Annotated in this window: 49 protein-coding genes and 1 tRNA gene (1 of these 50 only partly in view); 19 read left to right on the forward strand and 31 right to left on the reverse strand. The window is 72.4% G+C overall.

The features are described from left to right. A partial coding sequence (locus HUN59_RS14000; protein WP_368076169.1) for an ABC transporter ATP-binding protein occupies nucleotides 1-486 on the forward strand: 486 nt, incomplete at its 5' end. Nucleotides 487-595: 109 nt separating this feature from the next. Then, nucleotides 596-898 (forward strand): hypothetical protein, encoded by a 303-nt coding sequence (locus tag HUN59_RS14005; protein ID WP_144802355.1) that lies wholly within the window; start codon nucleotides 596-598, stop codon nucleotides 896-898. 94 nt (nucleotides 899-992) lie between these two features. On the opposite strand, the gene HUN59_RS14010 is transcribed toward HUN59_RS14005, so the two are convergent. From HUN59_RS14010 to HUN59_RS19480, 7 genes are all read right to left on the reverse strand, one after another. Beyond that, the gene (locus HUN59_RS14010) at nucleotides 993-2,225 is read right to left on the reverse strand and encodes a CDP-glycerol glycerophosphotransferase family protein (protein WP_144802358.1); all 1,233 of its coding nucleotides are present in this window, start codon (nucleotides 2,223-2,225) and stop codon (nucleotides 993-995) included. Nucleotides 2,226-2,252: 27 nt separating this feature from the next. Next, the gene (locus HUN59_RS14015) at nucleotides 2,253-3,161 is read right to left on the reverse strand and encodes a glycosyltransferase family 2 protein (protein ID WP_058741502.1); all 909 of its coding nucleotides are present in this window, start codon (nucleotides 3,159-3,161) and stop codon (nucleotides 2,253-2,255) included. Continuing rightward, a complete protein-coding gene (locus HUN59_RS14020) occupies nucleotides 3,158-3,976 on the reverse strand; it encodes a CDP-alcohol phosphatidyltransferase family protein (RefSeq protein ID WP_174778680.1) in 819 nt (272 codons plus the stop codon). The genes HUN59_RS14015 and HUN59_RS14020 overlap by 4 nt, the downstream gene beginning before the upstream one ends. Before the next feature lie 9 nt (nucleotides 3,977-3,985). Continuing rightward, the gene (locus HUN59_RS14025) at nucleotides 3,986-5,029 is read right to left on the reverse strand and encodes a glycosyltransferase family 2 protein (RefSeq protein ID WP_058741500.1); all 1,044 of its coding nucleotides are present in this window, start codon (nucleotides 5,027-5,029) and stop codon (nucleotides 3,986-3,988) included. A 216-nt stretch (nucleotides 5,030-5,245) separates the two neighbouring features. Continuing rightward, a complete protein-coding gene (locus tag HUN59_RS14030; RefSeq protein WP_217483556.1) occupies nucleotides 5,246-6,094 on the reverse strand; it encodes an IS3 family transposase in 849 nt (282 codons plus the stop codon). Then, complete coding sequence (locus HUN59_RS19475) at nucleotides 6,091-6,525, reverse strand: hypothetical protein (protein ID WP_217483557.1); 435 nt, start codon at nucleotides 6,523-6,525, stop codon at nucleotides 6,091-6,093. The genes HUN59_RS14030 and HUN59_RS19475 overlap by 4 nt, the downstream gene beginning before the upstream one ends. 140 nt (nucleotides 6,526-6,665) lie before the next feature. After that, complete coding sequence (locus HUN59_RS19480; RefSeq protein WP_217483558.1) at nucleotides 6,666-8,669, reverse strand: S1C family serine protease; 2,004 nt, start codon at nucleotides 8,667-8,669, stop codon at nucleotides 6,666-6,668. A gap of 191 nt (nucleotides 8,670-8,860) precedes the next feature. Between HUN59_RS19480 and HUN59_RS14040 the strand changes: the two genes are divergently transcribed. Next, nucleotides 8,861-10,063 carry an aminotransferase class I/II-fold pyridoxal phosphate-dependent enzyme gene (locus HUN59_RS14040; protein ID WP_174778681.1) on the forward strand — a complete coding sequence of 401 codons (1,203 nt, stop codon included), beginning with the start codon at nucleotides 8,861-8,863 and terminating at the stop codon, nucleotides 10,061-10,063. Nucleotides 10,064-10,089: 26 nt separating this feature from the next. On the opposite strand, the gene HUN59_RS14045 is transcribed toward HUN59_RS14040, so the two are convergent. The 4 genes from HUN59_RS14045 to HUN59_RS14060 form a co-directional block, all read right to left on the reverse strand. Next, nucleotides 10,090-10,902, reverse strand: coding sequence for a carbon-nitrogen hydrolase family protein (locus HUN59_RS14045; RefSeq protein WP_174778682.1), 813 nt, complete (start codon nucleotides 10,900-10,902; stop codon nucleotides 10,090-10,092). 88 nt (nucleotides 10,903-10,990) lie between these two features. Beyond that, nucleotides 10,991-11,067, reverse strand: a tRNA-Met gene (locus HUN59_RS14050). A 63-nt stretch (nucleotides 11,068-11,130) separates the two neighbouring features. Then, nucleotides 11,131-14,118, reverse strand: coding sequence for a UPF0182 family membrane protein (locus HUN59_RS14055; RefSeq protein WP_174778683.1), 2,988 nt, complete (start codon nucleotides 14,116-14,118; stop codon nucleotides 11,131-11,133). A gap of 269 nt (nucleotides 14,119-14,387) precedes the next feature. Then, on the reverse strand, nucleotides 14,388-15,497 hold the full coding sequence (locus HUN59_RS14060) for a YlbL family protein (protein ID WP_174778684.1): 1,110 nt from the start codon (nucleotides 15,495-15,497) through the stop codon (nucleotides 14,388-14,390). 146 nt (nucleotides 15,498-15,643) lie between these two features. On the opposite strand from HUN59_RS14060, the gene HUN59_RS14065 reads away from it, so the two are divergent. After that, complete coding sequence (locus HUN59_RS14065) at nucleotides 15,644-17,038, forward strand: zinc-dependent metalloprotease (RefSeq protein ID WP_058741495.1); 1,395 nt, start codon at nucleotides 15,644-15,646, stop codon at nucleotides 17,036-17,038. A gap of 66 nt (nucleotides 17,039-17,104) precedes the next feature. Then, on the forward strand, nucleotides 17,105-17,968 hold the full coding sequence (locus tag HUN59_RS14070) for a TOMM precursor leader peptide-binding protein (RefSeq protein ID WP_174778685.1): 864 nt from the start codon (nucleotides 17,105-17,107) through the stop codon (nucleotides 17,966-17,968). Here the strand turns inward: HUN59_RS14070 and HUN59_RS14075 are convergent. Both HUN59_RS14075 and nudC read right to left on the reverse strand, forming a co-directional pair. Continuing rightward, nucleotides 17,853-19,604: an ATP-dependent helicase gene (locus HUN59_RS14075; protein WP_174778686.1), complete on the reverse strand. Its 1,752-nt coding sequence runs from the start codon at nucleotides 19,602-19,604 to the stop codon at nucleotides 17,853-17,855. The two genes, HUN59_RS14070 and HUN59_RS14075, sit on opposite strands and share 116 nt — an antisense overlap. A 48-nt stretch (nucleotides 19,605-19,652) precedes the next feature. Beyond that, the gene (nudC, locus tag HUN59_RS14080; protein WP_174778687.1) at nucleotides 19,653-20,588 is read right to left on the reverse strand and encodes an NAD(+) diphosphatase; all 936 of its coding nucleotides are present in this window, start codon (nucleotides 20,586-20,588) and stop codon (nucleotides 19,653-19,655) included. A 120-nt stretch (nucleotides 20,589-20,708) separates the two neighbouring features. Between nudC and HUN59_RS14085 the strand changes: the two genes are divergently transcribed. Next, nucleotides 20,709-21,707, forward strand: coding sequence for a phosphotransferase (locus HUN59_RS14085; protein WP_144802382.1), 999 nt, complete (start codon nucleotides 20,709-20,711; stop codon nucleotides 21,705-21,707). A 202-nt stretch (nucleotides 21,708-21,909) separates the two neighbouring features. Here the strand turns inward: HUN59_RS14085 and HUN59_RS14095 are convergent, their stop codons facing one another. Together HUN59_RS14095 and HUN59_RS14100 are read right to left on the reverse strand one after the other, a co-directional pair. Next, the gene (locus HUN59_RS14095; RefSeq protein ID WP_174778688.1) at nucleotides 21,910-25,173 is read right to left on the reverse strand and encodes a UvrD/REP family DEAD/DEAH box helicase; all 3,264 of its coding nucleotides are present in this window, start codon (nucleotides 25,171-25,173) and stop codon (nucleotides 21,910-21,912) included. Continuing rightward, nucleotides 25,170-28,325: a UrvD/REP family ATP-dependent DNA helicase gene (locus HUN59_RS14100; RefSeq protein WP_174778689.1), complete on the reverse strand. Its 3,156-nt coding sequence runs from the start codon at nucleotides 28,323-28,325 to the stop codon at nucleotides 25,170-25,172. The genes HUN59_RS14095 and HUN59_RS14100 overlap by 4 nt, the downstream gene beginning before the upstream one ends. Before the next feature lie 106 nt (nucleotides 28,326-28,431). On the opposite strand from HUN59_RS14100, the gene HUN59_RS14105 reads away from it, so the two are divergent. Continuing rightward, nucleotides 28,432-28,656, forward strand: coding sequence for a DUF3107 domain-containing protein (locus HUN59_RS14105; protein ID WP_058741489.1), 225 nt, complete (start codon nucleotides 28,432-28,434; stop codon nucleotides 28,654-28,656). A gap of 1 nt (nucleotide 28,657) precedes the next feature. Then, nucleotides 28,658-28,945, forward strand: coding sequence for a hypothetical protein (locus HUN59_RS14110; protein ID WP_174778690.1), 288 nt, complete (start codon nucleotides 28,658-28,660; stop codon nucleotides 28,943-28,945). 78 nt (nucleotides 28,946-29,023) lie between these two features. Here HUN59_RS14110 and HUN59_RS14115 read toward each other — a convergent pair whose 3' ends face one another. Then, nucleotides 29,024-29,740 carry a ferritin-like fold-containing protein gene (locus tag HUN59_RS14115; protein ID WP_229666750.1) on the reverse strand — a complete coding sequence of 239 codons (717 nt, stop codon included), beginning with the start codon at nucleotides 29,738-29,740 and terminating at the stop codon, nucleotides 29,024-29,026. A gap of 108 nt (nucleotides 29,741-29,848) precedes the next feature. Here HUN59_RS14115 and HUN59_RS14120 point away from each other — a divergent pair, with 108 nt between their 5' ends. After that, nucleotides 29,849-31,330, forward strand: a complete 1,482-nt coding sequence (locus tag HUN59_RS14120; RefSeq protein ID WP_174778691.1) for a DEAD/DEAH box helicase — start codon at nucleotides 29,849-29,851, stop codon at nucleotides 31,328-31,330. A 167-nt stretch (nucleotides 31,331-31,497) separates the two neighbouring features. Here HUN59_RS14120 and HUN59_RS14125 read toward each other — a convergent pair whose 3' ends face one another. Further along, nucleotides 31,498-32,370: a PHP domain-containing protein gene (locus tag HUN59_RS14125; RefSeq protein WP_058741484.1), complete on the reverse strand. Its 873-nt coding sequence runs from the start codon at nucleotides 32,368-32,370 to the stop codon at nucleotides 31,498-31,500. A gap of 102 nt (nucleotides 32,371-32,472) precedes the next feature. Here HUN59_RS14125 and HUN59_RS14130 point away from each other — a divergent pair, with 102 nt between their 5' ends. Continuing rightward, nucleotides 32,473-33,957: an aminopeptidase P family protein gene (locus tag HUN59_RS14130; RefSeq protein ID WP_174778692.1), complete on the forward strand. Its 1,485-nt coding sequence runs from the start codon at nucleotides 32,473-32,475 to the stop codon at nucleotides 33,955-33,957. A 9-nt stretch (nucleotides 33,958-33,966) separates the two neighbouring features. Beyond that, entirely contained in the window at nucleotides 33,967-34,533 is a 567-nt protein-coding gene (locus HUN59_RS14135; RefSeq protein WP_254629893.1) for a GNAT family N-acetyltransferase, read from the forward strand. A gap of 21 nt (nucleotides 34,534-34,554) precedes the next feature. Here HUN59_RS14135 and HUN59_RS14140 read toward each other — a convergent pair whose 3' ends face one another. Then, nucleotides 34,555-35,472, reverse strand: a complete 918-nt coding sequence (locus HUN59_RS14140; RefSeq protein ID WP_174778693.1) for a general stress protein — start codon at nucleotides 35,470-35,472, stop codon at nucleotides 34,555-34,557. A 169-nt stretch (nucleotides 35,473-35,641) separates the two neighbouring features. Here HUN59_RS14140 and HUN59_RS14145 point away from each other — a divergent pair, with 169 nt between their 5' ends. The 4 genes from HUN59_RS14145 to HUN59_RS14160 all read left to right on the forward strand — a co-directional run bounded on the left by HUN59_RS14145 (nucleotide 35,642) and on the right by HUN59_RS14160 (nucleotide 39,570). Then, the gene (locus tag HUN59_RS14145) at nucleotides 35,642-36,961 is read left to right on the forward strand and encodes a magnesium transporter MgtE N-terminal domain-containing protein (RefSeq protein ID WP_174778694.1); all 1,320 of its coding nucleotides are present in this window, start codon (nucleotides 35,642-35,644) and stop codon (nucleotides 36,959-36,961) included. 34 nt (nucleotides 36,962-36,995) lie between these two features. Next, nucleotides 36,996-37,493: a DUF1003 domain-containing protein gene (locus HUN59_RS14150; protein ID WP_114849177.1), complete on the forward strand. Its 498-nt coding sequence runs from the start codon at nucleotides 36,996-36,998 to the stop codon at nucleotides 37,491-37,493. Further along, the gene (locus HUN59_RS14155; protein WP_174778696.1) at nucleotides 37,486-38,646 is read left to right on the forward strand and encodes a P-loop NTPase; all 1,161 of its coding nucleotides are present in this window, start codon (nucleotides 37,486-37,488) and stop codon (nucleotides 38,644-38,646) included. The genes HUN59_RS14150 and HUN59_RS14155 overlap by 8 nt, the downstream gene beginning before the upstream one ends. Nucleotides 38,647-38,718: 72 nt before the next feature. Further along, nucleotides 38,719-39,570 carry a class I SAM-dependent methyltransferase gene (locus HUN59_RS14160; RefSeq protein ID WP_174778697.1) on the forward strand — a complete coding sequence of 284 codons (852 nt, stop codon included), beginning with the start codon at nucleotides 38,719-38,721 and terminating at the stop codon, nucleotides 39,568-39,570. Nucleotides 39,571-39,791: 221 nt separating this feature from the next. Here the strand turns inward: HUN59_RS14160 and HUN59_RS14165 are convergent, their stop codons facing one another. Then, nucleotides 39,792-40,172, reverse strand: coding sequence for a twin-arginine translocase TatA/TatE family subunit (locus HUN59_RS14165; protein ID WP_058741480.1), 381 nt, complete (start codon nucleotides 40,170-40,172; stop codon nucleotides 39,792-39,794). Between the two features lie 65 nt (nucleotides 40,173-40,237). Here HUN59_RS14165 and HUN59_RS14170 point away from each other — a divergent pair, with 65 nt between their 5' ends. Next, nucleotides 40,238-40,870, forward strand: coding sequence for an O-methyltransferase (locus HUN59_RS14170; protein WP_058741479.1), 633 nt, complete (start codon nucleotides 40,238-40,240; stop codon nucleotides 40,868-40,870). Here HUN59_RS14170 and HUN59_RS14175 read toward each other — a convergent pair. After that, nucleotides 40,867-41,610 (reverse strand): AAA family ATPase, encoded by a 744-nt coding sequence (locus tag HUN59_RS14175; RefSeq protein WP_174778698.1) that lies wholly within the window; start codon nucleotides 41,608-41,610, stop codon nucleotides 40,867-40,869. The genes HUN59_RS14170 and HUN59_RS14175 overlap by 4 nt on opposite strands. A gap of 120 nt (nucleotides 41,611-41,730) precedes the next feature. Further along, nucleotides 41,731-41,901, reverse strand: a complete 171-nt coding sequence (locus HUN59_RS14180; protein ID WP_017887054.1) for a DUF3117 domain-containing protein — start codon at nucleotides 41,899-41,901, stop codon at nucleotides 41,731-41,733. A 145-nt stretch (nucleotides 41,902-42,046) separates the two neighbouring features. Here HUN59_RS14180 and HUN59_RS14185 point away from each other — a divergent pair, with 145 nt between their 5' ends. Then, nucleotides 42,047-43,189 (forward strand): AI-2E family transporter, encoded by a 1,143-nt coding sequence (locus HUN59_RS14185; RefSeq protein ID WP_217483559.1) that lies wholly within the window; start codon nucleotides 42,047-42,049, stop codon nucleotides 43,187-43,189. Here the strand turns inward: HUN59_RS14185 and HUN59_RS14190 are convergent. Then, entirely contained in the window at nucleotides 43,168-44,334 is a 1,167-nt protein-coding gene (locus HUN59_RS14190) for a hypothetical protein (protein WP_254629894.1), read from the reverse strand. The two genes, HUN59_RS14185 and HUN59_RS14190, sit on opposite strands and share 22 nt — an antisense overlap. Nucleotides 44,335-44,402: 68 nt before the next feature. Then, nucleotides 44,403-45,485, reverse strand: a complete 1,083-nt coding sequence (gene dapE, locus HUN59_RS14195; protein WP_174778700.1) for a succinyl-diaminopimelate desuccinylase — start codon at nucleotides 45,483-45,485, stop codon at nucleotides 44,403-44,405. A gap of 129 nt (nucleotides 45,486-45,614) precedes the next feature. Between dapE and dapD the strand changes: the two genes are divergently transcribed. Next, nucleotides 45,615-46,583, forward strand: coding sequence for a 2,3,4,5-tetrahydropyridine-2,6-dicarboxylate N-succinyltransferase (gene dapD, locus HUN59_RS14200; RefSeq protein WP_174778701.1), 969 nt, complete (start codon nucleotides 45,615-45,617; stop codon nucleotides 46,581-46,583). A 118-nt stretch (nucleotides 46,584-46,701) separates the two neighbouring features. Here dapD and HUN59_RS14205 read toward each other — a convergent pair whose 3' ends face one another. From HUN59_RS14205 to typA, 7 genes are all read right to left on the reverse strand, one after another. Further along, on the reverse strand, nucleotides 46,702-48,000 hold the full coding sequence (locus HUN59_RS14205; RefSeq protein ID WP_174779511.1) for a citrate synthase: 1,299 nt from the start codon (nucleotides 47,998-48,000) through the stop codon (nucleotides 46,702-46,704). Nucleotides 48,001-48,226: 226 nt separating this feature from the next. After that, the gene (dapC, locus tag HUN59_RS14210; protein ID WP_217483560.1) at nucleotides 48,227-49,345 is read right to left on the reverse strand and encodes a succinyldiaminopimelate transaminase; all 1,119 of its coding nucleotides are present in this window, start codon (nucleotides 49,343-49,345) and stop codon (nucleotides 48,227-48,229) included. A 14-nt stretch (nucleotides 49,346-49,359) separates the two neighbouring features. Beyond that, nucleotides 49,360-49,677 (reverse strand): ferredoxin, encoded by a 318-nt coding sequence (gene fdxA / locus HUN59_RS19485; RefSeq protein WP_071292706.1) that lies wholly within the window; start codon nucleotides 49,675-49,677, stop codon nucleotides 49,360-49,362. A gap of 37 nt (nucleotides 49,678-49,714) precedes the next feature. Continuing rightward, the gene (locus tag HUN59_RS14215; RefSeq protein ID WP_174778703.1) at nucleotides 49,715-50,938 is read right to left on the reverse strand and encodes a PIG-L family deacetylase; all 1,224 of its coding nucleotides are present in this window, start codon (nucleotides 50,936-50,938) and stop codon (nucleotides 49,715-49,717) included. A 19-nt stretch (nucleotides 50,939-50,957) separates the two neighbouring features. Continuing rightward, nucleotides 50,958-51,497 carry a hypothetical protein gene (locus HUN59_RS14220; RefSeq protein WP_174778704.1) on the reverse strand — a complete coding sequence of 180 codons (540 nt, stop codon included), beginning with the start codon at nucleotides 51,495-51,497 and terminating at the stop codon, nucleotides 50,958-50,960. A gap of 94 nt (nucleotides 51,498-51,591) precedes the next feature. Beyond that, nucleotides 51,592-52,785 carry an amidohydrolase gene (locus tag HUN59_RS14225; RefSeq protein ID WP_174778705.1) on the reverse strand — a complete coding sequence of 398 codons (1,194 nt, stop codon included), beginning with the start codon at nucleotides 52,783-52,785 and terminating at the stop codon, nucleotides 51,592-51,594. 109 nt (nucleotides 52,786-52,894) lie between these two features. Further along, a complete protein-coding gene (gene typA, locus HUN59_RS14230; RefSeq protein ID WP_058741470.1) occupies nucleotides 52,895-54,817 on the reverse strand; it encodes a translational GTPase TypA in 1,923 nt (640 codons plus the stop codon). Nucleotides 54,818-54,942: 125 nt separating this feature from the next. On the opposite strand from typA, the gene HUN59_RS14235 reads away from it, so the two are divergent. Next, entirely contained in the window at nucleotides 54,943-55,692 is a 750-nt protein-coding gene (locus HUN59_RS14235; protein WP_174778706.1) for a CPBP family intramembrane glutamic endopeptidase, read from the forward strand. A 269-nt stretch (nucleotides 55,693-55,961) separates the two neighbouring features. Here HUN59_RS14235 and HUN59_RS14240 read toward each other — a convergent pair whose 3' ends face one another. Next, nucleotides 55,962-57,671 carry the 3' portion of a dipeptide ABC transporter ATP-binding protein gene (locus HUN59_RS14240; RefSeq protein WP_174778707.1) on the reverse strand. 453 nt of this gene lie beyond the right edge of the window, so the window shows 1,710 of its 2,163 coding nt (coding positions 454-2,163); its start codon lies off the right edge, out of view; the stop codon is at nucleotides 55,962-55,964.

Genomic DNA, 57,671 nt, shown 5'->3' on the forward strand with positions numbered 1-57,671 from the left:
GTGCGGGTGGGTGCCGGTGTCGCACCGCTCATCGAGATCACCGGCGGGTTCGTCGGCGACCTGACGGTCCGCGACAACGTCTTCCTGACGGCCGGGCTGCACGGGATGAACCGGGCCGAGATCCGCGACGCCTTCGACGAGATCATCGCGTTCGCCGAGATCGCGGACTTCGTCGACACCCCGTACAAGCACCTGTCGAGCGGCATGAAGGTGCGCATCGCCTTCGCCGTGATCTCCCGCCTCGACGAGCCGGTGATCCTCGTCGACGAGGTCCTGGCCGTCGGCGACAAGGCCTTCCGTGAGAAGTGCTACAAGCGCATCGAGGAGCTCCTGGCTGGCGGGCGCACGCTGTTCTTCGTCTCGCACAGCGACAAGGACCTGCGCCGCTTCTGCGACCGCGGGCTGTACCTCGACAAGGGCCGTCTCCAGCTCGACGACACCATCGAGAAGGCCCTCGCCGCGTACGCCGCCGACTACGGCGTCTGACCCGCTCCCTCCTCCACACCCGGTCCCCCGACCGACCCCCTGCACAGGCGCCAGCCCCACCGCGGCCCGAGCGGCCCCGACGTCGGACCCTCCCCCTAGCGTGACCGGCATGCACCACCCGACCACGGCCTACGCAGTCCCGTTCACCGTCGATCGTTCCCGGGCACCTCGTCGCTACGACCTGGTGAACACCGGATCCGAACCCCTCCACGCCATCTCGCTGACGCACCTCGGCAACGGGTACTGCCCGCCGCTCGCGGTGAACCAGCTCGACCCGGGACGGTCCCTGTCCATCGCGGTCTTCGGCGCCGACCCCGAGGACACCGGTGTCGTCGTCGTCCGCTGGCGACGCCCGGACCGCTCCGAGTACCTGTGGCGCATGTCGCTGGTCGGGGACCGCCGTGCGGCCTGACGTACCGGGGCGCCGCGCCGTGACCCGACAGCACTCGGTCGGCTGCGCCTCCGACCGCCGGGTGGACCGCTCCCCCAGACCCGCGGCCGAGCGCTCAGCCGGCCCGGTGCTCCGCGGCGACCTCGTGCCACCGCGCGACGAGCCGGTCGACGGCCTCGTGCAGGCGTCGGGTCGCGACGCCCGGCGCGGTGTCCCCGAAGTACCGCTCGACCCAGTGCCGCAGCTTCGCGAGCTCTTCGGCGTCGTTCGCGGCGGCGTCGACCCGGGCGACGACGTCCCCGGCCTGGTCTGCGAGCAACCAGTTCGCGTCCGACAGGTACCCGCGCTCGTCGACGTCCGCACCGCTCGCCACCGGGCGCGTGACGATCAGCGGCTTCCCGACCGCGAGCCGGTCGTAGATCATGGCGCTGATGTCGGTGATCGCGACGTCCGCCGCGGCGAGCTGCCAGCCGAGCTCCGGGCCGTCGTCGTACACGTGGTGCGCGGTGGCGTCGGCGACGTTGGCGGCGCTGATCGCGGCGACGATCCGCTCGTGGGCGGCGCGGTAGTCCGCGTCCAGCACGCCGCTCCGCGGGTGTGGACGGTAGACGAGCCGGTGCCGGGGGGACGCCAGGAGCCGCTCGGCGAGCTCCACGCCGTGGCTCGCGATCGACCCGTACGCGGCCGCGGCACGGTCGCCCTCCCACGTGGGGGCGTAGAGCACGACGGTCCGGTCGTCCTCCGGGTACGGCACGTTGCCTGCGAAGTGGTCGGCCTGCGGGCGTCCGATGGCGATCGTCCGGCGGTCCAGGTCGTAGTCCCAGAGCGCGTCCGCGAGCCGGTCCCGAGCGGCGTCCCCGGCGATCAGGGCGTAATCGTACGCCTTGAACTGGTTCGTGGTCATGTACATCTTGTCGCTCTCGCCGTGGTTGACGAAGACGTGCCACATCCGCCCGTACCGCATCATCTGGAAGTTGCGCGCGTTCTGGTTGACGTACAGGACGATCTTCGGTGCCTGCTCGTCGACGAAGCGCTCGAGGTCGACGACCTGGCGGGCGTAGACCACCGGCACCGGCGACTCGTCGAGCAGGGCGAGCATCGTGCCGGGGCTCCGGGACAGGATCGCGACCGGGTGCTCGGCCGCGAGCTCGGCGAGCGGGGCGTACCACTGCCGCACCTGGTACATGTTGACCGGTCCGTCCGCGAAGTACACGGCGATCTCGACGGACCCCGGCGCGAGTCGCGACTGCGTCCGCAGGCGGCGCGCGAGCTGCTGGCGACTCCGACGGGACCGCAGGAGACGCTGCACGAGCCGCACGGCGGTCGTGGCGTCACGGATGATCGGCATGGTGCTCCTCGGGCGATCGGATCGGACTCAGACGACGGGCGGGCGCCCGGCGAGCGTCATGCGGGCGACGGTCAGCCACCCCATCGTGCGGGTCGGCCCGCAGTCCGACGTCCAGCCTTCTCGGGCGCCGGCGAACCAGGTGCGCAGGCGGGCCGGGTGTCGCCACCACCGCGCGACCTGGATCGCTGCCCACGAACCCACGTACAGCGGACGCAGGGGTGCCGGCAGGTTGCGTCGGGCGAGCCAGACCCGGTTCCGGGCGTTCAGGCGGTAGTACTCCGTGTGGCGAGCGGGGTCGATCGCGGGGTGGTTCGCGACGAGGTCCCCGGCGTACCAGGCCCGGCGTCCGGCATCCCACACACGCCAGGCGAGCTCGATGCCCTCGTGCGCGTAGAAGTACTCGGCGCCCCATCCCCCGACGGCCCGGTAGACGTCCATCGGCAGGACGACCGCGCCCTCCCACACCGAGAACACCGGGGACGAGTCGGCGGCGTCGCCCTTCCGGATGCGCGGCACCCAGCGCCGCGGGTTGGCCGCACCGGTCGGGTCGACGACCCGCGGCTGGACCAGGCCGAGCGACGGGTCGCGGTCGAGCATCTCGACGGCGTCGCGCAGGAAGGTGTCCGACGGCACCCAGGCGTCGTCGTCCAGGAAGAACACGTGGTCGCCGTCGACGACCTCGGCCCCCGCGTTCCGTCCGGCCGGGATCCCGAGGTTCTCCGGCAGCGCGAGCGCACGGACCCCTTCGGGCAGGTCGGTCGGCTCCCAGCCGTTGCCGACGCACACGACGTCCAGGTCGACGTCCCGCTGGGCGAGCACGCTGTCGATCCCGCGTCGCAGGTCGGCGGGCCGGGTGCCCTGCGTCAGGACCACCACGGCGATGCGCGGGCGTCCACGATACGGGGCGGCGTGCCGACGGACGGTGCCCTGGCTCACGCGCGGACCCGCTTCGACGACATGATCGCCAGGAAGTGCCCGGCGGTGGCGAGCACGGCGAGCGGGAGCAGCGCGCCGACGAGCACACGGTCGGCGAGCGGGTGACCGACCACGAGCGCGACGAGCGCGAACACGAACGCCAGGAGCGTCAGTTCGACGGAGTGGTACAGGCGGTGGAACGGCAGGAACCGGGCGGCCCGGCGGAGCGTTGCCAGTCGACGGCCGGACGGCGCGGTGCCCGCGTCCCGGCGGTCCACGAGCTTCGCGAGTCCGGCGTTCGCGCGGGCGACGTGCACCATGTCGTTGAGCGCCTTGTTCAGCACGATGACCAGGCCGAGCGCGCAGCCGATCGTGGTCCACATCCAGTCAGCCCCCTGCACCGGCCAGGTCGCCGCCCGGACACCGAGCGCGATCGGGATCAGTCCCTCGGTCGTGTAGTGCCCGACCTTGTCGAGGAACACCCCGGCGGGCGACCGGGTCCCCCGCCAGCGCGCGACCTCGCCGTCGCAGCAGTCGACGAGCATCTGCAGCTGCCCGAGCACGAGTGCCAGCAGCGCGCCCCAGATCCCCGGGACGAGCAGCGCCGCGGCGGTGCTCCACCCCACGAGGATCATCAGCCCGGTGACCTGGTTGGCACTGACGCGGGTCTTCAGCAGGACCCAGGTCAGGTACGGCGAGACGTCACGCAGGTACAGCGAGGCGGTCCAGTGCTCGGCGTTGGCTCGCGAACGGACCTCGTCCGGCTGCGCGACCGCGCGGAGCTCGGCGATGGACGTCGGACGGGCGGAGCCGCGTGCGGTGGAGTCGTCGGTCAAGGGTCCAGGTCACCGTCCCGTGTGGGTGGTCAGTTCGGACGTCCGGGTCAGGAAGCCGACCACGAAGCCGACACCCCACCCCACGTGGATGCACGGCAGCACCACGATCAGCCAGAGCAGGGTCGCGAGCCCCGAGCGCCGCGCGACGACGACCGAGCCGACGACGACGAAGAGCAGGTACACGGCGGGGACGGCGAACCCGGTCATCGCCCACGCCAGCGGGCTGCCGAGCAGGGCGCCCACGACGCCGACGACCCCGGCGACGAGCCCGAGCGCGACCGCCGTGACCATCGCGGGGGGCACGAAGTAGCGCACGCCGTTGTTCGCCGGGAAGCGGCGGGCGAGCTCGCCGCGCCACAGCCCCGTGGCGACGAACTGCCGGACGAGTCGGCGCAGGCTCGGGCGAGGGCGGTAGGTCACGACCAGCTCCGGCGTGAACCACACGGTGCCACCGGTCTGCCGCAGACGACGGTTGAGCTCCCAGTCCTGTCCTCGCTTGATGCCCTCGTCGAAGAGCCCGACCTCGAACAGCCGGTCCCGCCGGAAGACACCGAGGTACGCGGTCTCGGCCGGTCCGGCCTTGCCACCGACGTGGTGGGGCGTGCCCCCGAGACCGACGCGGCTGCCGTAGGCGTGGGCGACGGCGCGTTCGAAGGGCGTCCGCCCCTCGGCGTGCATGATCCCACCGACGTTGTCCGCGCCCGACTCGGTCAGCACGCGGACGGCGACGCGTGTGTAGTCGGTCGGGAGCACCGAGTGCGCGTCGACCCGGATGACCACGGGGTGCACGGACGCCCGGATCGCCACGTTGAGCCCGGCGGGCGTCGAACCGACCGGGTTCTCGATCGCCCGGATCCGGGGGTCGGCGGCGCTCATCTCGGCGACGAGCTCGTTCGTGCCGTCGATCGACGGACCGAGTGCCAGGATGACCTCGAACGGGCCGGCGTAGTCCTGCTCGAGCAGGCTGCCGACGGCGGCACGCACCTCGGTCACCTCGTTCAGCACCGGCATCACGTACGAGACCCCCGGCAGGGGCTGTCCGTCTGTCTGCATGCGTACCTCGGGGTCCTGACTGGTGCGCGGGGCGCACCGCGGACGGCGCCCGCCCCGCAGAGCGACCCCGAGCCTATCAAGCGGCCAGGCCGCCCACGTGCCGGGCCGCTCCCCTGCTCCTGCGGGTACGGCGCCGTCTCGGGTCGACACCGGAACGGACGGGAGGCACGGTGCCAGCTGTGAACTGGTCCCCGTTTGTTGGACTGTGAATTCAGGTTAGGCCGTGAGGGCGTGGGTGCGGTATTGCTCCGGGCTCATGCCCTCGAGGCGTTCCTGGATGCGGTCGGTGTTCCACCAGGTCATGTAGTCCGTGATCGCGGTGCCGAGCTCGCTGGTGTCGGTGAAGCGGCGGGGGTGGAACATCTCGGCTTTGAGGTGTCCGAAGAAGGTCTCGATGATCGCGTTGTCGTGGCAGTTACCCTTGCGCGACATCGACTGTGTCGCACCGGCAGCAGCCAGGATGCTCGGCCAGGACCGGTGCTGATAATGGACACCCTGATCGGAGTGCACCAACGGTGTCGCGCCGGGTGCTGCTGTCAACGCGTCGCGAAGTGATCCGTTGGTCAGCTCCAGGTTCGGGCTCGTCCCGGTCCGGTAGGCGATGATCCGCCGATCGAACAGGTCCAGCACCGCGGACAGGTAGAGCTTGCCCGTCCCGATCCGGAACTCGGTGACGTCGGTGACCCACTTCAGGTCCGGGCCGGCGGCGCTGAAGTCACGCTCGAGCAGGTTCCCCGCGATCCTGCCAACGTCACCGCCGTAGGACGAGTACCGCTTCCGGCGCCGCACCGGGCAGACCAGCCGTTCCCGACGCATCAACGCCAGCACCGTTTTCTTCGCGATCGGCCCCGACCGGCGCAGTTGCGTGTGGATACGCCGGTGCCCGTATCGGCCCTTCGCTGCCACGAACACGTCCCGGATCATCGCCGCCCTGTCGGCATGCCGATCACCGCGGTGTTGCCGAGCCTGGTGATAGAAGAACGTCGACCGGGCAAGACCGGCGAATCCGAGGAGATCATCGAGCCGGTGATCAGCCTTGCAAGCAGCGACCGCGACGGCTTTCACCGACGCCGTTGCTGGGCTTGCAAGGCCCGCAATTTTCCCAGGTACGCGTTCTCCGCTCGCAGCAACTCGTTCTCTCGCCGCAACCGTTCAACCTCGGTGAACTCGCTCTCAGGCTTCGCTGCCGGGCGTCCCATCGTCCGGGGCCGGAGCACGTCCTCGCCATCCTTGCGGACCTGCCCGGCCCACTTGCGCAGCAGCAACACCGACGACAAGCCACCCTCGGCGGCCAACATGTCAGCGTCCTCGCCGGCAAGAAACCGGCGCACGAGGTCGCGTTTGACTTCGAACGAGTACGAGCGTCTCGATTCGCCCACAAGCACCTCCGGACCATGCAGCAGCCACCGACGATGCAAGCGTTTCACCGGCGTCCGCGACACGTCCAGCCGACGCGCCACCGCCCAATCGCCCAGCCCCCGCTCGAACCATCCCACCGCAGAACGCTGCTGCGCACCCGTCAACGACGACCTGTTGCCACCCATCTGAACCGTCCCGGATCTCGAACCGACTAATCAGTCCAAGATCCGGGGACCAGTCCACTGGCACCGTGCCTCCCGTCCGTCCTGGACCTGCGTCAGCCCTTGTAGGTGCCGAGGGTCACGTCCGTCTCACGCGTATGGCCGTCACGGATGTAGGTGATCGTCGTCTTCGCACCACCGGCGAAGAAGCGCACCTGCGCCGTCAGGTCGGTCGCGTCGGAGACCGTGGCGGACCCGATCTTGGTGACCACGTCGCCCTTCTGCAGGCCGGCGTTCGCCGCCGCGCCGCCGGACGAGACCGACTTGATGAGGGCGCCCATCTGCTTGGCGCTGGCGTCCTCCGCCGCGTCACCGACCGTCGCGCCGAGGAGACCATGCGTGGCGGAGCCGTTGTCCTTGATCTCGTTCGCGACGCGCTGCACCAGGTTCGACGGGATCGAGAAGCCGACGCCGATGCTGCCGGACTGTCCCTCGGACGACGAGGAGCTGCCGGCGCTGGCGATCGCGACGTTGATGCCGATGAGCTTGCCCTTCGAGTCGAGCAGCGCACCGCCCGAGTTGCCCGGGTTGATCGACGCGTCGGTCTGGATGACCGGGAGCGAGACGGTGGTGTTCGACGACGAACTGCTGCCGTTGTCGCCGTTGCCCCAGAAGTCGAACGGGCCGCCGTTGCCGTTGCCGCCCTCGTTCGAGTCGCCGCCCTGGCTCGGTGCGCTCGACGTGACCTGGATGCTGCGGTTCAGCGTCGAGACGATGCCGTCGGTGACCGTGTTCGAGAGGCCGAGCGGTGCGCCGATGGCGACCGCGGTGTCGCCGACGTTCAGGTCGGACGAGTTCGCGAACGTGATCGGCTTCATGTCGGTCGCGTCGATCTTGATCACCGCGAGGTCGACGGTCGGGTCGGTGCCGACGAGCTTCGCCGGGTAGATCTTGCCGTCGGAGGTCGTCACCGTGATCGTGCCGTTGCCGCTGTCGCCGTCCAGCGTCACCACGTGGGTGTTCGTGACGATGTAACCGTCCTTCGAGAAGACGACGCCGGAACCGGTGCCGCCCTCGGAGCCCGCGGAGACGTTGATCGTGACGACCGACGGCGTGGCCTGGGCAGCGACGGCCGTGACGACCGTGGCGTTGTTGTAGTCGTTGACCGTGAGGTTGCCGCCGTTCTGCGACGAACTCGACCCGACGACCGTGCCACCACCGGCCTGCGAGGCCCCGGCGGCCCATCCCGCACCGCCGCCGACGAGCCCGGCGAGCACCAGGCCGGCGACGATCGGGAGCACGAGCTTGTTGCGCCCGTCCTTCGTCTTCGTGGCCGTCGCGGTGCCGTCGCCGGCCGTCGGGGCCGCGCCGAAGTAGTGGCCGTTGCGCTGGTTCGAGCCGTCGACGTCTCCGAAGGCGCTCGTCGCCGAGGACGGGGCCTGCGAGGAGCCGGGCTGGGCGGCGGAGGCGTACTGCGAGGAGCCGTAGGCGCTCGTACCGGCGGTGTTCGTCCTGTCCTGGGCGTACTCGCCGTAGCGCGGCTGCTGCCCGTACCGACTCTGCTGGCCGTACTGGCTCGTCGGGGCCTGACCGTACTGGTCCTGCTGGCCGTACTGGCTCTGCTGGCCGTACTGGCTCGTGGGCGCCTGACCGTACTGGTCCTGCTGGCCGTACTGGCTCTGCTGGCCGTACTGGCTCTGGTGCCCGTACTGGCTCTGCTGCCCGTACTGGCTCGTCGGGGCCTGACCGTACTGGCTCGTCGGGGCCTGACCGTACTGGTCCTGCTGGCTCTGCTGGCCGTACGGCGTCGTGTGCGAGCCGTACCCACCGGAGGTGGGGGCAGCATCGCCCGCGATCGTCGGGTACGGCGCGGTGTACCGGTCCGTCGGGTGGTCGCCGGAGGTCGACAGGACGTCGGTCTCGTTCGCACCACCGGGTTCGATGACGTCGGTGTGGTCGTGGTCGGGCGAGCCCGTTGCTGCGCTCGGCTGTCCGGAGTCGTCCCGCGCCGGCTCGCCGTGGTCGGCGGTCCCGAGGGTGGCGTCCTCTGCTGAGCCCTGACGGTGGAGGTCCTCGGGACGGTCGTCGTCGCCGCGGCCGTGTGGCGTGGTGTCGGTCATGCTGGACGTGCTCCTTTCAAGCTCGTGCAGTCTTCCGGACCCACCTGAGCGGTGCTCCTGCTGGGGCTGCGAGCGGCCTATGGCGATCCTATGCGTGCGCTGGGCAGCCGTTCCCGGGATCCGGTCCGCGCGCGCACTAGGTTGGGTGCACCCGGCGCACCGAGGGCGTCCGGCGCATCGGGAGGACGCACATGCACCGCACCGGACCGTGGCTCCGCGCCGCCGAGGGAGCCATGCTCCTGGGGCCCGACGGGTCGCCCGCCCCGACGGTCTTCGCCGAGATGAGCGCCCTCGCCGCGGCGACGGGTGCGATCAACCTCGGACAGGGCTTCCCGGACGAGGACGGACCGGCCGAGGTGCTCGACGCCGCCGTCGCCGCCGTCCGTGCCGGCGTCAACCAGTACCCGCCGGGACGCGGCACCGCCGAGCTGCGTGCGGCGATCGCGGAGCACCAGGCGCACTGGTACGGCCTGTCGGTCGACCCTGATCGCGAGGTGCTCGTCACCGCCGGCGCCACCGAGGCCCTCGCGGCGACGCTGCTCGCGTTCGTCGAGCCCGGCGACGAGGTGATCACCTTCGAGCCCTTCTACGACGCCTACGGCGCCCTGGTCCGGCTCGCGGGCGGCACGCACGTCACCGTCCCGCTCACGACCCCCGACTTCCTGCCGGACGAGGACGTCCTACGCGCCGCGTTCTCGGACCGCACCCGCGTCGTCCTCGTGAACACCCCGCACAACCCCACCGGACGGGTGCTGCCGCGCGCGGTGCTCGAGACCGTGGTCGAGCTCGCCGAGCGCTACGACGCCCTGGTCGTCACGGACGAGGTCTACGAGCACCTGACCTTCGACGTCCCGCACGTGCCGATCGCGACGCTGCCCGGTGCCGCGGAGCGGACGATCTCGATCTCGAGCGCTGGCAAGACCTTCAGCACCACGGGCTGGAAGATCGGCTGGCTCACCGCTCCCGCGCCGCTGGTGGACGCGGTCCTGGCGGTGAAGCAGTTCCTGACCTTCGTGAACGGCGCCCCGTTCCAGCCCGCCGTCGCCGCGGGACTCCGCCTGCCGGACACCGTGTTCCACGGGATCGCCGCCGAGCTCGGTGCGAAGCACACGCTCCTGGCCGCGGGGCTGCGGGAGGCGGGGTTCGACGTCCTGCACCCGGACGGCGGGTACTTCGTCATCGCGGACGCTGCGCCGCTCGGGTACGACGACGCCCGGGCGCTCTGCCTCGAGCTCCCCCGGCTCGCGGGTGTGGTCGGCGTGCCGGTGTCGGCGTTCGTTCGGCCCGAGCACGCGCCGGGCTACCGCTCCCTCGTCCGGTTCGCGTTCTGCAAGCGCCGGAGCGTGCTCGAGGACGCCGTGGACCGGCTCGGAGCGCTCCGCACGCGGTCCTGAGCGCGAGCTGCGGTCGCTCGGTGACGTCAGCCGCGCGGTACGACGTCGTACCGCCGCAGGCCCAGGGACGGGTTCACCGTGCGCACCGCGTCGGTCACGGCGGTGTCGACGGTCGCCACGAGCAGCCCGGGTGTCGCCCCTGCCGCCGCAACCGCGACGCCCGAGGGGTCGAGCACGACGGACGAACCGATGCCCACCGGCGGCGTCTGCCCGACACCGACGACCCACACGGTGTTCTCGATGGCACGGGCGGTGAGGAGCGTCCGCCAGTGGTGTTCCTTGCCCGGACCCCGCACCCACTCCGCCGGGACGAGGACGACGTCCGCCGCACCGCCCTCGGCCGCGGCGAGGCGACGCGTGACCTCGGGGAAGCGCAGGTCGTAGCAGGTCTCGAGGCCGACCCGGACGCCCTGGACGGTGACGACCGGCAGCTGGTCGGTCGCGCCGGGCTCGATGCGGTCGGACTCCCGCGAGCCGAACGCGTCGTACAGGTGGACCTTGCGGTACGTCGCGCCGATCGACCCGTCGGGCAGCACGGCGACGAGGGTGTTGCGGAACCGCTCCCCCTCGCCCACCTCCGCGACGCCGGCGACGATCGCGATCCCGGTCTCCCGCGCGACGTCGGCCAGCCCCGTGACGAACGGCCCGTCGAGGGGCTCCGCCGCGGCGACGAACCGGTCGTCGATGTCCGCGGTGAAGTACGAGGTGTACTCCGGGGTCACGAGCAGGTCCGCTCCGCGCCGAGCGGCGTCGACGGCTGCGCGACGGACGGTCTCGAGGTTGGCGGTCGGGTCGTCGACAGGCGCGAACTGCGCGGCGGCGATCGTCAGGGTGCCCATCCGCCGAGCGTAGCGAGGGAAGGCGTCGGCGGACACCGGGAACGGCGAAGGCCCCGGTCCGACTGGACCGGGGCCTTCGTGTGTCGCTTGGTTGCGGGGGCAGGATTTGAACCTACGACCTCTGGGTTATGAGCCCAGCGAGCTACCGAACTGCTCCACCCCGCGGCACGTCTTACAGCCTACACACGCCCGTGGCGGGGCACAAATCGAGTGCCCCGCCACGGCGTGTCAGTTCCCGCCCTCGGCCTCGGTCGCGGCCTGGATGGCCTCCTGCAGGCGCTGGTCGGCCTCGGCCGCAGCGACCAGGTCGTTCTTCGCGTAGGCGTCCTGGCGATCCTGCAGCGCGGACTTCGCGTCGGCGAGGGCCTGCTGCAGCGCGGCGTTGTCGGTCGCACCACCGGAGCTGGAGCCCCCGGTCGAGCCGGACGCGCCGGAGCCCGTGTCGGTCGACCCCGAGCCGCTCGACCCGGAGTTCCCGGAGCCGGTGTCGCCCGAACCGCTGTCGCCCGACCCGGATCCGTTCGCGGCGCCCTGGTCGCCGGCCGTGGCACCCGAGTCGCCGCCGAACAGGCTGTTGAGCGCCTCGTCGAGGGTGTCCTCGAACGCGATCTTGTCACCGAAGGCCACCAGGACCTTCTGCAGCAGCGGGTAGGAACCGCTCGACGTCGACTGGACGTAGACGGGCTGCACGTAGAGGAACCCACCGCCGACCGGCAGGGTCAGCAGGTTGCCCTGCTTCACCGTCGAGTTGCCCCGCTTCAGGATGTTCAGCTCCTGCGACACGGTGGTGTCACCGTTGAACAGGTTCTGCACCTGCGCCGGACCCGGGATGTTGTCGGTCTTCGGCATCGTCAGGAGCGTGAGCTTGCCGTAGTTCCTGGCCTTCTCGCCCTTGCCGGCGCCACCGGCGTCCGAGTCCACCGCCAGGTACCCGGTCAGCACGTTGCGGTTGTTCGCGCCGGCCGACTGCTGCGGGATGTACGTCGTGTACAGCGAGTACGCGGTGTCCTGCCCCGGCACCTTCATGGTCAGGTAGTAGGGGTCCTGCAGGTTGGACCGGTTCGCGGTGGTCTGCGTCCCGAGCGCGTTCGTCGTCGTCTGCGTGTCCGCGGTGTCGGCGTCGTTCGTGCCCGAGGTCGGTTCCTGCGGGGTGTTCCACGCGTCGTCACCCGAGTAGAACGAGTTCGCGTTCGTCACGTGGTACGTGCCGAGGATCGACCGCTGGACCTTGAACAGGTCGGTCGGGTACCGCACGTGGTCGAGCAGTTCGGCGCTCATCTTCGACACCGGCTGCATCGACGTCGGGAAGATCTTCTGCCAGGTCTTGAGCACCGGGTCCTGCGTGTCCCAGGCGTAGAGCGTGACCTTGCCCGTGTAGGCGTCGACCGTGGCCTTGACCGAGTTCCGGATGTAGTTCACCTGGTCGGTGCGGAACGTCGACGACTCCGTGCCGTTGATGCTGTCCGACAGGCTCTGGCTCTGCGAGTACGGGTACGCGTTGCTCGTGGTGTACCCGTCGACGACCCACTGGATGCGGTGGTCGACGACCGCCGGGTAGGCGTCACTGTCGAGCGTCAGGTACGGCGCGACCTTCTGGACGCGCTGGATCGGGTCGCGGTCGTACAGGATCTGCGAGTCCTTGTTGACCGCGTTCGACAGCAGGATCTGCTCCGACTGGAACTTCGCCGCGTAGACGAGCCGGTTGAAGAAGTTGCCGAGGCTCGGACCACCGTTGCCCCGGTAGGTGGTGGTCGCGTTGCCGCCGTTGTCGTCGTCCGAGCCGGACGGGTAGTCGAGCTCGATGTTCTTCGAGCCCTCGGGCCCGCCGACGATCGAGTACGGCGGCGAGGTCTCGCCGAAGTACACGCGCTCCTGGTAGTCGCCGAGCGCGCCGTTCGACGGGATGCCCGACTCCAGGAACACCGGCTTGCCGTCGCTCGCGCGCTGGTTGCCGTAGGCCGCGGTCACGCCGAAGCCGTGCGTGTAGACGAAGGTCCGGTTGTACTGCGTGTTCGCCTGGGCGCTGAGGCCGTCGAGGTCGATGTCGCGCACCGCGATCACGGTGTCCTCGGTCTGGCCCTTGACGTCGTACCGGTCGACGTCCAGCTCCTTCGGGAACTGGTAGTACTGCCGGTACTGCTGCAGCTGGCTGAAGGTGTCCGACACGATCTTCGGGTCGATGAGACGGATGTTCGCCGTCGTCTGGGCGTCCTGCGCGAGGGCGCCCGAGCTCGCCTCGGTCGTCGCGTCGTAGTTCTGCTCCTGCACGTCGGCGACGTCGTAGGCGTCCCGCGTCGCCTTGATGTTCCGCTCGATGTACGCCGACTCGTAGGTCCGCTCCGAGGGCTTCACCTGCAGCCGCTGGACCACCCACGGGTAGATGCCGCCGATGACGATCGCCGCGACGAGCAGCAGCCCGGTGCCGACGATCGAGATGCGCCAGCGGCCGATGACGGCCGTGACGACGAACAGGACCGCGACGATCGCGGCGATGCCCGCCATGATCTCGCGACCGGGGATGACGGCGTTGACGTCGGTGTACTGCGCACCCGTGATGAGCGGGTTGTCCTTGGTCAGGGCCGCGTACTGGTCGAGCCACAGGCTGACGCCCTGCAGCGCCACGTAGACCGCCGCGGTCACGGCGAGCTGGATGCGCGCGGCGCGGGAGATGCGGACCTCACGCCCGCCGAACCGGAGGGCTCCGTACAGGTAGCACGCGGCGAGCGCCGCGATCCCGGCGATGAGCACGACCGCCGACGAGTACGCCACGATCGCACGCCAGAAGGGCAGCTCGAACACGTAGAAGCCGATGTCCAGGCCGAACTGGGGATCGGTCTTGCCGAACGACGTCCGGTTGAAGTACTCGAGCACCATGCTCCAGCGGCCCGCTGTGGAGAGCCCGGCGAAGACGCCGAGGACCACCGGGATGCCGATCATGACCGCACGGCGCAGCGGCTCGATCACCTGCTGGTAGCGGTCGAGCTGCGAGTTGAGCTTCGCGTACACCGGCCGGAACCGGAACGCGAGCGCGATGCTCACGTACACCGGGACGGCCATCCCCAGGAAGCCGGCGATGAACATCGAGGTGCCTGCGATCCACCGGGTGGTGAGGACCTGCTGGAACCCGAGCTGCGAGAACCACGCGTAGTCGGTGTACAGGCTGGCGAAGATGAAGAAGCCGATCACCAGTGCGGCCAGCACGATGATCGTGACCACGATCGGGACCCGCGGCGAACGCCGCCCGGAGGAAGAGGGTCCCGAGGTGGACGAGGTTGTCGTCACTTGATGTGCTCCAGACGTGTCGGACCGGCGGGCCCGGCGCGGCGGGCCGTCAGTGCGTCGATCCTATTGGTCGCCACCGACAGTGAAACTGTACGGGGACTCAGGAAGGTGATCCGAGCCTCCCGGCAGACGGCCTGGAGGCGCGGATCGCGACGTGCGCGCACGTGGCGGTGCGCACACGGCCGGCCTGGGTCGCAGCGTTCTCAGGAGCCGCAGCGAGCGAGCCCGGCGGTGCTCTTCCCGGAGGCGATGGTCTGCAGGTCCGTGACGGCCTGGTCGAGCGTCGCGACCTTGTAGACGTCGAGCCCGGCCGGGACGTGACCGACGACCTCGTCGCAGTTGTCGGCGGGTGCGAGGAAGACCGTCGCCCCCGCGTCCTTCGCGCCGTAGAGCTTCTGGCGGATGCCGCCGATCGCGCCCACCTCGCCGTCCGCGGTGATCGTGCCGGTGCCCGCGACGTGCTTCCCGCCGTTCAGCTTGCCGGGGGTGAGCTCGTCGATGATCCCGAGCGCGAACATCATGCCGGCCGAGGGCCCGCCGACGTCCTGCAGCGCGATCTTCACCCGGAACGGGAAGTCGTAACGCTCGGTCACGCCGACGCCGAGGAGTGCGGTGCCCTGCTCGTCGCGCGGGGTGACCTCGACCTGGCGGCTCTCGCCGTCCCGCTCGATCGTCACGGTCGCGGGCGAGGACGTGCCGTGCTTCGCCACGGCGGCGCGCAGCGTGCCGGCGTCGACGTTCGTGGTGAGCTGCTCGCCGTCGAACGCCGTGATGACGTCGCCCTTCCGGATGGTGCCGTCCGCCGCGGACCCGGGCTGCACGGAGCCGACCTCGAGCCGGGTCGGAAGTTCCTCGCCCTGGTGGATGAGCGCCGCGGCGACCGCCGACTGCTGCGAGGACTGCATGTCCGCGGCGTCCTGCTCGTTCACCTGCTGGGTGGTCGTGCCCTCCGGGTAGATCGCGCTGGCCGGGATGACCGCCTCGGACCGCGAGAACAGTGCGCGGACGACGCTCGTCCAGGACGGGCGGTTCGTGGCGTCGCCCTGGATGCCGACGGTGAGCATGTCGAGCGCACCGGACGTCGGGTACGTCTGCGCGCCGTCGATCTGGATGAGCTCGACGTCCTTCGCGTCCTTGCCGCTCCCCTGTCGCTGGGTGCCGATGGTGTTGTACACCGGGCCGGGCACCTCGATGAGGTACGGGCTCGGCAGGAAGCTCGCGAGGAGTCCGAGCACCACGGCCCCGATGACGAACGCCCACCCGACGGTCCGAGCGCGCGAGCGACGGCGGGGAGCGGGGGCGAAGAGGGTCACGGACGTCCTTCCACAGGGTGCGGCCGCCTGCTGGCGGGCCGTGCGCCCGTCGTCTTGCGGGCTGTTCGCCGTGGGCGCAGCGGTCCGGGCGTCCCCACGGGAGCATCCCAGGCGCGTGCCCGTGAGCAGCGGTTAGCGTAGTCGGCATGCCTGATCAACCGCAGCCGGGGCCGGACGACGACTTCCAGGAGATGCTGCGCAAGCTGCTCTCCGGAGAGGGACAGATCGACCCGTCGCAGCTCGCGGGCGCCGCGGGGCTGCCGAACGACCCGGCGTTCGTCGCGAACCTGATGGGCCAGCTGCAGCGCGCGGCGCAGTCCGGCGGCGACGGCATCGACTTCACGGTCGCGGCGGAGCGGGCGACCGCCATCGCCCGCGACGGCCAGCACCCGGTCGACCCCGCCACCGCGCAGGCGACGGACCAGGCGTTCCAGGTCGCGGCCCTGTGGCTGGACGAGGCGACCTCGGTCCCCGAGCTCACCGCGACGCCGAGCACGTTCACGCGCGAGCAGTGGGCGACCGCGACGACCCCGGTGTGGGCGCAGATCGCCGAGCCGGTCGCGCTGAGCATCGCGAACGCCCTGACCGAGGCCATCGAGCAGCGCGCACCCGAGCAACTCAAGGCGATGCTCGGCGACGTCTCGAAGGCGATGCGCGGCGTGGGCGGGGCCCTGTTCGCGATCCAGCTCGGGCAGGTCGTCGGGCAGCTCTCGAAGGAGGTCGTCTCCGGTGGCGACGTCGGCGTGCCGCTCCTCGACGAGCAGGTCGCCGCGCTCCTGCCGCAGAACGTGGCCGAGTTCGCCGAGGGCCTGGACGTCCCCGAGGACGAGGTCCGGATCTACCTCGCGGTGCGGGAGCTCGCCCACGCGCGGCTGTTCCGGTCCGCCCGCTGGCTCCGGCTGCACATCATCACGTCGATCACCGACTACGCGCGGGGCATCCACATCCCGTTCGACCGCGTCGAGGAACTCGCATCCGAGATCGACCCCACGAACCAGGAGCAGCTCCGCGACGCGCTCGCGTCCGGCGCCCTCATCCCGCCGCGCACCCCCGAGCAAGAGGCAGCGCTCGCCCGGCTCGAGACCATGCTCGCGCTCGTCGAGGGCTGGGTCGACACCGTCACCGCGGCCGCGACCGTCCGGCTGCCGCGCGCCGGCGCGATCGCCGAGATGGTCCGCCGCCGTCGTGCCTCGGGTGGCCCGGCGGAGTCCGCGTTCGCCACGCTCGTCGGCCTGGAGCTCCGCCCCCGCCGACTGCGCGAGGCCGCGGCGCTGTGGCAGCGCGTGACGGAGGAACTCGGCGCCGAGGACCGCGACGGGCTCTGGGCGCACTTCGACGCCGTCCCGACCTCCGAGGACGTGGACGACCCGGAGGCGTTCGTGCTCCGGCTCCGGAACCCGGGTCGCTCGGCCGAGGACGACGCGTTCGACAAGGCCCTCGCCGACCTGCTGGCGGACTCGACGGGCGACCGCCCGCACGAGGACGAGCAGGGCGGGGTCGACGAGCCGCCGACGTCCGACGGGGACACCCCGTCCCGCTGACCCCGACTTCTCCACAGATCGGACCCGTCGCCCCCACCGGGGTGGCGGGTCCGTCATCGTCGGGGCATGGGCATCCGCATCGACCCGACCCTCGAGTTCGTCTGGCGTGACCCGGCGACCGTCCAGCTCGGGGTCGACCCGCCGCGCGCGGTGGTCCCCGTGCCGACCACGGCCGAGGAACGTTTCCTGTGTGCGCTGCGCCGCGAGACCGCGCGTGACGCCCTGGCCGCGCTCGCCCGGACGGTCGGCTGCCGACCCGAGGTCGCGGCGCGGGTGCTCGGGACGGCATCACCAGCGGTCGTCGACGTGCTCCCGGAGCCCCTCGCCCGGGTCGAGGTGCACGGCGCCGGTCCGCTCGCCGACACCGTCGCGGAGATGCTCCTCGGCGAGGGCGTGACCGTCGTCCGGACCACGGCGCCCCTCGGCGGGCCGGTGTCCCTCCCCGAGCCGGAGCCCCGGCTGGCCCTGGTCGTGGCCGACCACGTCGTCGACCCGGCGCTCCGCGCGGCGTGGACCCGACGGGGCACGCCGCACCTCGCGCTCGTGGTCGGCGACGGACGGGTCCGGCTCGGGCCGTTCGTGGTGCCCGGCACCGGGCCGTGTCTGCAGTGCGTCGAGTACGCCCGCGTCGACGCCGACCCAGCCTGGGCAGCCGTGGCCGCACAGGTCTGGGGGCGTCCGGCAGCGCCGCTCTCCCCCTGGCGCACGGCGGCGGTGGCCGCGGCGGCGACGCGGATGCTCGTGCAGCGCCTGCCGTCGACGACGCAGCACCCCCGGGCGGACCAGGTGGTGTTCGACCGGGACGACCTGTCGGTCAGCGTGCAGCCGGTGGCGCCGCACCCTCGCTGCGCGTGTCGAGCGCTGCCAGGAACCGACTCGGTGCCCGGGCTCCGGCACGCGTGGAGCCCTGCCGGGACCACGTCACCGTGACGGACCGGCGCGCACGGGTCAGACCGACGTAGAACAGCCGACGCTCCTCCTCGACCTCGTCGTCGGTCGTGGCGTGCGAGATCGGCAGCAGCCCCTCGGCGGCGCCGACCACGACGACGTGCGGCCACTCCAGGCCCTTCGACGAGTGCAGGGTCGCCAGGGTGACGGCGTCGAGCTCGGGCTCGTGGTGGGTCGCGGCGCGGTCGACCAGGTCCTGGGTGAACTGCTGCATGGTCGTGCCGGCCGGCGCTTCCTCGGCCAGGGTCATGATCGCCTGCAGCGCCTCCCACTGGTCGCGCACGGCTCCGAAGCCCTCCGGCGCGCTCGGCGTCCACCCGCTCAGCTGCAGGACGAGCCCCACGCGACGGGTCAGCTCGTCATCGGTCCGGCGGACGGCCTCGCCGCGCATGTGGTGCACGGCGAGCTTGACCTCCGGGCGGTCGAAGAACCGTGTGCCGCCCTGCACGCGGTACGGGATACCGGCACGGCCGAGCGCCGACTCGAGCGCGGCGGCCTGCGCCCCGACGCGGTAGAGCACGGCGCAGTCCCCGAAGGACGCGCCGGCCGCGACCGTCTCGGCGATGCGGCGGGCCACGGTCTGCGCCTCGTCGCCGTCGTGCACGCACGCGAGCACCTCCGGTGCCGGTCCGGACTCGGTGGTCTGCGCGACGAGGTCCAGGGCACCCGGTTGCCCGCGCATCAGGGTGTTGGCCGCCTGGACGACCTCGGGCGTGGAGCGGTAGTTCCGCTCGAGGCGCACGATCGAGCCACGAGGGAACTCCGAGCCGAAGCCGAGCAGGTAGCGGCTCGACGCGCCCGCGAAGGAGTAGATCGTCTGGCTGGCGTCACCGACCACGCAGACGTCGTCCCGGCCGCCGAGCCACGCCCGGAGCAGGTCGTGCTGCACGGGCGAGACGTCCTGGTACTCGTCGACGACGAAGAACCGGTACTGCTGCCGCACGTACGACGCCACCCGCGGCTCGGACTCGACCATGCCGAGCGTCGCGAGCAGGACGTCCTCGAAGTCCAGCTGGCGGCGGTCGTCCTTGAGCTGCTCGTAGGCGCGCATCAGGTCGACGACCCGGCGGGGCGTGGTGTCGCGGGGCATCACGCGGTCCGCGGCGGCGGCCTCGTACTCGTCGTAGGAGAGCATCTGGACCTTGCGCCACTCGACCTCGGCGGCCAGGTCGCGGAGCACCGGGGTGTCCACGTGCAGGCCGACGGTGTCGGCGGCGTGCGCGATCACCCGTCCCTTGGACTCGACGATCCGGGGTGCGTGCCCGCCGATGGTGTCCGGCCAGAAGTAGCTGAGCTGCGCCATCGCGGCGGCGTGGAACGTCCGCGCCTGCACCGCCCCGGCGCCGAGGGCACGGAGCCGCGACCGCAGCTCGCCGGCGGCACGCGTGGTGAAGGTCAGCGCGAGGACGTGGCTCGGCGAGTACGTCCCGGTGGCGACGCCGTAGGCGATCCGGTGGGTGATGGCGCGGGTCTTCCCGGTGCCGGCACCCGCGAGGACGGCGACCGGGCCGAGGAGCGTCCGGGCGACGGTCCGCTGCTCGGTGTCGAGGGCGGCGAGGAGCTCGTCCGGCGACGGCGGTCGGACACCGTCGACCGCGACGCGCGGGTCGGCGCTCACGACGGAGTCCCGCTCACGGCAGGGCCGCCGGTCACCGAAGCGCCCCGCTCACGGCAAGTCGAGCGGCTCGCCGTACCACTCCTCGATGATGGCGCGGGCGATCGACGTCCGCCCCGGCAGCAGCAGGGTGTCCCCGGCACGCTCCCGGACGTCGTCGCGCGAGAACCACCGCACGTCCAGGATCTCGACGCCGTCCGGACGCGCGGTCGACGGGTCGCCGTCCACGGCCCGGGCACGGAAGCCGACCATCAGGGACGCCGGGAACGGCCAGGGCTGCGAACCGAGGTACTCGGGCTCCTCGACCCGGACACCGGACTCCTCCCAGACCTCGCGGCGAACGGCGTCCTCGAGCGACTCCCCCGGCTCCACGAACCCGGCGAGCAACGAGTAGCGGTCGACGTCCCACGCGGCGTTCGAGCCGAGCAGGATGCGGTCGTCCGCGTCCGTGACCCCGACGATGATCGCGGCGTCGGTGCGCGGGAAGTGCTCGTGCCCCTCGGGGTCACGGCGGACCCAGCCCCCCGTGACGACCTCGGTCGCGGAGCCGGTGCGCGGCGAGAAGCCGTGCACCGCGTGCCAGTTCGCCATCGCGACCGCCTCGACCGCGAGGCCCTGGTCGCGGGCGGACAGCTCGGTGCCGAACATGCGCAGGCTGACCCAGGCGTCGTCGTCCGACTCGATCGCGGCCGCGGTCCGGTCGTCGACGAGCACGGCGACGAAGCGCGTGCCCGCGGGGGCGTCGGCGGCGTCCGCGACGGCCCGCCCCAGGTAGAGCGTCAACGCGTCCTCGGGCACGGCCTCGGCCCGCACGAAGCGCAGCGAACCGTCGGTCTCGCGCAGGAGCTCGCCCCGGTGCACGGGCAGCCAGCGGGTGGCCGGGTCGTCGCGCAGGACGCGGTCGAGATCGGGCGTGGTCCGGAACTCCGCATCGCGGTCGAGTTCGTTGCGGGACAGCGGCAGTCTGGCGGCGAACTCGACGGTCACGGCGGATTGCTCCTCGGGTCGGCGTGGTCTTCTCGGCGGGAGCCTGTGGAGCGTCCCCGGGGTTCCACAGGCCAGCGTGGCGCACGCTCGCACGTCGACCGCGGACCTACCCTGAGGGGCATGGCGGGATCCCAGTTCACTCTAGCCGCGTTGGCGACGACGGCCGTGTCCGGCCTGCTCGTGACGGGCACACGACCGCTCGGTTCCGCCGCGTCCGGTGACTTCGAGTCCGCCGTGCTGCGCGAGGCGGACGGCACCCTGTCCGCGATCCGGCGTCCGCGCAACCAGCGGGCCGAGGCACGTCAGTCCGCCGACCTCGTCGCGATCCGCGCACTCAGCGCCGGGATCCGGACGCGACTGCCGTTCGCCGTCGCCGAGTACCGCGGCCAGGCGCCGATCGGCTCGACCCGCGCGATCGTCACCTCGTACGTGCCCGGGACCCATCCCGCGCTCCGCGACCTGACCGAGCGCCCGGAGCTCGCCGCCTCGGTCGGCCGCGCCGTCGCCGCGGTGCACCTGCTGCCCACGAGCTTCGTCACCGACGCGGGTCTGCCGTCGCTCACCCCGTTCGAAGTCCTGCGCTCGGCCGTCTCCGTGATGGACCGCGCGGTCGCCACGAAGCTCGTCCCGGCGGCGCTCAAGGAGCGTTGGGAGGGCGCGGCCCGTGACCAGCAGCTGTGGCAGTTCACGCCGACCGTCGTGCACGGCGCCCTCGGCACCGGTGTCCTGCTCGTCGACGGCGACGCCGTCACGGGCGTGCTCGACTGGGGCGAGCTCCGGCTCGGCGACCCGGCGAAGGACCTCGCGTGGGTGCTCGCCGGACGGGCGGACGCGTTCGACACCGTGCTCGCCGCCTACCAGGCAGCGGGTGGCGGTCGGGACCGCCAGCTCGCGCAGCGCGCTCGGGTGTACCACGAGCTCGAGACCGCGCAGTGGCTGCTGCACGGGGTCCAGGCGAAGAGCACCGAGGTCGTCGACGACGCCGTCGCGATGATGCACCGCCTGGTCGACGCGGTGCAGACGCCGAGCGCGGCACCGCTCCAGTCGGTCTCGCCGGACACGATGGAGATCGGCGAGGTCGAGCAGCTGCTCTCCTCCACCGAGCGCCGACACGGCTGACGGCCAGAGCGGCCGACGGGGTCCGACCGGCCAACGGGGTCCGACCGGCCGACGGGGTCCGACCGGCCAACGGGGCCCGACCGGCCGACGGGGCCCGACCGGCCGACGGGGCCCGACCGGCTGACGAACAGGCCGGCTGACGGACTGGAGGCGCGTGGCGGCGCCGCCACGCGCCTCCAGTCCGTCAGCGGGTCGCGCCGGATCAGCCGAGCGCCGCGCGCCAGGCGCGCTCGAGCCCGTCCCGGTCCAGCAGGTCGGTCGGCCGCACCTCGAGGTCGTCCGCGACGAAGTAGAAGACCGCGTCGACCTCGTCGACCGGCCGCCCCGTGAACTCGGCGTAGGCGACACGGTAGAGCGCGAGCTGCAGCTGCCGTGCCGCGAGGTCGTCGGCGCTGGACGGTGCCTTCCCCGTCTTCCAGTCGACGACCTCGGCGCGCCCGTCGATCTCGTACACCGCGTCGAGCTTGCAGACGACGCTGTGCCCGAGGAACGGGAGGTGGATCTCGCGCTCGACCTCGACGGGCACGCGGTCCGCCCAGCGGGACCGGGAGAACGTCTCCTGGAACGTGGCGAGTCGGCGGGCGTCGTCGTCGGTCACCGCTGCGTCCGCATCGGCCGCACCGAGCTCGTCGGGGTCGAGGTCGAGCTCGCCGTCCCAGGCGTCGAGCGTCTCGAGCGATCCACCGCGGGCCACGCGCTGCTCCACCCACTGGTGGAAGAGCGTCCCCAGGCGGGTCGCCCGGTACGGCCGCTCGGGCATCGGTCGTCGCAGCCGCTCCGCGACGCGCTCCGGCTGCGCGAGGTAGTCCTTGAAGCCCGAGGCCGGCACGCGGTGCGGGATCGCGACCGCGTGCCGGGCGGACCGCTGGGCCTGGCGTTCAGCCAGCAGCAGGTCGATGTCCGCGGCGAAGCGGCCGGCCGCTCCCGGGTTGGCGTTCCGGACCCGTTCGGCCGCCGCGACGACCCGCGTCCCCCGGGAACCGAACGGGGCGTGCGGCCAGGACTGGACCGCGCCGTCGGTACCGAGCGGGTCCTCCTCGTGCACCGTGCCGTCCGGGACCGCGTCGGCGTCGACGACCCCGGCCTCGACCAGGTCGCGCAGGTACCGACTCGGCTCCGTCGGCCGGACACCGCCGGCCCAGAACGAGCCCGACACGAGCAGGTCGTGCCGAGCCCGCGTGAGTGCGACGTAGGTGAGCCGGCGCTCCTCGTCCTCGTTGCGTGCAGCGACCTGCTCGCGGTAGGCGTCGATCGCGGCGACGACCTCCTTCTGCGACGCGCGTCCCCGCCAGTCGAGCCGCGGGAGCTCCTCGGCGTCGCCGCGGAACTCGTACGGCAGGCGTCCGAAGCCGAGCCAGCCGGATGATCCCTCCTGCGGCCGGGCCGGCAGCGCGCCCTCGACGAGCCGGGGCACGGCGACCGCGTCCCACTCCAGGCCCTTCGAGCCGTGGATCGTCAGGATCTGGACCGTGCCGGCCTCGGGCTCCTCGGACCGCGGCCCCATGTCGTCGCGCCGGGCGGCCGCGTCGATCCACCCGAGGAACGCCCCGAGGTCCGCGCGGTCGTCGGTCGTCACGAAACCGGCGAGCTCGTCGACGAAGGCGTCCAGGAACGCGCCGCTCCCCTGCTCGTGCGCCGCGACCTCGACGTCGAGCTGCATCTCCTGCACGACGAGCGTGACGAAGTCGACCAGGTCGCCGGCGGCCCGGGCGCGCAGTGCGGCGAGCTGCTGCCCGAGCGCGCGCATCCGGGCCCGGCCCGCCGGACTGATCGCGGCGAGCGCGCCGTGCTCGTCCGGGGCGGTGGCGACGAAGTCCAGGGCGTCGACGATCGACCCGTGCTCGCCGACCGCGACCGACGCCCGGAAGGCCGCCGTCACGTCGTCGTCGAGTCGCTGGTGGGTGTGGTCGCGGCTGAACAGCCAGCGCGCGAGACCGTGCAGCTCCTTGACGTCCGCGGCACCGACACGCCACCGGGCGCCGACGAGCAGGCGGATGAGGTCGTTCCCGGCGGCCGGGTCGTGCAGCACCCGCAGGCAGGCGACCAGGTCGACGATCTCCGGCCGTTGGAGGAGTCCGCCGGTGCCGAGCACGTGGAACGGGACGCGGTGGTCGGCCAGGGCGCCGGTGAACGCGGACAGGTCCTTCCGTGAGCGCAGGAGGAGCGCCATCGAGCCTGCGGGGTCGGCCGCGCGGCGTGCGGCGAACCATCGGGCGACGGCGTCGGCTTCCTCCGGCAGGGTCTCCGGGAAGGCCACGTCGACGGTGCCCGCGTCCGCACCGGGTCGCGGGGCGAGGCGCTCGACGGCGACCTCGGACGCGTCGGACAGCGGCCCGACGACGGCGTTCGCCCCGGCCAGCACGTCCACCGGGTTCCGCCAGCTCGTCGACAGCGCGAAGGTGACGGGGATGGTGTCACCGTCGCCGAAGTCCCGCGGGAAGCGCGCGAGGTTCGCCGCGCTCGCACCGCGGAAGCCGTAGATCGACTGGTGCGGGTCGCCGACCGCCATCACCGGGTGGCCCCGGAACAGCCGGGCGAGGAAGCGCGTCTGCACCACCGAGGTGTCCTGGTACTCGTCGAGCAGGACGACGCGGAACCGGGTGCGCAGGTCCTCGACCACGCGGGGGGCGGACTCGGCGGCAGCGAGGGCGAGCGCGATCTGGTCGGAGAACTCGACGAAGCCGCGGTCGACCTTCTGCCGCCGGAACTCCTCGACCAGCTCGACGAGTGGCTCGAGGGCCCCGACGGCACGCACCGCGTCGGTGACCGCCTTGTACGGGTTGCCGCGGTTGTTGCCCGGCAGCTCGAGCAGGGCGCCGAAGTCGACGGCGAAGCGACGGAGCCGGTCCGGGTCGACCAGGTGCTCGGACACGGCACCGGCGAGGGCGACGACGGCGGCCGTGACGGTGTCGACGTCGCGGTCGAGTCCGGCCAGCCGGTCGTCCCGGGCGGCCACGACGACCCGGCGCGCGAGCTGCCAGGCGGACGGCTCCGTGAGCACCTGGGACTCGCCGTCCCGCCCCACGAGCAGGGCGTTCTCGCGGAACACCGCGTTCGCGAAGGCGTTGTAGGTCGACACGGTCGGCGCCTCGAACGCGTCGCCGGCGTCCAGCAGTCCGACGTCCTCGAGTGCACGGATGCGGTCGTTGATCCGGACCGAGAGCTCTCCGGCGGCCTTGCGGGTGAAGGTCAGTCCGAGGATCTCGGCCGGTCGGACGAAGCCGTTCGCGAGGAGCCAGACGACGCGCGACGCCATCGTCTCGGTCTTGCCGCTGCCGGCGCCCGCGACGACGAGCGCCGGGGCGAGCGGGGACTCGATGACGGCGCGCTGCTGGGCGGTCGGGCGGGGGCGTCCGAGGGCGTCGGCGATGGCGTCCGCGTCGTGCTGAGACGTCCGGGGCGCGCCGACGGTGGGGAGCGCCCCGGCGTCGCTCGTGTCCGTCGTTCCGCTCGTGTCCGTCGTCACCAGGTGACCTCCCCCACCACGTGGATCCGGCACTCGACCCCGGTCCGGGCCTTGGCGCAGTGGTCGTCGACGCGCGCCAGGAACGTCCCGCCGGCCATGCCCCGGGCGACCTCGTGCAGCCGCTCGCGGTACGCCGCACGCGCCTCGTCGTCGAACGCGTGCTGCGTGCGCTCCGAGTAGGCCGAGCCGCTCCGCGGGTTCTGCACGAACACGAGTCGTGCGTCGGCCATCGCGGACCCGGCCGGCACCCCCTCGACCGCGCCGTCCTCGACCGCGAGCTGGTACGCGCCGAGCTGCGGATGCGCGGGCATGTCGTTCTTCTCGCTCGGCATCGAGCGGCCGGTCTTCAGGTCCACCACGCTGACGCGCCCGTCCGGGTCGACCTCGATCCGGTCGATGCTCCCCCGCAGCCGCGCCGGGCCGGTCTCGAGCGCGAAGGACGTCTCCGCGCCGAGCAGTCGACGCCCCGCCCCGGCGAAGGTCCGGAGGTAGTCGCTGAGGCCCTCGATCATCCGACGGGTCCGGGCCCGCTCGCGGTCGGCGACCCACGGTGACTCGAAGGTCAGCTCGCCCCACCGCGCCTCGACCCGTTCCCACAGGGACTCGACGTCGACGGCGGTCGCGTGCTCCATCGTCTCGTGCACGATCGTGCCGATGCCCATCGCCGGACTCGGAGCGCCGCCGCCGAAGGTCTGCACGAACCAGTGCACCGGGCACTCCTCGAACGTGCCGATCCGCGACGGCGACACGGAGACCGCCGGTGCGACCGGCTCGCCGCCCTCGTGCAGGGGTGCCGGCGGGGCGTCGAGGTCGACGAGGGGTTCGTCGGTCGTGGGCTCGGCGAGCCCGTACCAGTCGTCCGGCGAGGCGCCCGGCACCTCGGCCTCGGCGAGCCGGGCGAGGGCCGATGCCGCTTCGGGGTCGCCGGTCGTCACGACCCGTCGCCGCAGCGACCCGGCGAGCCCGCGGAGCGAGAGCGGGTGCGCGGCGGGCTGGCGGTCGGGCGGCACCGGGACGAGCCGGACGAAGGGCGACGGCGCCTCGTCGTCGTTCGCGACCGTGCCGACGACGACCTGGGTGGTGGCGCGGGACACCGCACGGGCGAAGAGCCGCAGCTCGTCGGCGACCACGGCGGCACGGTCGTCGACGGGACCGTGGGCGATCCCGTTCGCGGCGCGCACGAGCCCGTCCGGGTCGAGCAGGCTGCCCCGGACGCGGGTGTTCGGCCAGACGCCGTCCTGCAGCCCGAGGACCACCACGATGTCGCACTCGAGCCCGATCGTCGCGGACGGGGTCAGCACGCGGACCCGCCCGGCGGTCCGGTCGGGTCCGATCGAGTCCTCGGGCAGGTCCGCGCCCAGCAGGTCGTCGACGAAGACGCGTGCCGGGGCGTCCGGCGTCCGTTCGACGAAGCGCTTCGCGGCGGTGAAGAGCCCGACCACGGCGTCCAGGTGCCGGTCGGCCTCGGCCGCACCGGCACCGCCCGCCGCCGACTGTCCTCCCCAGACCCCGGCCAGCCCGCTGCGCTCCCACAGTCCCCAGAGGATCTCCTCGATGCTCGCCCCGCCGTCCGCGTCGGCACGCGCCTGCACCAGGCTGCGGGCCAGACGGGTGGCGCGACGGGCGAACCCGGCGTCCACGGTCGCGAGCCGCTCCGGCGCCCCGAGCGCCTCGACGAGGAGCTCGTCCGCCGTCCGGGTCCCGCCACCGGCGAGTTCCTCGCGGCGCAGGGCGAGTCGGAGTCGGCGCATCGCGAGGGTGTCGAGTCCGCCGAGCGGTCCCGTGGCGAACGCGGTGGCCAGGTCGGCGTCGAGCGGCAGGACGTCGAGCGACACCGCGGCCGCGTCGAGGAGCGCACGCGCGGCGGAGTCGTCGCGGGGTCGGACCGGAGCGGCACCGGCGGTGGCCGGGACCTCGGCGACGGAGAGCGCACGGACGAGCTCGGGGATCGCCGCACCGCTGCGGGTGACGACGGCCATCCGGTGCCACGGCACCCCGTCGAGCAGGCGGTGTTCACGGAGGCGTCGGGCCACGGCGACGACGAGCGCCGACCGGCTGCCCGCCTCGAGGTGCAGCACCGCGTCGGAGCGGGCGTCGGTGGTCGACGCGGTGGCCGTCCGCTGGCGACCGGCCGCCGCGGCCCCGATGCGGCCCGTCACGGCGCCGACGAGCTCACGGATCGGAGCCGGGTGCCGGTGCACGGTCCCGAGGACGATCTCCTCGACCCGGGGCACACCGAGGCGCACCGCGAGCCGACCGAGCACGTCCGGCTCAGCACCGCGGAACGCCGAGGACGCGATGTCCGGGTCGCCGAACGCGACGACCTGGGTGCCGGACCGGGCGAGCGCGCCGAGCAGTGCGACCTCGCCCTCGACCAGCTCCTGCGTGTCGTCCACCACCACGAGCCGCAGTGCCGCGACGCTCGGTGGGACCTGCCCGCGGAGCACCGCGGCGGTGGCGTAGGCGACGAGCTCCGCCGCGTCGAGCGAGGTCGAGCGGAACGCGGTGAGCGCTGCGCGGTACTCATCGACGAAGTCCCCGACCGCACGCCACTCGGGTCGGCCGGCCTCGTCCCCGAGCTCCCGCATGTCCTCGGGCTCGATGCCGGCTGCCACCGCACGCATCATCACGTCCCGGAGCGCCGTCCGGAACCCGGCGCGCTCGCGGACGACCGCGGTGATCGGCTCCGGCCACGCGGGCCCGGTGCCGTCGGCGTCGTGCCCGGCGAGCAGGTCACCGATGATCCGGTCCTGCTCGCCACCGGTCAGGAGCGTCGGCGCGTCCTGACCCTGGGCGGCGGCCGCGTGCGCGACGACCTGGAAGGCGAGCGAGTTCACCGTGCGCGCGAGGGCTCCGGGGACCACCCGGTCGACCGTGGCGGCCAGTCGGTCCCGCAGGGCCGTGGCGGCGGTGCGCGCCGACGTCAGTGCGACGACCGTGGCGTGGCCGTCCGACGAGACCGCGTCCGACCGGTTCATGCGCCGAGCGACGAGCCGGGCGAGCGTCGTGGTCTTCCCGGTCCCCGGCGCACCGAGGACCGCGGCGTGGACCCCGTCCGGCAGCGCGAGGACGGCGTCCTGCGCCGGGTCCGCCCCGAGCGGCTGGACGACGTCGGTGTCGTCTGGCGTGGTCGTCAGCAGGGTCCGGGGCACGGCCACACGCTACCGAGCACGGCCGACAGCCACGGTCCCCGCGCCCGCGCGTGCGCCCGCGGCGAACGGTCGATCCGGCCCGGGGACGCATGGGTACGCTGAGCACGTGGACATCAAGATCGGCATCATCAACAGCCCGCGCGAGATCGCGTTCGAGACCGCCCAGACCGCCGAGGAGATCGAGCAGGCCGTCGCACAGGCCCTGGAGTCGCAGTCGACGCACCTGTCGCTCAAGGACGAGAAGGGCCGTCGCTTCATCGTGCCGGTCGCCTCGCTGGCCTACGTCGAGGTCGGCGCCGAGGAGTCGCGCCGCATCGGCTTCGTCGCCTGACGTGGAACTGCTCTTCGCCGTGCTCGGCGGCCTCATCCTCGGGGCCGTCGCGCACGTCGTGGTGCCGTGGCGGTCGACGCGCGGCGTGCTGCTCGGCCCGGTCGTCGGCGGCGTCGCGGCCGCGGTCGTCTGGGAAGCCCTGACCTGGGCCGGCTGGCGCTACGACGGCACCTGGATCTGGGTCGTCGCCCTCGTCGGTGCGCTGCTCGTGGCCGTCGTCGCCGAGTGGGTGCTGGGCCGACGCCGCTCCGCAGCCGACGACACGTACTTCGAGCACGCCAAGGCCTGAGCGCACGACCACAGCGGCCGACCAGGCCGACGGCGACCGGCCAGGCAAGCAACGCTCGACCAGGCCGCGAGCGCCCGACTAGGCCGTCAGCCCGAGCGCGTCCATCCGACGCGTGTGCGCCGCGATGAGCTCGGTCCACACCGGCTCGAGCCGGGCCTGGTCCTGCCGGGCGTGCGACGCGAGCGCGGACCGCGCCACGAGCAGCGTGTCCCCGACCAGGCGACGACCCCACATCGCGAGCCGCGAGCCGACACGGGGGTCCTGCTCGATGTGCGCCGCGAGCTCGTCGACGACCGCGCGCTCCTCGCGCCCGTCGTACACGGAGCGCAGGCGCTGCCGCACGTCCAGGGGCAGGGAGCGGAGCAGGCTGCTGAACAGGTCGTTGAGGATGCCCGCGGTCACGTACCCGGTGAGCATCGACTCGTACCAGTCCGCCCCGCTCGTGCGGAGCAGGAAGCGGTCGATCGCGGCGCGGTGCGGCTCCATCAGCGCAGCCGGGTCGCCGCCGGACCGCTCGATCTCGGCGACGAGGGTACGGTGCCGGTCGAGGGCGGCCGTGGCGAGCACGCCGGTCACCAGGCGGCCGGACATCGTCGGCGCAGCGGCACCGGCACGGCCCATCGTCTCGTACAGCGAGAGCTGCAGGTAGGCGGCCTGCCCGAGGAAGACGTCGAGCTCGGGGCTGACGTCGTCGAGCTGCAGCCGTTCGACGGGCGAGGCGCCCCGCGGGTTGCGCGACGCGAGCCACGCGGCGGCGAGCTGCGCAGCGCGCTTCCGGTTCCACCACGACACCACGGACACAGCATACGGGCCGGTCAGTCGTGCTCCGGACGCCCGTGGACCGGGGCGGGCCGACCTCGCCGGTAGACTGACCGGGACTCCCACCAGGACCAAGGTGATCCATTGACTTTCGCAGACCTCTCCATCGAGCAGGACATCGTCGACGCGCTCGCGACGAAGGGCATCAGCGAGCCCTTCCCGATCCAGCAGCAGACGATCCCGCTCGCCCTCACCGGCCAGGACATCATCGGCCAGGCCAAGACCGGTACCGGCAAGACCTTCGGCTTCGGCCTCCCGCTCATCCAGCGCCTCGGGGCCGACCCCGCGCCCGGCGTCAAGGCGCTCGTCGTCGTCCCGACGCGTGAACTCGCGGTGCAGGTGACCGAGGACCTCGAACTCGCCACCTCGAACCGCCCGACCACGATCGTCTCGATCTACGGCGGCAAGGCGTACGAGGGCCAGATCGAGCAGCTCAAGGCCGGTGCCCAGATCGTCGTCGGCACCCCGGGTCGCCTGATCGACCTGCAGCGCCAGCGCCTGCTCGACCTCTCCCACGTGCAGGAGGTCGTCCTCGACGAGGCCGACCGCATGCTCGACCTCGGCTTCCTGTCCGACATCGAGCGGATCTTCCAGGCCGTCCCCGCCGTGCGTCACACGATGCTGTTCTCGGCGACCATGCCGGCGCCGATCGTCGCGCTCGCCCGCCGCTTCATGTCCCGCCCGGTGCACATCCGCGCGACGGACCCGGACGAGGGCCTGACGCAGGCGAACATCAAGCACGTCATCTACCGCGCGCACTCGCTCGACAAGGACGAGGTCATCGCCCGCATCCTGCAGGCCGAGGGTCGCGGCAAGACCGTCATCTTCACGCGCACGAAGCGCGCCGCTGCGAAGCTCGTCGAGGAGCTGAAGGACCGCGGCTTCAACGCTGCCGCCGTGCACGGTGACCTCAACCAGGAGCAGCGCGAGCGCGCGATGGCCGCCTTCAAGGCCGGCAAGCGCGACGTGCTCATCGCGACGGACGTCGCCGCCCGCGGCATCGACGTCGACGACGTCACGCACGTCATCAACCACACGATCCCGGACGACCCGGACACGTACCTGCACCGCGCCGGGCGCACCGGCCGTGCCGGCAAGACCGGCATCGCGGTCACGTTCGTCGACTGGGACGACCTGCACAAGTGGACGCTCATCGACAAGGCGCTCGAGTTCGGCATCCCCGAGCCCGTCGAGACCTACTCGTCGTCCCCGCACCTGTTCACCGACCTGGACATCCCGGCCGGCACGAAGGGTCGCCTCCCCGGGGCGTCCTCGCACGCCGCCGCTGCCGGTTCCGGCGAGCAGCGCCGCTCCGACAAGCCCGCCGGTGAGCGCAGCGGCTCGCGTTCGCGGTCCCGCACCCGGACTGGAGGCACGCAGCAGTCCGCCCCGCGCGCCACGTCCTCGGATGCGCCGGCCCCGACCACCGAGGCGTCGCAGCCCGCCGGCGAGGGCAGCTCGACCGACGGCGCCGCGAAGCGTCGTCGCCGTCGCCGTCGCCGCAGTGGCGGCGCCGGGTCCGAGGCGACCGCCTCGGCACCGCAGGCAGCCGGCGAGGGCGAGTAGCGCCTCCCGTCCGCAAGGCCCCGTCGCTGACGCGACGGGGCCTTCGTCGTCCCCGCCCACCTGCCGCCCCACCGTGGAGCAGGAACGGTCGGGCGGCGCGCGTCGACCCGACGACGACTGCTCCGTCGACGGGGCGGGCGCCACCCTGCGACGCTGGGCGGGCGGCGTCAGGCCAGGCGGGAACCCGGGCCGTGCACCGGCGCACTGCCGGTCGCCTGGGACACGATCGCGTCGAACGCGACGCGGGCCGTGCGGTGCTCGCCGAGGCGGTTCGGCTTGCCGGTGCCGTGGTAGTCGCTCGACCCGGTGACGAACAGGTCGTGGCGGGCTGCCCAGTCGAGCAGGGTGCGCTTGCCGTGGGACTGGTTCTCGCGGTGGTCGACCTCGAGGCCGCCGAGCCCGGCGTCGACGAGCTCGCGGAGCATCGGCTCGTCGATGACGATCCCGCGGGAGGACGCCGCCGGGTGCGCGATGACGGGCACACCGCCCGCGGCGCGGATGAGCGCGACCCCGTGCAGCGGTGACGGTGCGTCGTGCGGTTCGTAGTACCCGGACGCCGGGTGCAGGATGCCGCGGAAGGCCGCGCTCCGGTCGGACTCGAGCCCGGCGGCGACGAGCGCGTCCGCGATGTGCGGGCGGCCGATCGTGGCGCCGTCGGTGGACTGCGCGATCACGTCGTCCCAGGTGATCGGGTGGTCCTGGCCGATCCGGTCGACCATGCGGCGGGCGCGGGCGAACCGTCCCTCGCGGATGCGGGTCGTCTCCGCGACGAGTCCGGGATCGGTCGGGTCGACGAGGTACCCGAGCACGTGGACGCTGCGGTACCCGACCCGGGTGCTCAGCTCGAGCCCGGGCAGCAGGGTCATCGGCAGCGCGGCGACGGCGGCGATCGCCTCGTCCCAGCCGGCCGTGGTGTCGTGGTCCGTCAGGGCGACGCCGTCGAGCCCGGCCGCGGCGGCTGCGGCGACGAGCTCCGCGGGCCGCTCGGTGCCGTCGGACACGCTCGAGTGGGCGTGCAGGTCGATGAACGGATCGGGCACCCGTTCATCGTACCGACACGTGAACGGCCGTTCAGGCCGCGGACCCAGGTCGTCGCCGGACCGGGTCGGTGCGGCCGCGGGGTCGGTGCGATGATGGGACGCATGGCCGACACGACTCCCCGCGCGACGAGCAACCGTTCCACGACCCCCGGGTCCTCGACGTTCAAGGACCACATCGCGTCGCAGTGGGCCGACCGGGAGCGCCCCCTGCCGGAGCCGCGCGAGCAGGCCGCGTTCGCCGCCGAACGTCGCGCCCGGATCTCCGAGCTGCATCCCGGCCGCACGATCGTGGTCCCGGCCGGCCAGGCGAAGGTCCGGTCGAACGACTGCGACTACCCGTTCCGCCCGCACTCGACCTTCGCGCACCTGACCGGCTGGGGCACCGACACCGTCGTCGGCTCCGTCCTCGTGCTGACGCCGAACGGCTCCGGGCACGACGCCACGCTGTACTTCCGCGCGACGGCCGGCCGCGACTCCGAGGAGTTCTACGCGAACCCGGAGATCGGCGAGTTCTGGGTCGGCCCGCGTCCGTCCCTCGACGAGGTCGCGGCGGACCTCGGCATCGCGACGGCCGACCTCGGCGAGTTCGACGCCGTCGCGCAGGACCTCGACGCCACGGTCCTCGTCGTGCGCGACGCGGACGACGAGCTCACCCGGTCGCTCGACGCCCGGCTCGGCACCGCGGTCGGCGGCGCCCCGGAGACCGACGCCGCCCCCGCCACCGACGACGTGCTGTCCCGCGACCTGTCCGAGCTCCGTCTCGTGAAGGACGCCTACGAGGTCCGGGAGCTCCGGAAGGCCGTGCAGGCCACGAAGTCCGGCTTCGACGACGTCATCGGTGACTTCGACGCCGTGCTCGAGCACCCCCGCGGTGAGCGCATCGTCGAGGGCACGTTCAACCGCCGCGCCCGCGCCGACGGCAACACGGTCGGCTACGACACGATCGCCGCGTCCGGGCACCACGCCTGCATCCTGCACTGGACCCGCAACGACGGCGCCGTGCAGCCGGGCGACCTCATCCTCATCGACGCCGGGGTCGAGGTCGACTCGTTCTACACGGCCGACATCACCCGCACCCTCCCGGTCTCCGGGACCTTCACCGACGTGCAGCGGATGGTCTACGAGGCCGTGCTCGAAGCCGCCGACGCCGCGTTCGCGATCGTCAAGCCGGGCATCACGTTCCGCGAGGTGCACGCCACGGCCATGGAGGTCATCGCGCGGAAGACCGCCGAGTGGGGCTTCCTGCCGGGCACGGCGGAGGAGTCGCTGCAGCCCGACAACCAGTTCCACCGCCGCTACATGGTGCACGGCACGAGCCACCACCTCGGCCTGGACGTGCACGACTGCGCGAAGGCCCGCCGCGAGATGTACCTGGACGGCACCGTCCAGGCCGGCATGGTGTTCACGATCGAGCCCGGCCTGTACTTCCAGCAGGACGACCTGACCGTCCCGGAGGAGTTCCGCGGCATCGGCGTCCGCATCGAGGACGACGTCCTGGTGACCGAGGACGGCGCCGAGAACCTGTCCGTCGGCATCCCCCGGACCCCCTCGGAAGTGGAGGGGTGGATCGCCCGCTCCGGCCGCTAGCCTGAGCGGGTGACCACGCCCCCGACCACGCCGTCGCAGACCACGTCGACGCCGTCGCAGACCACGCCGTCGCAGACCACACCGGCGCAGACCACGCCGGCGCAGCAGACCGTCCCGACCACGGACCAGCTCGCGATCGACGTCGAGCACTTCGACTCCCCCGACGCCCAGCGCCTGCGTGCCGCGCAGCGCCTGGAGATCGACCGGGCGTACGGCGGCGACACCGAGCCGGGCGAGAAGCCGACGGCGGACTCGATCGCGGTGTTCTTCCTCGCGCGGGACGCCGACGGCACCCCGCTCGGCTGCGGCGGCCTGCGGATCGTGCAGGACGGCATCACCGAGATCAAGCGCATGTACGTGCGTCCGGAGTCCCGGGGCGCGGGCGTCTCGTCGGCGATCCTCCGCCGGCTCGAAGAGGCCGCGATCGACCTCGGGTCCCCGGCGCTCGTGCTCGAGACCGGCGACGAGCAGAAGCGCGCGATCGGGTTCTACGAGCGCGAGGGCTTCACCCGGATCGCGAACTTCGGTCCCTACGTCGGTGCCGCGCGGTCGATCTGCTACTCGAAGGTCCTGTAGGACCGACGGCCGGGGAGCGGCTCAGGCCCGGTCGTCGCGCCGATCTGCGTCGCGCTGCTGAGCCTCGTCCTGCCCGGGAGCAGAACGCGGCGCGTCCGGCTGGGCCGGGACGGTCGGCGTCTGGCCGGACACCCGCTCGCCGTACTGCGGCGGCTCGTCCGGACGCGCGTTCGGCACCCGGGGGTCGACGGCCGGCGGACGCTGCTGCGCGGTCTCCGGCGTCTCGCCGTAGCGGGGACCGTCGTTCGTGCCGTAGCGCGGCGCATCCGTCTGCGGAGCGGGAGTCGACGCACTCGGCTGCTGCGCGCCTCCCGGCTGGTGCGGCGTGGCGTGGCCACCGTAGGGCGACCCCTGGGACGGACCCGGACGCCACGGCTGCTGGCCCTGGAAGGGCCGCGCCTGCGTGCCGGGCGCACCCGGCTGCGGAGCGTCGTTCCAGTGCGTCGACGGGGCCAGCCCGTGCTGGCCGAGGATCCGCTGCGCCTGACCGGTCAGCTGCGGGTCGACGACGATCTGGTAGTTCGTGGCGAGCACCTGGTGCACGCTCGTGAAGTCGCGCTGCCGCTTCGTGATCGCGAACGACACGATGCCGTAGAGCATGCCGAACGCCGCACCGATGATCGCGGCGGCGATGATCAGGCCACCGGCGCTCGGCGAGAACAGCGTCAGGACGATGCCGAAGAAGATGCCGAGCCAGAGACCGGACAGCGCACCGGCGACGGCGGCGCGGCCGTACGTCATCTTGCCGGTGACGCGTTCGACGGTCTTGAGGTCGTTGCCCACGATCGCGATCTTCGCGACCGGGAAGTCGGCCTCGGCGAGCTTGGCCACCACGCGCTGTGCGTCGGGGTAGCTGTCGTAGGTCCCGAGGACGTCGCCACGCGGGAGCGTGGGGAAGGCCTGGGCGGTGCGTCCGGCGAACGGGCTCTGGTTGCTCACCCAGCCATCATCCACCGGACACCTTGCGATCGCACGTACGCCTCCCGGGAGATCCCCGGCCGCGAGCGCGCGACGGGGCACCGCTCGGGCGACCGGCACATCTGTACCCGCTCAGGCGCGGCCGATCCGCTGCCCGGTCCGCGGGGAGCCGAGCGACTACGCTGGACGGGTGAGCGCCACGAAGGTCTTCGTCGCCCGCCTCGCCGGGTGCTCCGTCTTCGACCCCGCGGGCGACCGCGTGGGCCGCGTCCGGGACGTCCTGGTCGTCTACCGTCGCGTCGACCCTCCCCATGTGGTCGGGCTCATCGTCGAGGTCCCCGGCAAGCGCCGCATCTTCGTGAGCATCGGGCGGATCACCTCGATCGGCGCGGGGCAGGTCATCACGACCGGGCTCGTCAACATGCGTCGCTTCGAGCAGCGCGGCGGCGAGGTCCGGGTGATCGCCGAGATGCTCGGCCGCAAGGTCCTCATCAAGAAGGAGCGCACCCGCGCCACGATCGAGGACGTCGCGATCGAGGACCGTGGGCAGGGCGACTGGGAGGTGTCGCAGCTCTTCCTCCGCAAACCGAAGACCACGCCGTCGCCGTTCGGCAAGGGGCCGACGACCTTCGCCACATGGAACGAGGTCACCGAGGACGAGCTCCCCGGCGAGGCCCAGTCCGCCGAGCACGTCATCGCCGCGTACTCCGACCTGCTGCCGGCCGACCTCGCGTCGACGCTGCTCGACCTACCCGAGGAGCGGCGGTTCGAGGTGGCCGAGGAGCTCCCCGACGACCGACTGGCCGACGTGCTCGAGGAGATGCCCGACCAGGAGCGCATCGACATCCTGACCCGGCTCGAGGACGCCCGCGCCGCCGACGTCCTCGACCAGATGCAGCCCGACGACGCCGCCGACGTGCTGGCGCAGTTCCCCGACGACCGGAGCGAGGCCCTGCTGCAGCTCATGGAGCCGGAGGAGGCGCAGGACGTCCGCATGCTCCTGGAGTACGAGCCGGACACCGCCGGTGGCCTCATGACCACCGAGCCGGTGATCGTCTCCGCCGACGCGACCGTGGCCGAGGGTCTCGCGCTCATCCGTCGGCACGAGCTCGCCCCGGCCCTCGGAGCGAGCGTCTGCGTGACGCTCCCCCCGTACGAGCCGCCGACCGGCCGGTTCCTCGGGCTCGTGCACTTCCAGCGCATGCTCCGCTACCCGCCGAACGAGCGCCTCGGCACGCTCATCGACCAGCAGACCGAACCGGTGCGCGTCGACGCGAGCGCCGCCGAGGTCACGCGGGTGATGGCGACCTACAACCTCGTGTCCGTCCCCGTGGTCGACGACGCCCACCGTCTGGTCGGGGTGGTGACGATCGACGACGTCCTCGACCACGTCCTGCCGGACGACTGGCGAAGTCATGGCGAGGGAGACTCCCCCTCGCGACTCCGCCAACGCCCGCGCAAGACGCCCGTGACCACGGGAAGGAGGACCACTCGTGGCCCGAACGGATGACTCCCGCCAGGAGCGCCTGGACTCGCCGAAGGGCATGCGCACGCGCGTGCTCCCGACCCGCCGCCGTGGCCGAGGCGACACCTTCGGTCGTGCGACCGAGGGCATCGCCCGCGCGATGGGCACGCCCTGGTTCCTCGTCGGCCTGACGCTGTTCTGTGCCGTCTGGATGATCTACAACTCGGTCGCCCCGGCGAACTGGCAGTTCGACTCGGCCTCGATCGGATTCACGGCCCTGACGCTCGTGCTGTCCCTGCAGGCGTCGTACGCGGCGCCGCTCATCCTGCTCGCGCAGAACCGGCAGGACGACCGCGACCGGGTGCAGTTCGAGCAGGACCGGCAGCGCGCCGAGCGGAACCTGGCGGACACCGAGTACCTCGCCCGCGAGGTCGTCGCCCTCCGCCTGGCGATGCGGGAGATGGCGTCGAAGGACTTCATCCGCGCCGAGATCCGCTCGCTGCTCGAGGAGCTCGACCGACGCGACGCCGCAGAGGCCTTCGACGACGAGGCGGGGAGCGCCCGGACCCGTGGCTGACCCCCAGCAGCCGGACGAGCGTCTGGGTGCAGCGGTCCTCGCTGCGCTCGGCCGCGTGCTCGACCCGGAGATCCGTCGGCCCGTCACGGAGCTCGACATGATCCGCGGGGTCGACGTGCAGCCGGAGGGCTCTGTGCGCGTCGACCTGCAGCTCACGATCGTGGGGTGCCCGGCCGCCGACACGATCGAACGCGACGTGCGCGCCGCCGCCGGTTCGGTGGACGGCGTGCGGCACGTCGACGTCGACGTCACCGTGATGAGTCCGGCGACCCGGGCCGCGCTCACCGAACGGCTCCGCGGCGACCGCCCGCGCGGCGTGCAGTTCACCCCGGACTCGCTGACCCGGGTGATCGCCGTGACGAGCGGCAAGGGCGGCGTCGGCAAGTCCACCGTGACCGTCAACCTCGCCGCGGCCCTCGCCGCCGCCGGGCAGCGGGTCGGGATCGTCGACGTCGACGTGCACGGGTTCAGCGTCCCCGGGCTGATGGGCCTGACGGACGCGAACGGCGTCGCGCCCCGGCCGACCCGAGTGGACAGCATGATCCTGCCGCCGGTCGCGCACGACGTGAAGGTCGTCTCGATCGGGATGTTCGTCGACGACGTCTCCACCGCGGTGTCTTGGCGCGGACCGATGCTGCACCGCACGGTCGCGCAGTTCCTGACCGACGTGTGGTTCGGCGACCTCGACGTGCTCCTGCTCGACCTGCCGCCGGGAACCGGGGACGTCGCGATCTCGGTCGGGCAGCTGCTCCCCCACGCCGAGGTGCTCGTCGTGACCACGCCGCAGGCGGCCGCGGCCGACGTCGCCGAGCGCAGCGGGGTGGTGGCGCGCCAGACCGGGCAGCGGGTGATCGGCGTCGTCGAGAACATGGCCGGGCTCGTCCAGCCGGACGGCAGCGTGCTGCACCTGTTCGGCGAGGGCGGGGGCGACGAGACCGCCGCACGGCTGTCGCGCGGCCAGGACGTCCCCGTGCCGGTGCTCGGTCGCGTGCCGCTGTCGGTGCCCCTCCGCGAGGGCGGCGACACCGGCCTGCCGGTCGTCCTGGGCGCCCCCGAGGACCCCGCGGCGGTCGCCCTGCGGGACATCGCGGCGACGATCGCGACGATGGGCCGCGGGCTGGCCGGCCGGAAGCTCGGGCTCTCGCTGTCCTGACCGACGGCGAGCGGCGAACCGCGGACGACCGAGCGGAGGACGGCAGACGAACGGTTCGCTAGCGTGGCGGGCATGAGCAACACCGACCACGTCACCGTCGACTGGGACGCCGCCCGCGACACCAACCGCGCGAACTGGGACGACCGGGTGCCCATCCACGAGGGCGCCTACGACGTCGCCGCCCTCGACGACCCCGCGCACCGCTCCGACGTCGTGCGCGACGACCTGCCGGTCCTCAGCAGGTGGCTGCCGTCCGGCTCGCTCGACGGGCTGGACGTCTGCCACCTGCAGTGCCACATCGGCACCGACACCGTCTCGCTCGCCCGAGAGGGCGCCCGCGTCACCGGCGTGGACTTCTCGGCCCCGGCACTCGCCTCCGGCGCTGCGCTCGCGGAGCGGCTCGGCCTCGACGTCACGTGGGTGGAGACCGACGTGCTCGACGCCCGCGCCGCCGTGGTCGGCGACTTCGACGTCGTCTACACGAGCATCGGGACGATCTGCTGGCTCGCCGACCTGGACCGCTGGGCTGCGCAGGTCGCAGCGCTCCTGCGGCCGGGCGGGGTGTTCTTCATCCGTGACGGGCACCCGGCGCTGTACGCGCTCGACGAGAGCGCCCCGGAGCTGGTGACACGGTACCGGTACTTCCCGGACGGCACGGCCCAGCAGTGGGAGGACGCGGGCACCTACGCCGGCGAGGGCACCGTCGCGCACACCCGCACGTACGAGTGGCCGCACCCGCTGTCCGAGGTCGTGAACGCCCTGCTCGGCGCCGGGCTCCGCCTGCGGATGCTCGACGAGGGACGCACCCTGCCCTGGCGCTTCAGCCCCCGGATGGAGGAGGACGGGCACGGCTCGTGGGTCTGGCCGGCCGAGGACCGCGACCGCCTGCCCACCACGTTCACGGTCGTCGCCACCAAGGACTGACCGCGTCGGAGACCGTTCCGCGCATCAGAGGCCGATCTGCGCGTCGGGGGCCGATCCGCGCGTGGGGTGCCGTTCCTTCCGCCCTCCAATGCGCGGATCGGCATCCCAGGACGGTTGCGATGGGCTCGAAGGACCGGCCCGGCGCGACCCACGGACGGACGGGAGGCGCGGCGCCAGCCGGCACCGTGCCTCCCGTCCGTCACCGGGTCACGGAACGGGCGTCAGGTCGCCTCCGCGTCGAAGGGTGCCGCCTCGCCCGCGGCGAGCGGCACCACCGGTGCCGTCGCGCGCACCTTCGACGCGGTGACCTGCGCGGTCTCGACCGCAGCCATGCCGCTCGCGGTGCTGGACGGGGAGTCGAGGAGGGCGTCGCGGATGATGCGACGCGGGTCGTACTGCCGGGGGTCGAGCTTCTGCCAGTCGACGTCGTCGAACTCGGGGCCCATCTCCTCCCGCATGCGGTCCTTCGCGGTGTCCGCGAACCGGCGCACCGCCTTGACGAACTCGGCGAGCTTCTGCGCGTACATCGGCAGGCGCTGCGGACCGAGGAGCAGCACCGCGATGATCCCGATGATCAGGATCTTGTTGAAGTCGATGGACACGCAAACGAGCGTAACCCGTCCCCACTGCGCCGCACCCGTAGAGTTGTCCTCCGAACGGAGTGTGCGTGTCAGAGAAAGAGTCGAACTGGAAGTTCGCCGAGGACATCGTCTCGGAACCCGAGGTGATCGCCCGAGCGCGTGAGCACTCCCTGGAGCTCGGGGTCGAGGCGATCTCGCCCGCCATCGGCGCCCAGATCGCCGTGGTCGCCGCCGCGTCGCGCGCCACGAGCATCATCGAGATCGGCACCGGGCTCGGGGTGTCCGGTCTCTGGCTGCTGAGCGGTGCGCCCGAGGCCACGCTCACGACGATCGACGTCGAGGTCGACCACCAGCAGTACGCCCGCGACGCCTACATCGCCGCCGGTACCGCCCCCGCTCGCGTCCGGCTCATCCCCGGTCGGGCGAACCAGGTCCTGCCCCGCATGAACGAGGCGTCGTACGACCTCGTGCTCGTGGACGCCGACCCGGAGCACGTCATCGAGTACGTCGAGCACGGGCTGCGGCTCGCCCGGGTCGGGGGGACGGTCCTCGTGCCGCACGCCCTGTGGCGCGGTCGGGTGGCGGACCCGGTGCGTCGGGACCGCGCGACCACGGACTTCCGACTGCTCCTGACCGAGGTGTCGACGTCCGGGGCCGTGCGGAGCGCGCTCTCGCCCGCCGGCGACGGCCTGCTGCAGATGACGAAGGTCAGCGCCTAGGGACCGTCCCGGCCGCCCGCGTCCAGGTGGCGCAGGTACCGCTCCGGCGCCGCGAGGAACGCCCGCTGGTCGCGGACCAGGTCAAGGTCCTGCCACGCCGTCCGGCGGATCCCCCACGGGCCGACCTCGTGGACGGCGGCGCCCGGGAACGCCGCGAGCACCGGCGAGTGGGTGGACAGGAGCACCTGCCCGCGACCGGTCTCGACGATGGACTGCAGCAGCCCGATGAGCGCGAGGCACCCGGAGAACGACAGCGCGGACTCCGGTTCGTCGAGGATCCACAGCCCGGGCCACTGCGACCGGTCGATCACGAAGTCGAGGAACGACTCCCCGTGGCTCCGCTCGTGGAACACCGGTTCCGGCCGACCACCGCCGTGCTGCTCGAGGTACGTGAACACCCCGTGCATGGTCTCCGCGCGCAGGAAGAACCCGCTCTTGGCCGCACCGGGCTCGCGCACGAGGACGAGGTGCTCCCACAGCTGCGACTCGCTCGGGCGGGTGCTGTGACCGGACATCGTCGAGCCGCCCTCCGGTCCCATCCCGAACGCGATCGCGATCGCCTCGACCAGGGTGGACTTGCCGACGCCGTTGTCGCCGACGAACACGGTCACCGGGTCCAGGTCGAACCCGTCGTCGAGCAGCTGCCGGACGGGCGCGAGCGTGGCGGGCCAGGCGTCGCGCGGGAGCGGGTCGGGCGCGTACTCCTCGACGCGGCGGATCGGCAGGCGGGTGCGGGGCACGGCACCATCCTGGCGGGCAGCACCGACAGGCGCAGGGGCGCACGGGTCCGGCCGGCCGCGCGCGCAGGAGGCCCGGAGCGTACGCGCTCCGGGCCTCCTGTCGGTGGTGCTTCGACGGAACTACGCCGAGACGACCTCGGCGAGTGCGTCGTGGAGTTCCTTGGCCTCGGCGTCGTTGACCGAGACCACCAGGCGGCCTCCACCTTCGAGCGGAACCCGCACGATGATGAGTCGACCCTCCTTGACAGCCTCCATCGGCCCGTCACCGGTCCTCGGCTTCATCGCTGCCATCAGATGTCCCCTTTCGTGCAGAAGATGCTCGCCCATTATCCCGTACCGAGGGGGCAACTGCGAAACCGCCCAGGTTGGGGGTGTCGGAATGCGACGTTCTCGCGGCTCCGAGTGGTGACCTTGGTGAATGCCGAAAATCCGCTCCATGCTCCGTCCACAGGCCGACCCGGTCGCCGAGGCGGTGCCCACGGGCATGCGCATCGCCGGAGCCTTCTCGTGGCGCTTCCTCGTCACGGTGGCCGCCCTGGCCGTCGTCGTCGCGCTGGTGGTCCTGCTGCAGGACATCGTGGTGCCGTTCCTGGTCGGGCTGCTCGTCTGCGCGCTGCTCGCCCCGTTCTCGGCGTTCCTGCAACGACACCGGTGGCCGAAGTGGCTCGCGGTGCTCACGGCCTGCATCTCGGTCGTGGTGGTGCTCGGGATCCTGGCGCTCGTCGTCACGGCGCAGGTCCGCTACGACCTGCCGACGCTCGAGCGACGCCTGACGAGCAACGTGCAGACCTTCCAGACCCTCCTCGCGTCCGAGCCGTTCGGCATCACCTCGGCGCAGGTCACGAAGTACCTGGCGGAGGCGACGAAGTTCCTGCAGACCCACGCCACGTCGATCCTGTCCGGCGCCGCCGAGGCGGGCAGCGGACTGGTGCACGCGCTCGAGGGGCTGTTCATCGTGGTCTTCACGACGATCTTCGTGCTGATCGACGGGCACCGGATCTGGTCGTGGGTCGTGCGGATCTTCCCGCGGCGCTCCCGCGGTCGCATCGACGCGGCCGGTCAGGCGGGGTGGAAGACCCTCACCAGCTTCATCCGCGTGCAGCTCATCGTCGCGGTGACCGACGCACTCGGCATCGTCATCGGCGCACTCGCACTGGGGCTGCCGCTCGCCGTGCCGATCGGCGTCATCGTGTTCTTCGGGGCGTTCGTCCCGGTGGTCGGCGCGATCGTCGCCGGCATCGTCGCCGTGGTCATCGCGCTGGTCTTCAACGGACTGGTGCCGGCGCTCATCATGCTCGCCGTGGTGATCGTCGTGCAGCAGCTGGAGAGCCACGTCCTGCACCCGTTCCTGACCGGCAGCGCCGTCAAGGTGCACCCGCTCGGCGTCGTGCTCGGCGTCACCGCGGGCACCACCATCGCGGGCGTCGTCGGCGCCTTCTTCGCGGTGCCGTTCATCGCGACGGTGAACGCGATGGTGCACGCGGCGGCCGACTGGCGCCCGGGCGAGGACCCGTCCGCCACGGCCTCCGCCGAGGAGTCAGACGACCGCGAGGTCGATCACGGCGGCGTCCAGTCGTAGCCGTCGACCAACCAGCACGCGTCGAGCCACATCCACTGCAGCACGAGGCACGCGGCGACGAGGAGCACCCGGTAGACCGGTGACCGGGGCAGCGCCACGATGCCCAGGAGCGGCGCGATCGGCAGCAGGATGCGCCAGGTGCTCGACTGCGGGAAGAAGACCGCGAGCAGGTACACGACGTACGCCACCGCCCAGAGCCGCAGCTCGAGCCCGACTCGGCGGGCAGCAGGCTGGAACACGAAGACGGCGAACCCGACCACCGCCACGGCGAGCAGGATCCCGCCGGCCGGCTGCCGGAACCACCAGCCGAAGCCCTGCACCCACGGGGTGAACGGCACGAGCTCCTGCCAGCCGATGTACGACGACCGCCACGCGAGCTCGGTGTCGGTGTACGCCTTCGGCACCCCGGTCACGGCCCAGGCGATCGCCGGCCACGCGAGCCCGACGAGACCGGACACCGCGCCGACCACGAGCGGCGGCAGGGCGGCGCGGACGGTCGGGCGGGCGGACTCGCGCACCCAGGCGGGACGGACGGCCCACACGACCAGGAACAGCGCCACGAGCAACCCGAACGCGAGTCCGGTGGGGCGGGTCATGCCGAGCAGCAGGACCACGGGCAGCATCGTCCACCAGCGCCGGTCCACGAGCAGCAGCAGGGCGACGAGGAGCAGGAACATCCCCATCGACTCGGCGTACGCGACCTGGAACATCGCGGACACCGGCGCGACGCAGAACAGCACCGTGGCGAACGTCGCCCGGCCGTCGTCGAGGAACCGTCCGAGCAGCCGTCGGAACACGAGCGCGGCACCCCATCCGGCGACCAGGGAGACCACCACGGCGACGGCCTCGAACGACGCCCCGGTCAGGAGCATCAGCCCGCGGACCAGGAACGGGTACGCCGGCATGAACGCCCACGCGTTCTCGGTGACGTGCCCGGCGGCGTCCACCGGGAGCGTCGACGGGTAGCCGCCGGTGGCGATCACCCGGTACCAGGCGCCGTCCCAGATCGCGGCGAACGACAGGTACGAGGGGTGCTGGACCGTGAACGAGTTCGCCGCCTGCTGCCCCGCGTACGCCAGGAGCATCGCCCCGGTGACGATCCGCGCGACGACGTACACGACGGTGATCCGCACCCACCAGGGCACGGCACGGTATCGGGCGCGCCACCGCACCCCCGGCCGACGCCCCGCGACGACCGGCGCGGAGCCCGTCGTCACGCCGTCAGCCACCGCCGCAGACCGTCCTCGACCGCGGTGATCTGGTCGACGGGGACCTGCTCGTCGTCGTGGTGCGCGAAGACCGGCTCGCCGGGGCCGTAGTTCACGGCGGGGACGCCGAGCGCGGAGAACCGGGCGACGTCCGTCCAGCCGTACTTCGGGCGCGGGGCCGGCCCGCCGACCGCGGCGACGAAGTCCTGCGCGAGCGGGGCGTCGAGCCCGGGACGCGCGCCAGCGGCGAGGTCGACGATCTGCACGTCGTACCCGTCGAAGAGCTCGCGGATGTGGGCCACGGCCTCGTCCGCGCTGCGCGAGGGCGCGAAGCGGTAGTTCACGTGGACCATCGCCTCGTCCGGGATGACGTTGCCGGCGATGCCGCCGGAGATCCCGACGGCGTTCAGGCCCTCGCGGTAGTCGAGGCCGTCGACGGTCACCGTGCGCGGCTCGTAGGCGGCGAGGGTGGCCAGGATCGGCGCGGTCTTGTGGACGGCGTTGTCGCCGATCCAGCTGCGAGCGCTGTGCGAGCGCTTGCCGAACGTGCGGACCTCGGCCCGCAGGTTGCCGTTGCAGCCGCCCTCGATCTGCGCCCCGGAGGGCTCGCCGAGGATCGCGAAGTCGCCGGCGAGCAGCTCCGGCCGGGTGCGGGCGAGCCGACCGAGGCCGTTCAGCGAGTCGCTGACCTCCTCGTGGTCGTAGAACACCCAGGTGACGTCGACGTTCGGTGCGACGAGGTCGTACGCCAGCTTGAGCTGCACCCCGACGCCGGCCTTCATGTCCACGGTGCCGCGACCCCAGAGGATCTCGGTGCCGTCCTCCGTGGTCCGGAACTCGGTCGGCAGGTTGTGGTTCAGCGGCACGGTGTCGATGTGCCCGGCGATGACGACGCGGCGGTCCCGACCGAGGTCCGTCCGCGCCACGACGGCGTCGCCGTCGCGGACCACCTCGAGGTGGTCGAGGGGCGCGAGCGTCGCCTCGATCGCGTCGGCGAGGCGGCCCTCGTTCCCGGACACCGACTCGATGTCGCAGATCACGCGGGTGATGTCGATGGACGAGGCGGTGAGGTCGAGCAGCTCGGGCATGCGGTCAGCGTACCGGCCGCGTCCTGCGGTCGGCTGGTCCACGGCACCGGCCGGGAGGCACGGATCGCCTCCCCCGCGACCGTCCCGCTGGACGGGTGGCCGGGCCCGGCGGGTCGGTACCCTGGTCGCGTGACCGACGCGCCCGCAGCCACCGACCGCCCCACGCACGCCTGGGGCCACGGCCTCGCCACGATCGCCGCCGACGGCACCACCCTCGACACCTGGTACCCGGAGACGCACCTGGGCGAGCTCCCCGCGGACGCCGCGTTCCCGGAGGACCTGCGCGCCCACGTCGGCGACGACCCGCGGCGTGACGTCCGGGTCGAGGCGGTGACGACGGCGATCGTGGTCGACGACGCCCCGGCGAGCACGCCCGACGCCTACCTGCGCCTGCACCTGCTCAGCCACCTGCACGTGCAGCCGAACACCATCAGCCTGGACGGTGTCTTCGGACACCTGCCGATCGTCGCGTGGACGAACGCCGGCCCGGTGCACCCCGACGCCCTCACCCGGCTCCGTCCGGTCCTGCAGCGCGCCGGGATCGCCGTGCACGCGGTCGACAAGTTCCCGCGCCTGCTCGACTACGTCGTCCCGGACCGCGTGCGCATCGGCGACGCGAACCGGGTCCGGCTCGGAGCGCACCTCGCGCCGGGCACCACCGTCATGCACGAGGGCTTCGTGAACTTCAACGCCGGCACCCTCGGCGACGCGATGATCGAGGGCCGCGTCTCACAGGGCGTCGTCGTCGGGAACGGCACGGACATCGGTGGTGGCGCGTCGATCATGGGCACGCTGTCCGGCGGCGGGACGCACCGGGTCTCGCTCGGCGAGCGCGCCCTGCTCGGGGCGAACGCCGGGCTCGGGATCTCGCTCGGTAACGACTCCGTGGTCGAGGCTGGACTGTACGTCACCGCCGGCACGAAGGTCGTCCTGGTCGGGGCCGCCCCGGACCCGGACGGCACGCCCAGGACCGTGAAGGCCGCCGAGCTCTCGGGGGCGCCGAACGTGCTGTTCCGCCGGAACTCCGTCACGGGTGCCGTCGAGGCACTGCAGCGACGGGGCGAGGGCATCCAGCTCAACACCGCGCTGCACGCGTAGCCGGGGACCGGCCCAGCGCACGAGGCGACGGACGGGAGGCACGTGGCGGACCCGCCACGTGCCTCCCGTCCGTCGCATCCCGGCCACCTGCCCAGCGTGCGCGGGCAGGACGCACCGGTCAGCGCGTCGGCAGGTCCCGTTCCGGGTGCCCCACGTAGAGCTGCTGCGGGCGGCCGATCTTGTTGAGCGGGTCGTTGTTGAGCTCACGCCACTGGGCGATCCAGCCCGGCAGACGACCGATCGCGAACAGGACCGTGAACATCCGCGGTGGGAAGCCCATCGCCCGGTAGATGATGCCGGTGTAGAAGTCGACGTTCGGGTAGAGCCGGCGGCTGACGAAGTACTCGTCCTCGAGCGCGATCTGCTCGAGCTCCATCGCGATGTCGAGCAGGTCGTCCTGCACGCCGAGGGACTCGAGGACCTCGTGCGCGGACTCCTTGACGAGCTTCGCGCGCGGGTCGTAGTTCTTGTAGACGCGGTGTCCGAAGCCCATGAGCTTCACCCCGCGCTCCTTGTTCTTCACCCGCTCGACGAAGCGCGACACCGGCTCGCCGGAGTCCTTGATCTGCTGGAGCATCTCGAGCACGGCCTCGTTCGCACCGCCGTGCAGCGGGCCGTACAGGGCGTTGATGCCCGCCGAGATCGACGCGAACATGTTCGCCTTCGTCGAGCCGACCAGGCGCACGGTCGAGGTCGAGGCGTTCTGCTCGTGGTCCTCGTGCAGGATGAGCAGCCGCTCGAGTGCCTTCGACAGCACCGGGTTCGGCACGTAGGTCTCGGCCATGGTGCCGAAGTTCAGCCGCAGGAAGTTGTCGACGAACGACAGCGAGTTGTCCGGGTACAGGAAGGCCTGCCCGATCGCCTTCTTGTGCGCGTAGGCGGCGATGACGGGGAGCTTGGCGAGCAGCCGGACGGTCTGCAGCTCGACCTTCTCCGGGTCGTCGACGCTCATGTCGTCCTCGTAGTACGTCGACAGGGCGCTCACCGCGCTGGACAGCACCGACATCGGGTGCGCCGAGTGCGGCAGGGCGTCGAACAGGCGACGGAGGTCCTCGTGCAGGAGCGTGTGGCGACGGATGCGGGCGTCGAACCCGGCGAGCTCGTCCGCGGTGGGGAGCTCGCCGTAGATCAGGAGCCAGGCGACCTCGAGGTAGGTGCAGCCCGACGCGACCTGGTCGATCGGGTACCCGCGGTAGCGCAGGATCCCTTCGTCGCCGTCGATGTAGGTGATGGCGCTCTTCGTGGCGCCGGTGTTCACGAAGCCGTAGTCGAGCGTGTTCAGCCCGGTCTGCTTCTTGAGCGTCGAGATGTCGATCGCCGACGCGCCGTCGACGCTCGGCAGGATCGGCAACTCCGCCGTGCCGCCCGGGAACGTGAGCGTCGCGGTCTCCGTTGACTCGGCGGCGGCGGGGCTCACGGGGACGGGCGTGGTGGGCGGTGTGGCCGTCTTCTGAGCGTCGTTGGCAGTGTCAGTCACGAGCACAGCCTAATCGCGGGGACTGTCGGTCGTGCACCACGGGGGCCCTCGGAATTGGTGGGAACCGCGGATTGTGCACGGAGACGGACCCGCTCCGGCCGCGTCCCGTGGACGTTCCGGCCGCGTCGCCGGGGTGTCCGGACCGCGGCGCCCCGGCGCGGCTGGGTCAGGAACCGGCGAGTCGTCGGGCGCTCGCCAGACGCTGCGCCGCCGCCGCGATCCGGTCGTCGGTGGCGGTGAGCGCGACCCGCACGTGCTGGGCGCCCGCGGGACCGTAGAAGGTGCCGGGAGCGACGAGGATCCCGCGGTCGGCGAGCCACGACACGGTGTCGAGCGCGGGCTCGCCGCGGGTCGCCCAGAGGTACAGGCCCGCCTCGCTGTGGTCGATCCGGAAGCCCGCGTCCTCGAGTGCCCGTCGGAGCATGTTCCGTCGGGCGCGGTAGCGGGCCTTCTGCTGCTGCACGTGGGTGTCGTCGGCCAGCGCCTCGACCATCGCCTGCTGCACGGGCAGCGGCGGCATCATGCCGGTGTGCTTCCGGACGGCGAGCACGTCGGCGAGGACCGCGGCGTCACCGGCGACGAACGCGGCGCGGTACCCGGCCAGGTTCGACTGCTTCGACAGCGAGTACACGCTGAGGACGCCGTCCACCGAGTCCCCGACCACGCGGGGGTCGAGGATCGACGGCGTGGGGGCGGTGTCGTACGGCGGTTCCCAGCCGAGCTCGGCGTAGCACTCGTCCCCGACGACGACGGCGCCGAGTTCGCGGGCGCGGGCGACGGCGGCTCGGAGCTGCTCCACCGACAGCACGCGGCCGTCCGGGTTGCCTGGGGAGTTCAGCCAGACGAGCCGGGTCGTGTCCGGCCAGGTCGCGGGGTCGTCCGCGGCGAGGGCATCGGCGCGCACGAGGGCCGCGCCGAGCTCGTAGGTCGGGTACGCGGCCTCGGGGAAGACGACGGTGTCGCCGGGTCCGATGCCGAGCCACAGCGCGAGCCCCGCGATGAACTCCTTCGAGCCGATCGTCGGCAGGACCTGGTCGGGCGTCAGGGTGATCCCCTGCCGGCGGCCGTACCAGTCGGCGATGGCCTCGCGCAGGGCCGGCGTGCCCGCGACCTGCGGGTAGGCGTGCGCGTCGGTGGCGTCGGCCAGGGCCCGTCGGACGACCTCGGGCGTGGGGTCGACGGGCGAGCCGACGCTGAGGTCGACGATGCCGCCCTCGGACGCCGCTGCGCGCTGCTTGAACGGGACGAGCTGGTCCCAGGGGAAGTCGGGGAGGTCGAGCGCCACGGGGGTGTCGCCGGTCAGCCGCGCGGGGGTTCGGCCAGGACGACCGGGTGGTCCTTGTGGATCACACCGACCTTCGCGGCACCGCCGGGCGAGCCGACCTCCTCGAAGAACTCGACGTTCGCCTTGTAGTAGTCGGCCCACTCCTCGGGGAGGTCGTCCTCGTAGTAGATCGCCTCGACCGGGCAGACCGGCTCACACGCACCGCAGTCGACGCACTCGTCGGGGTGGATGTACAGCGACCGGTCACCCTCGTAGATGCAGTCGACCGGGCATTCGTCGATGCAGGCGCGGTCCTTGACGTCGACACAGGGCTGGGCGATCACGTAGGTCACGGTGCGGGTGCTCCCTTCGGACTGAGCGCTCTCGATCCTACTCGCGGGGCAGGGCCGACCCTGACCGCGCACCGTCCCGCGCCTCGGCGGCGGCCCGGGCGGCCCGGAGTCCGGACAGGTCCGGCCAGGCGAGGGCGAGCAGCGTGATGACCGCGGGGGCGAACGTCCACACGTACCCGGCGGGGTTCGCGAGCACGAGCGGGGACGACTGTCCGCCGACCGACACGAGCACCTGGGTCGCGACGATCACCGCGACACCGGCGGCTGCGACGAGGACCCGGGAGCGGAACAGCAGGCGCAGGCCGACGACGAGCCCGACGACGACGAGCGTCGTGATGACCATGCCGACCGGGACGCCGCCGATCGTCTGCTGGTGGGTGACGGTGCCGAGCGCGCCGGCGAGCAGTCCGGCGACCACGGACACGACGACAGCCGCGGCCTTGCCCTGGCCGGACAGCTCCGCGAAGGTCTGGGGGGTCTCGGGCACCGGGTCGGCGTCGTGTCGGAAGGCCTCGACGTCGCGGGCGTGCTGCCGCTCCCCGTGCGGCATCACCCACGACAGCGCCCGCGGGTCGTCGGTCGCGGCCGGGTCCACCGTCAGCTGGGAGCGGTACTGCTCGAGCGCCGCGCGGACCTTCGCCCGGACCGGCACGACGTCCACGGTCAGGTCGGGCTCCGTCGTCGCGGGGTCGACGATCATCGAGAACGGGACCTCCTCGGCACGGGCGGCGTACCGGGCGGCGTGGTGCACGCGCACGTGGTCCGGGTGGCCGTAGCCGCCGTCGTCCGCATAGCTGACCACCGCGTCCGCCCCGGTCGACCGGATCGCGGCCCGGACGTCGTCGACGACCTCGCCGAGGTCCGCCGCGGTGAGCGAGTCCGCCGGCGCGTCGTCGGCGGCGATCGCCCGCCCGTCGGGGCCCCACTGCATCCCGGAGTCGGTGTACCGCCGCGGCGCCAGATCGGTCGGGCGTGCGCCGGGTCCGCCGAGCCACAGGTGCGCCGGACCGCCGAGGGCGGCGAGCGCGGCGGCGATCTCGGTCTCGCGGTGCTCGGCGACGCGGGGGCCGTCCCCGGCGATCCCGGTGAGCTCCGGCACGAGCACCTCGCCCTGCTCCCCCCGCGTGGCGGTGAGCACGGTGACCTCGGCCCCGAGCTCGAGCAGCGTGGCGATGGTGCCGCCGGAGGCGAGGGTCTCGTCGTCGGGGTGGGCGTGCACGAACAGGACGCGCTCCGGGCGCGTGGCGGGGACCTTGGACATCAGGGCCAAGGCTACTTCGCTACCGCGGGGTGACGATGTACGTCGCGGTGACGCCGTCCCCGCTCTTCGAGAACGTCAGCACCACGCGGTGCGCGTCGCTCCGGAACAGCCCGAACGCGCTCGAGGCGTCCGCACGCTTCGCGGACTCGGTGTACCCGGCGTCCGCCAGGCGCTGGGCGGCCGCGGCGAAGTCGTCGACCGACCCCGCACGGGCCTGCACCACCCAGCCGGAGCCGTTCGGCCCGGTGCCGCCGCCGAGGACCGTGCCGTCGACGAGCGGGACCTCGGCGGTCGGGAACCCGTCCGGGACCTTGCCGTCGGAGGTCACCCCCGTGCCCTTGAGGGCCGCGTCGAGGGCGCCGTCGATGCCGCCCGCGACCGAGGACATCCCGTCCTGGATCGCCTTGCCGTCGATGCCCTGCACCGTCTCGGAGACGGTCGAGGCCACCGAGGATCCGAGGGCGGTCGCCTGCTGGACGTCGGCGGCCGAGCAGCCGGTCAGACCGGCGAGGGTGATGCCCGCCGCCACGGCGGCGAGCAGGGTCCGGGTCGTACGCATGCGGTCACCCTAGGGCGACAGCCGGGAGGTGCGGCGTGCGTTCCCTGGGAACCCGCCTGCCCGCCACCGGGGCACGCCCGGCGGGTGGGGCGCGTCAGGACAGCCAGGCGCGGGTCGCGGCCGTCAGCGCGTCGACCCCGACCGGGATCGCGGTCTCGGCCTGCGGCGCGTAGAACGGCGAGTGGTTGCTCGGGACGTCGTCGCCGCGACGGAAGAGCTCCGGGTCGGTGATCCCGGTGAACCAGTACACGAGCGGCACGCCGGCCGCGGTGGCGAGCTGCCCGACGTCCTCGGACGCCATCGCGAGGCCGATCTCCAGGTCGCGGGCGTCCGGCACCGCGCCCTGCAGCGCCTCGAGCACGCGCCGAGCGGCCTCGGCGTCGTTCACGGTGACCTCGGCCCCCGGCGCCCGCTCGATGGTCGGGGCAGGGAGGCCGCCCGCGTCGCTCTCCGCACGCACGATGCGCTCGATCGACGCGATGATGCGCTCCCGGGTCTCCTCGTTGCGGGCCCGCGTCGAGATCTCGATGACGGCCTGGTCCGGGATGATGTTCGGCCGGGTGCCGGCGTGGAAGCTGCCGACGGTGACGACACCGGCGTCCGACGGCGAGACCTCGCGCGAGACGACGGTCTGCAGCCGCACGACGGCGCTCGCGGCGGTGACGATCGGGTCGAGCGAGGCCTGCGGCGCCGAGCCGTGCGCGCCACGGCCGTTGAACGTGACGGTCAGTCGGTCGCTCGACGCCATCACGGGACCGGAGCCGACCGCGACGACGCCGACCGGCGCCGGCGCGGAGTGCTGGCCGAGGACGACGTCGGGCTTCGGGAACCGCTCGACCAGGCCGTCCTCGAGCATGGCCCGGGCGCCGGAGATCACCTCTTCCGCCGGCTGGAACACGCCGACGACGGTGCCGGACCAGGCGTCACGGGCGTCGACGAGCCGTTCGAGCGTGCCGAGCAGCCACGTCACGTGGATGTCGTGCCCGCAGGCGTGCATCGTCGGGACCTCGGCGCCCTCGTCGTCGCGCCCGGTGTGGGTGCTCGCGTACGGCAGTCCGGTGCGCTCCTGGACGGGCAGGCCGTCCATGTCGGCGCGGAGCCAGACGACCGGGCCGTCCCCGTTCGACAGCACACCGACGACCCCCGTGCCGCCCACGCCCGTGGTGACGTCGATGCCGCCGAGCTCGGCGAGCCGGTCAGCGACGACGCCGGCTGTGCGGTGCTCCTGGAAGCCGAGCTCCGGGTGGGCGTGCAGGTCCTGGTACAGGGAGAGGAGGTCGAGGGTCACGCCCTCCACCGTAACCCTCGGGACGGACGGCACGGACGCCGACGGCCCGGNCACCTCGATGAGGTGACCGGGCCGTCGGACGGAGGCAGTGCCTCCAGGCCGGACCTGCTTACGCGTCCTGGCGCTTCAGGCGGGCGTACGCGCGCTGGCGCGCCTGCGCGTCGAGCTCGACCTTGCGGATGCGGACGTGGTCGGGGGTGACCTCGACGCACTCGTCCTCGCGCGCGAACTCCAGGCACTCCTCGAGGGAGAGCTGGCGCGACGGCGTCATCGACTCGAAGGAGTCGGCGTTCGCCGAACGCATGTTCGTGAGCTTCTTCTCCTTCGTGATGTTCACGTCCATGTCGTCGGCGCGCGAGTTCTCGCCGATGACCATGCCCTCGTAGACCTCCTCCGTCGGGTTGACGAAGAACGTCATGCGCTCCTGCAGGTTCGTGATGGCGAACGGCGTGACGACACCGGCGCGGTCGGAGACGATCGAGCCGTTGATGCGGGTCTGGATCGGGCCGGCCCACTCGTCGTAGCCGTGCGAGATCGCGTTCGCGATGCCGGTGCCGCGGGTCTCGGTGAGGAACGACGTGCGGAAGCCGATCAGGCCACGCGACGGCACGATGAACTCCATGCGGATCCAGCCGGTGCCGTGGTTCGTCATGTTCTCCATGCGACCCTTGCGCGCGGCCATGAGCTGCGTGATCGCGCCGAGGTGCTCCTCCGGCGTGTCGATCGTCATGTGCTCGTAGGGCTCGAGGAGCTTGCCGTTCTCGTCGCGCTTCGTGACGACCTGCGGCTTGCCGACGGTGAGCTCGAAGCCCTCGCGGCGCATCTGCTCGACGAGGATGGCGAGCGCCAGCTCACCGCGGCCCTGGACCTCCCAGGTGTCCGGGCGGCCGATGTCCTGCACCTTGAGCGAGACGTTGCCGATGAGCTCGCGGTCCAGGCGGTCCTTGACCATGCGGGCGGTGAGCTTGTGGCCCTTGACCTTGCCGACGAGCGGGCTCGTGTTCGTCCCGATGGTCATCGAGATGGCCGGGTCGTCGACCGTGATGGTCGGGAGCGGACGGACGTCCTCGGGGTCGGACAGCGTCTCACCGATCGTGATCGTGTCGAAGCCCGCGACGGCGACGATGTCACCGGGGCCGGCGGACTCGGCCGGGTAGCGGTCGAGCGCCTTCGTGATGAGGAGCTCCGTGATGCGGGCGTTCGCGACGGTGCCGTCGTGCTTGACCCACGCGACCGTCTGCCCCTTCTTCATCGTGCCGTGGAAGATGCGGAGCAGCGCGAGGCGGCCGAGGAACGGCGACGCGTCGAGGTTCGTGACGTGCGCCTGCAGGGGGTGCTCGTCGTCGTACTTCGGGGCCGGGACGTGCTGCAGGATCGCCTCGAACAGCGGCTCGAGGTCGTCGTTGTCGGGCAGCGAGCCGTCCTCGGGCTTGTTGCGGCTCGCGGCGCCCGCGCGACCCGAGGCGTAGACCACCGGGACGTCGAGGATCGCGTCGAGGTCGAGGTCGTCGACCTCGTCCGCCAGGTCGGAGGCCAGGCCGAGGAGCAGGTCCTGCGACTCGGAGACGACCTCGTCGATGCGGGAGTCCGGGCGGTCCGTCTTGTTGACGAGCAGGATCACCGGGAGCTTCGCGGCGAGCGCCTTGCGGAGCACGAAGCGGGTCTGGGGCAGCGGGCCCTCGGACGCGTCGACGAGCAGCACGACACCGTCGACCATGGAGAGGCCGCGCTCGACCTCACCACCGAAGTCGGCGTGGCCGGGGGTGTCGATCACGTTGATCGTGATGCGACCGCCCGGGTTGAACTCCTCGGCGTGCTTCCCGTTGTAGAGCACCGAGGTGTTCTTCGCGAGGATGGTGATGCCCTTCTCGCGCTCGAGGTCGTTCGAGTCCATCATGCGGTCTTCGCCCTCGAAGTGGGCGTCGAACGAGTTGGTCTGCGTGAGCATCGCGTCGACGAGGGTGGTCTTGCCGTGGTCGACGTGTGCCACGATGGCGACGTTGCGCAGGTCGGACCGGGTGGCGAGCGCCATACAGGACATCCTTCAAGTGTTCGGAGAAGATCGGGCGGCCGGTCGTCGTGGACACATGGCACCCGCGGGCAGAACGCCCGACACGCCAGTCTACCGGTAGTTCGCAACCACGAGGAGTACAGCGCATGAGCCGACGGCGAACGTGGGTCGAGATCACGATCGTCCTCATGCTGTCGCTCGGCGGGAGCGCGCTGTACTCGATCCTGCAGATCATCGACGACCTGTCGCAGACGACCCCGCTCGGCGAGCAGTCCACGGCGCTCAACCAGTCGACGACGACCGTGCAGTACGTCGACCTGGCGCGGCAGCTCCTGGGCATCGCGGTCGACCTGGCCCCGGTCGCGCTCGTCTGCTACCTGCTCTGGAGCACGACCCGCCCGCACCTGTCCCGGCTCGGCATCGACCGGTTCCGTGTGCGCCCCGACCTCGGCGGCGCGGCGCTCATCGCCCTGGGCATCGGGATCCCGGGGCTCGCGCTGTACTTCACGGGCCGGGCGCTCGGCTTCACGGTGAACGTCGACCCGGCGGCACTGAACACGTACTGGTGGACGATCCCCGTCCTGCTGCTCTCGGCGATCCGGTCCGGGCTGCAGGAGGAGGTCATCGTGATCGGCTACCTGTACGAGCGGCTCGGCGGGCTGGGGTGGGGGCGGTGGCAGGTGATCCTGTCCACCGCGGTCCTGCGCGGGAGCTACCACCTGTACCAGGGCTTCGGGGCCTTCGTGGGGAACGCCGTGATGGGGATCGTGTTCGGCTGGATCTACACCCGGTGGGGGCGGCTGCTCCCCCTCGTGATCACGCACTGCCTGCTCGACGCGGCGGTGTTCGTCGGGTACCCGTACGTCGCCGCGGCGTTCCCGCAGCTGTTCCGGTAGCTGCGGGATCCCCCGCCTGCGCGGTCGCACGTCCAGGCGCTGGAGCCGGTGGCGGTGGCGGTGGCGGTGGCGGTGGCGGTGGAGCAGGAGACGTCGGGAGCGCTGGCGCGACCCGACGTCGTCTGCTCCACCGACGTGCCAGACGCCACCGACGACGGCCGGGAGGCGCGTGGCGGCCGCCACGCGCCTCCCGGCCGTCGACCCCGCCACGTCGCGGACCGCCTGCCGCCCCGCGCACCGGTGCGGCGGTGCACCGGCGCGCCGCCGCGTCAGGCGACGAGCGCCGCGACCTGCTCCGGGTAGTGGCACGCGGCACGGTGGTCGATCTGCTCGCCCCGGTGCGCGACCTTCTCCGGGGCGTCCTCGCGGCAGCGCTGCTGCTGCGCCGCCGGCAGCATCGCGTACAGCGGGCACCGCGACCGGAACCGGCAACCGGTGGGCCGCTCGGTGGGGCTGGGCGGATCGCCGGGCAGGAGGATCGTCGCGCGGTTCCGCTCGACGACCGGGTCCGGGACCGGCACGGCCGACATGAGCGCCGCGGTGTAGGGGTGCATCGGACGCTCGAACACCTCGTCCACCGCACCCTCCTCGACCGTGCGGCCGAGGTACATCACGCTCACGCGGTCCGCGACGTGCCGGATCACCGACAGGTCGTGGGACACGAACAGGTAGGACAGCCCGAGCCGCGCCTTGAGCTCGGCGAGCAGGTTGAGCACCCCCGCCTGGATCGACACGTCGAGCGCGGACACCGGCTCGTCGAGCACGATGAGCTCCGGTTCGGTGGCGAGTGCCCGGGCGATCGAGATGCGCTGGCGCTGCCCGCCGGAGAACTCGTGCGGGTACCGGTCGGCCTCCGCGGCACGGAGCCCGACGAGCCCGAGGAGCTCCGGCACCCGCGACGCGATCCGGTCGGCACCGGCGCCCACAGCCCGCAGCGGTTCTGCCACGACGTCGTGAACGGTCATCCGCGGGTCGAGGCTCGCCGCCGGGTCCTGGAAGACCATCGAGATGCGCTGCCGGAGCTGCTTCGTCGCGACGACGGGCTGCCCGAACAGCTCCACGGTGCCGTGTTCCGGGCGCTCGAGGTCCATCAGCTGGTGCAGCGTCGTCGACTTGCCCGACCCGGACTCACCGACCAGACCGAGGGTTTCGCCCTTCCGGATGTCCAAGTCGACCCCGTCGACCGCGTAGACCTCGCCGACCCGGCGCTTGAAGATCGCGCCCTTGAGCAAGGGGAACGTCTTCGTGAGGCCCTCCACGCGCACCACCGCGTCCCGACCAGCACGCGCGGCCGGTGCGGTCGCCGGCGTCCCCGTGCTCGGGATCTCGGGCAGGTGGAAGATCGCCCCGGCGTCCGCGTGCGCCCGAGCGACCTCCGCCGTGCGGTGGCACGCGACGTCGTGCGGGACCACGGTGTCGACGGGCTCCTCGCCCTCCACCCCGGCGGCCACGTCGACGGCGGCGAGCGCCGGCTCGGACCCCCGGCAGACGGCTGCGGCGAGCGGGCACCGGTCGGCGAACGGGCACGCGTCCGCGAGACCGATGAGCGACGGCGGGGAGCCGGGGATCGGCACGAGCGGCTCGCCGCTCGACTCGTCCAGACGCGGCAGCGCTCCGATGAGGCCGATCGTGTACGGCATCCGCGGACGGGCGAACAGCTCCTCGGCACTCGCCGTCTCGACCACGCGGCCGGCGTACATGACCGCGATCCGGTCGGCGATACCGGCGATCACGCCGAGGTCGTGGCTGACGAACACGAGCGCGGCACCGGTCTCCCGCTGGGCGGTCCGGAGCACGTCGATGATCTGCGCCTGGATCGTCACGTCGAGCGCGGTCGTCGGTTCGTCGGCCAGGATCACGTCGGGGTCGTTCGCCATCGCCATCGCGATCATGGCGCGCTGGCGCATGCCGCCGGAGAACTCGTGCGGGAACGCGTCGACTCGGCGGTCCGCCTGCGGGATGCCGACGAGCCGCAGCAG

The sequence above is a fragment of the Curtobacterium sp. Csp2 genome, assembly GCF_013347165.1.

Bases quoted from the DNA above. Each gene is read 5' to 3' on its own strand.
- HUN59_RS14005 (WP_144802355.1), top strand. From the start codon at position 596: ATGCACCACCCGACCACGGCCTACGCAGTCCCGTTCACCGTCGATCGT.
- HUN59_RS14010 (WP_144802358.1), bottom strand. From the start codon at position 2,225: ATGCCGATCATCCGTGACGCCACGACCGCCGTGCGGCTCGTGCAGCGT.
- HUN59_RS14025 (WP_058741500.1), bottom strand. From the start codon at position 5,029: ATGCAGACAGACGGACAGCCCCTGCCGGGGGTCTCGTACGTGATGCCG.
- HUN59_RS19480 (WP_217483558.1), bottom strand. From the start codon at position 8,669: ATGACCGACACCACGCCACACGGCCGCGGCGACGACGACCGTCCCGAG.
- HUN59_RS14040 (WP_174778681.1), top strand. From the start codon at position 8,861: ATGCACCGCACCGGACCGTGGCTCCGCGCCGCCGAGGGAGCCATGCTC.
- HUN59_RS14045 (WP_174778682.1), bottom strand. From the start codon at position 10,902: ATGGGCACCCTGACGATCGCCGCCGCGCAGTTCGCGCCTGTCGACGAC.
- HUN59_RS14065 (WP_058741495.1), top strand. From the start codon at position 15,644: ATGCCTGATCAACCGCAGCCGGGGCCGGACGACGACTTCCAGGAGATG.
- HUN59_RS14070 (WP_174778685.1), top strand. From the start codon at position 17,105: ATGGGCATCCGCATCGACCCGACCCTCGAGTTCGTCTGGCGTGACCCG.
- HUN59_RS14085 (WP_144802382.1), top strand. From the start codon at position 20,709: ATGGCGGGATCCCAGTTCACTCTAGCCGCGTTGGCGACGACGGCCGTG.
- HUN59_RS14130 (WP_174778692.1), top strand. From the start codon at position 32,473: ATGGCCGACACGACTCCCCGCGCGACGAGCAACCGTTCCACGACCCCC.
- HUN59_RS14150 (WP_114849177.1), top strand. From the start codon at position 36,996: ATGCGCACGCGCGTGCTCCCGACCCGCCGCCGTGGCCGAGGCGACACC.
- HUN59_RS14160 (WP_174778697.1), top strand. From the start codon at position 38,719: ATGAGCAACACCGACCACGTCACCGTCGACTGGGACGCCGCCCGCGAC.
- HUN59_RS14180 (WP_017887054.1), bottom strand. From the start codon at position 41,901: ATGGCAGCGATGAAGCCGAGGACCGGTGACGGGCCGATGGAGGCTGTC.
- HUN59_RS14185 (WP_217483559.1), top strand. From the start codon at position 42,047: ATGCTCCGTCCACAGGCCGACCCGGTCGCCGAGGCGGTGCCCACGGGC.
- dapE (WP_174778700.1), bottom strand. From the start codon at position 45,485: ATGCCCGAGCTGCTCGACCTCACCGCCTCGTCCATCGACATCACCCGC.
- HUN59_RS14215 (WP_174778703.1), bottom strand. From the start codon at position 50,938: ATGTCCAAGGTCCCCGCCACGCGCCCGGAGCGCGTCCTGTTCGTGCAC.
- HUN59_RS14220 (WP_174778704.1), bottom strand. From the start codon at position 51,497: ATGCGTACGACCCGGACCCTGCTCGCCGCCGTGGCGGCGGGCATCACC.
- typA (WP_058741470.1), bottom strand. From the start codon at position 54,817: ATGGCGCTCGCCACCCGGTCCGACCTGCGCAACGTCGCCATCGTGGCA.
- HUN59_RS14235 (WP_174778706.1), top strand. From the start codon at position 54,943: ATGAGCCGACGGCGAACGTGGGTCGAGATCACGATCGTCCTCATGCTG.